Source organism: Achromobacter sp. 46006 (genome assembly GCF_059761975.1).
Map to the genome: position 1 here is coordinate 1 of NZ_JCBANN010000002.1, position 56,304 is coordinate 56,304.

Annotated in this window: 49 protein-coding genes (1 of these 49 only partly in view); 19 read left to right on the forward strand and 30 right to left on the reverse strand. The window is 68.3% G+C overall.

Annotation, left to right across the window (positions count from 1 at the left end; translation table 11 throughout):
• Positions 1-295 precede the first annotated feature (295 nt).
• A complete protein-coding gene (locus tag AC6LKG_RS01365; protein WP_498162145.1) occupies positions 296-3,862 on the forward strand; it encodes an autotransporter outer membrane beta-barrel domain-containing protein in 3,567 nt (1,188 codons plus the stop codon).
• A gap of 73 nt (positions 3,863-3,935) precedes the next feature.
• Here the strand turns inward: AC6LKG_RS01365 and AC6LKG_RS01370 are convergent, their stop codons facing one another.
• The 5 genes from AC6LKG_RS01370 to AC6LKG_RS01390 are packed head-to-tail and all read right to left on the reverse strand — an operon-like array spanning position 3,936 to position 9,045.
• Entirely contained in the window at positions 3,936-4,886 is a 951-nt protein-coding gene (locus AC6LKG_RS01370; protein ID WP_498162147.1) for an NAD(P)H-dependent flavin oxidoreductase, read from the reverse strand.
• A gap of 19 nt (positions 4,887-4,905) precedes the next feature.
• A complete protein-coding gene (locus AC6LKG_RS01375; protein WP_498162149.1) occupies positions 4,906-5,883 on the reverse strand; it encodes a Bug family tripartite tricarboxylate transporter substrate binding protein in 978 nt (325 codons plus the stop codon).
• Between the two features lie 56 nt (positions 5,884-5,939).
• Entirely contained in the window at positions 5,940-7,460 is a 1,521-nt protein-coding gene (locus tag AC6LKG_RS01380) for a class I adenylate-forming enzyme family protein (protein WP_498162151.1), read from the reverse strand.
• 17 nt (positions 7,461-7,477) lie between these two features.
• Positions 7,478-8,650, reverse strand: coding sequence for a thiolase family protein (locus AC6LKG_RS01385; protein ID WP_498162152.1), 1,173 nt, complete (start codon positions 8,648-8,650; stop codon positions 7,478-7,480).
• Positions 8,647-9,045, reverse strand: coding sequence for a Zn-ribbon domain-containing OB-fold protein (locus tag AC6LKG_RS01390; protein ID WP_498162154.1), 399 nt, complete (start codon positions 9,043-9,045; stop codon positions 8,647-8,649). Before AC6LKG_RS01390 ends, AC6LKG_RS01385 begins: the two co-directional genes overlap by 4 nt.
• Before the next feature lie 195 nt (positions 9,046-9,240).
• Here AC6LKG_RS01390 and AC6LKG_RS01395 point away from each other — a divergent pair, with 195 nt between their 5' ends.
• From AC6LKG_RS01395 to paaG, 3 genes are read left to right on the forward strand one after another with little or no spacing between them, the layout of a single operon-like run.
• Positions 9,241-10,431: an acyl-CoA dehydrogenase family protein gene (locus AC6LKG_RS01395; protein WP_498162155.1), complete on the forward strand. Its 1,191-nt coding sequence runs from the start codon at positions 9,241-9,243 to the stop codon at positions 10,429-10,431.
• 31 nt (positions 10,432-10,462) lie between these two features.
• A complete protein-coding gene (locus AC6LKG_RS01400; RefSeq protein WP_498162156.1) occupies positions 10,463-11,575 on the forward strand; it encodes an acyl-CoA dehydrogenase family protein in 1,113 nt (370 codons plus the stop codon).
• Positions 11,572-12,372, forward strand: coding sequence for a 2-(1,2-epoxy-1,2-dihydrophenyl)acetyl-CoA isomerase PaaG (gene paaG / locus AC6LKG_RS01405; RefSeq protein ID WP_498162158.1), 801 nt, complete (start codon positions 11,572-11,574; stop codon positions 12,370-12,372). Before AC6LKG_RS01400 ends, paaG begins: the two co-directional genes overlap by 4 nt.
• 95 nt (positions 12,373-12,467) lie before the next feature.
• Here the strand turns inward: paaG and AC6LKG_RS01410 are convergent, their stop codons facing one another.
• Positions 12,468-13,361 (reverse strand): LysR family transcriptional regulator, encoded by an 894-nt coding sequence (locus AC6LKG_RS01410; RefSeq protein WP_498162159.1) that lies wholly within the window; start codon positions 13,359-13,361, stop codon positions 12,468-12,470.
• A 136-nt stretch (positions 13,362-13,497) separates the two neighbouring features.
• Here AC6LKG_RS01410 and AC6LKG_RS01415 point away from each other — a divergent pair, with 136 nt between their 5' ends.
• Genes AC6LKG_RS01415 through AC6LKG_RS01430 form a run of 4 tightly spaced genes read left to right on the forward strand, consistent with a single transcriptional unit; the run spans position 13,498 to position 17,300 of the window.
• On the forward strand, positions 13,498-14,328 hold the full coding sequence (locus AC6LKG_RS01415; protein WP_498162161.1) for an HTD2 family dehydratase: 831 nt from the start codon (positions 13,498-13,500) through the stop codon (positions 14,326-14,328).
• Entirely contained in the window at positions 14,325-15,518 is a 1,194-nt protein-coding gene (locus AC6LKG_RS01420) for a CaiB/BaiF CoA transferase family protein (RefSeq protein ID WP_498162163.1), read from the forward strand. The genes AC6LKG_RS01415 and AC6LKG_RS01420 overlap by 4 nt, the downstream gene beginning before the upstream one ends.
• Positions 15,515-16,348: an HpcH/HpaI aldolase/citrate lyase family protein gene (locus AC6LKG_RS01425; protein ID WP_498162164.1), complete on the forward strand. Its 834-nt coding sequence runs from the start codon at positions 15,515-15,517 to the stop codon at positions 16,346-16,348. Before AC6LKG_RS01420 ends, AC6LKG_RS01425 begins: the two co-directional genes overlap by 4 nt.
• A 55-nt stretch (positions 16,349-16,403) precedes the next feature.
• A complete protein-coding gene (locus tag AC6LKG_RS01430; protein WP_498162166.1) occupies positions 16,404-17,300 on the forward strand; it encodes a sugar kinase in 897 nt (298 codons plus the stop codon).
• Positions 17,301-17,362: 62 nt separating this feature from the next.
• Here AC6LKG_RS01430 and AC6LKG_RS01435 read toward each other — a convergent pair whose 3' ends face one another.
• Genes AC6LKG_RS01435 through hda form a run of 4 tightly spaced genes read right to left on the reverse strand, consistent with a single transcriptional unit; the run spans position 17,363 to position 20,629 of the window.
• Positions 17,363-17,845 (reverse strand): 2-amino-4-hydroxy-6-hydroxymethyldihydropteridine diphosphokinase, encoded by a 483-nt coding sequence (locus tag AC6LKG_RS01435; RefSeq protein ID WP_498162167.1) that lies wholly within the window; start codon positions 17,843-17,845, stop codon positions 17,363-17,365.
• 4 nt (positions 17,846-17,849) lie between these two features.
• Positions 17,850-19,232 (reverse strand): polynucleotide adenylyltransferase PcnB, encoded by a 1,383-nt coding sequence (gene pcnB / locus AC6LKG_RS01440; RefSeq protein WP_498162168.1) that lies wholly within the window; start codon positions 19,230-19,232, stop codon positions 17,850-17,852.
• Positions 19,233-19,931: an HAD family hydrolase gene (locus tag AC6LKG_RS01445; RefSeq protein WP_498162169.1), complete on the reverse strand. Its 699-nt coding sequence runs from the start codon at positions 19,929-19,931 to the stop codon at positions 19,233-19,235.
• Positions 19,928-20,629 carry a DnaA regulatory inactivator Hda gene (hda, locus tag AC6LKG_RS01450; RefSeq protein WP_498162170.1) on the reverse strand — a complete coding sequence of 234 codons (702 nt, stop codon included), beginning with the start codon at positions 20,627-20,629 and terminating at the stop codon, positions 19,928-19,930. Before hda ends, AC6LKG_RS01445 begins: the two co-directional genes overlap by 4 nt.
• Before the next feature lie 316 nt (positions 20,630-20,945).
• Here hda and purM point away from each other — a divergent pair, with 316 nt between their 5' ends.
• Complete coding sequence (gene purM, locus AC6LKG_RS01455; protein WP_498162172.1) at positions 20,946-21,995, forward strand: phosphoribosylformylglycinamidine cyclo-ligase; 1,050 nt, start codon at positions 20,946-20,948, stop codon at positions 21,993-21,995.
• A gap of 61 nt (positions 21,996-22,056) precedes the next feature.
• Here the strand turns inward: purM and AC6LKG_RS01460 are convergent, their stop codons facing one another.
• From AC6LKG_RS01460 to mutL, 3 genes are all read right to left on the reverse strand, one after another.
• A complete protein-coding gene (locus AC6LKG_RS01460) occupies positions 22,057-22,551 on the reverse strand; it encodes a hypothetical protein (RefSeq protein ID WP_498162173.1) in 495 nt (164 codons plus the stop codon).
• An 84-nt stretch (positions 22,552-22,635) separates the two neighbouring features.
• Entirely contained in the window at positions 22,636-23,592 is a 957-nt protein-coding gene (gene miaA, locus AC6LKG_RS01465; RefSeq protein WP_498162175.1) for a tRNA (adenosine(37)-N6)-dimethylallyltransferase MiaA, read from the reverse strand.
• A gap of 3 nt (positions 23,593-23,595) precedes the next feature.
• On the reverse strand, positions 23,596-25,542 hold the full coding sequence (gene mutL, locus AC6LKG_RS01470) for a DNA mismatch repair endonuclease MutL (RefSeq protein WP_498162176.1): 1,947 nt from the start codon (positions 25,540-25,542) through the stop codon (positions 23,596-23,598).
• Between the two features lie 97 nt (positions 25,543-25,639).
• On the opposite strand from mutL, the gene AC6LKG_RS01475 reads away from it, so the two are divergent.
• Positions 25,640-26,278: a VTT domain-containing protein gene (locus AC6LKG_RS01475; protein WP_498162178.1), complete on the forward strand. Its 639-nt coding sequence runs from the start codon at positions 25,640-25,642 to the stop codon at positions 26,276-26,278.
• Between the two features lie 39 nt (positions 26,279-26,317).
• On the opposite strand, the gene AC6LKG_RS01480 is transcribed toward AC6LKG_RS01475, so the two are convergent.
• The 3 genes from AC6LKG_RS01480 to tsaE form a co-directional block, all read right to left on the reverse strand.
• Positions 26,318-28,756: a TonB-dependent receptor domain-containing protein gene (locus AC6LKG_RS01480; protein ID WP_498162180.1), complete on the reverse strand. Its 2,439-nt coding sequence runs from the start codon at positions 28,754-28,756 to the stop codon at positions 26,318-26,320.
• A 265-nt stretch (positions 28,757-29,021) separates the two neighbouring features.
• Entirely contained in the window at positions 29,022-30,398 is a 1,377-nt protein-coding gene (locus tag AC6LKG_RS01485) for an N-acetylmuramoyl-L-alanine amidase (RefSeq protein WP_498162182.1), read from the reverse strand.
• Positions 30,326-30,865: a tRNA (adenosine(37)-N6)-threonylcarbamoyltransferase complex ATPase subunit type 1 TsaE gene (gene tsaE, locus AC6LKG_RS01490; RefSeq protein ID WP_498162184.1), complete on the reverse strand. Its 540-nt coding sequence runs from the start codon at positions 30,863-30,865 to the stop codon at positions 30,326-30,328. The genes AC6LKG_RS01485 and tsaE overlap by 73 nt, the downstream gene beginning before the upstream one ends.
• A 171-nt stretch (positions 30,866-31,036) precedes the next feature.
• Between tsaE and fumC the strand changes: the two genes are divergently transcribed.
• Complete coding sequence (fumC, locus tag AC6LKG_RS01495) at positions 31,037-32,428, forward strand: class II fumarate hydratase (protein ID WP_498162186.1); 1,392 nt, start codon at positions 31,037-31,039, stop codon at positions 32,426-32,428.
• 87 nt (positions 32,429-32,515) lie between these two features.
• On the opposite strand, the gene AC6LKG_RS01500 is transcribed toward fumC, so the two are convergent.
• Positions 32,516-33,415, reverse strand: a complete 900-nt coding sequence (locus AC6LKG_RS01500) for an AEC family transporter (protein ID WP_498162188.1) — start codon at positions 33,413-33,415, stop codon at positions 32,516-32,518.
• 245 nt (positions 33,416-33,660) lie between these two features.
• On the opposite strand from AC6LKG_RS01500, the gene AC6LKG_RS01505 reads away from it, so the two are divergent.
• Positions 33,661-34,638 (forward strand): tripartite tricarboxylate transporter substrate binding protein BugE, encoded by a 978-nt coding sequence (locus AC6LKG_RS01505; protein WP_498162190.1) that lies wholly within the window; start codon positions 33,661-33,663, stop codon positions 34,636-34,638.
• Positions 34,639-34,743: 105 nt separating this feature from the next.
• Here AC6LKG_RS01505 and AC6LKG_RS01510 read toward each other — a convergent pair whose 3' ends face one another.
• Complete coding sequence (locus AC6LKG_RS01510; RefSeq protein WP_498162191.1) at positions 34,744-35,649, reverse strand: LysR family transcriptional regulator; 906 nt, start codon at positions 35,647-35,649, stop codon at positions 34,744-34,746.
• Positions 35,650-35,772: 123 nt separating this feature from the next.
• Here AC6LKG_RS01510 and ggt point away from each other — a divergent pair, with 123 nt between their 5' ends.
• Entirely contained in the window at positions 35,773-37,530 is a 1,758-nt protein-coding gene (gene ggt, locus AC6LKG_RS01515) for a gamma-glutamyltransferase (protein WP_498162193.1), read from the forward strand.
• Here the strand turns inward: ggt and AC6LKG_RS01520 are convergent.
• Genes AC6LKG_RS01520 through AC6LKG_RS01530 form a run of 3 tightly spaced genes read right to left on the reverse strand, consistent with a single transcriptional unit; the run spans position 37,527 to position 41,397 of the window.
• On the reverse strand, positions 37,527-38,648 hold the full coding sequence (locus AC6LKG_RS01520) for a CaiB/BaiF CoA transferase family protein (protein ID WP_498162195.1): 1,122 nt from the start codon (positions 38,646-38,648) through the stop codon (positions 37,527-37,529). The two genes, ggt and AC6LKG_RS01520, sit on opposite strands and share 4 nt — an antisense overlap.
• 13 nt (positions 38,649-38,661) lie before the next feature.
• A complete protein-coding gene (locus AC6LKG_RS01525) occupies positions 38,662-39,639 on the reverse strand; it encodes a Bug family tripartite tricarboxylate transporter substrate binding protein (protein WP_498162197.1) in 978 nt (325 codons plus the stop codon).
• A gap of 57 nt (positions 39,640-39,696) precedes the next feature.
• The gene (locus AC6LKG_RS01530; protein ID WP_498162199.1) at positions 39,697-41,397 is read right to left on the reverse strand and encodes an acyl-CoA dehydrogenase family protein; all 1,701 of its coding nucleotides are present in this window, start codon (positions 41,395-41,397) and stop codon (positions 39,697-39,699) included.
• 142 nt (positions 41,398-41,539) lie between these two features.
• Between AC6LKG_RS01530 and AC6LKG_RS01535 the strand changes: the two genes are divergently transcribed.
• Positions 41,540-42,427, forward strand: a complete 888-nt coding sequence (locus tag AC6LKG_RS01535) for a LysR substrate-binding domain-containing protein (RefSeq protein ID WP_498162200.1) — start codon at positions 41,540-41,542, stop codon at positions 42,425-42,427.
• Between the two features lie 85 nt (positions 42,428-42,512).
• Here the strand turns inward: AC6LKG_RS01535 and purU are convergent, their stop codons facing one another.
• From purU to AC6LKG_RS01565, 6 genes are all read right to left on the reverse strand, one after another.
• Positions 42,513-43,367 (reverse strand): formyltetrahydrofolate deformylase, encoded by an 855-nt coding sequence (gene purU, locus AC6LKG_RS01540; protein ID WP_498162202.1) that lies wholly within the window; start codon positions 43,365-43,367, stop codon positions 42,513-42,515.
• 3 nt (positions 43,368-43,370) lie between these two features.
• Entirely contained in the window at positions 43,371-44,504 is a 1,134-nt protein-coding gene (locus AC6LKG_RS01545; RefSeq protein WP_498162203.1) for an NAD(P)/FAD-dependent oxidoreductase, read from the reverse strand.
• On the reverse strand, positions 44,501-45,025 hold the full coding sequence (locus AC6LKG_RS01550) for a flavin reductase family protein (RefSeq protein ID WP_498162204.1): 525 nt from the start codon (positions 45,023-45,025) through the stop codon (positions 44,501-44,503). Before AC6LKG_RS01550 ends, AC6LKG_RS01545 begins: the two co-directional genes overlap by 4 nt.
• Positions 45,026-45,076: 51 nt before the next feature.
• The gene (gene pdxH / locus AC6LKG_RS01555) at positions 45,077-45,706 is read right to left on the reverse strand and encodes a pyridoxamine 5'-phosphate oxidase (protein ID WP_498162205.1); all 630 of its coding nucleotides are present in this window, start codon (positions 45,704-45,706) and stop codon (positions 45,077-45,079) included.
• A 117-nt stretch (positions 45,707-45,823) separates the two neighbouring features.
• Positions 45,824-46,471, reverse strand: coding sequence for a gamma-glutamylcyclotransferase (locus tag AC6LKG_RS01560; RefSeq protein WP_498162206.1), 648 nt, complete (start codon positions 46,469-46,471; stop codon positions 45,824-45,826).
• Between the two features lie 8 nt (positions 46,472-46,479).
• Complete coding sequence (locus AC6LKG_RS01565; protein WP_498162425.1) at positions 46,480-47,607, reverse strand: MFS transporter; 1,128 nt, start codon at positions 47,605-47,607, stop codon at positions 46,480-46,482.
• Between the two features lie 495 nt (positions 47,608-48,102).
• Here AC6LKG_RS01565 and AC6LKG_RS01570 point away from each other — a divergent pair, with 495 nt between their 5' ends.
• The 4 genes from AC6LKG_RS01570 (at position 48,103) to AC6LKG_RS01585 (ending at position 53,895) form a co-directional block, all read left to right on the forward strand.
• The gene (locus tag AC6LKG_RS01570; RefSeq protein ID WP_498162207.1) at positions 48,103-49,287 is read left to right on the forward strand and encodes an efflux RND transporter periplasmic adaptor subunit; all 1,185 of its coding nucleotides are present in this window, start codon (positions 48,103-48,105) and stop codon (positions 49,285-49,287) included.
• A 1-nt stretch (position 49,288) separates the two neighbouring features.
• Positions 49,289-51,247 (forward strand): MacB family efflux pump subunit, encoded by a 1,959-nt coding sequence (locus AC6LKG_RS01575; protein WP_498162208.1) that lies wholly within the window; start codon positions 49,289-49,291, stop codon positions 51,245-51,247.
• Between the two features lie 5 nt (positions 51,248-51,252).
• Entirely contained in the window at positions 51,253-52,677 is a 1,425-nt protein-coding gene (locus tag AC6LKG_RS01580; protein WP_498162210.1) for an efflux transporter outer membrane subunit, read from the forward strand.
• A 381-nt stretch (positions 52,678-53,058) separates the two neighbouring features.
• Positions 53,059-53,895, forward strand: a complete 837-nt coding sequence (locus AC6LKG_RS01585; RefSeq protein ID WP_498162212.1) for a tRNA threonylcarbamoyladenosine dehydratase — start codon at positions 53,059-53,061, stop codon at positions 53,893-53,895.
• Positions 53,896-53,937: 42 nt separating this feature from the next.
• On the opposite strand, the gene AC6LKG_RS01590 is transcribed toward AC6LKG_RS01585, so the two are convergent.
• From AC6LKG_RS01590 to AC6LKG_RS01600, 3 genes are read right to left on the reverse strand one after another with little or no spacing between them, the layout of a single operon-like run.
• Positions 53,938-54,249 carry a non-heme iron oxygenase ferredoxin subunit gene (locus AC6LKG_RS01590; RefSeq protein WP_498162213.1) on the reverse strand — a complete coding sequence of 104 codons (312 nt, stop codon included), beginning with the start codon at positions 54,247-54,249 and terminating at the stop codon, positions 53,938-53,940.
• Between the two features lie 15 nt (positions 54,250-54,264).
• Positions 54,265-54,738 carry an aromatic-ring-hydroxylating dioxygenase subunit beta gene (locus AC6LKG_RS01595; RefSeq protein ID WP_498162214.1) on the reverse strand — a complete coding sequence of 158 codons (474 nt, stop codon included), beginning with the start codon at positions 54,736-54,738 and terminating at the stop codon, positions 54,265-54,267.
• Positions 54,739-54,740: 2 nt separating this feature from the next.
• Positions 54,741-56,075 (reverse strand): aromatic ring-hydroxylating dioxygenase subunit alpha, encoded by a 1,335-nt coding sequence (locus AC6LKG_RS01600; protein WP_498162216.1) that lies wholly within the window; start codon positions 56,073-56,075, stop codon positions 54,741-54,743.
• Positions 56,076-56,268: 193 nt separating this feature from the next.
• Between AC6LKG_RS01600 and AC6LKG_RS01605 the strand changes: the two genes are divergently transcribed.
• Positions 56,269-56,304, forward strand: partial view of a LysR family transcriptional regulator gene (locus AC6LKG_RS01605; RefSeq protein ID WP_498162217.1) — the 5' end (the start) only. 867 nt of this gene lie beyond the right edge of the window; 36 of the gene's 903 nt are visible here — the first part of the coding sequence; the start codon lies at positions 56,269-56,271; its stop codon lies beyond the right edge, outside the window.

Genomic DNA, 56,304 nt, shown 5'->3' on the forward strand with positions numbered 1-56,304 from the left:
GCCGCGCCCTGGCCCAGGCCGGACGCGGCGGCCTGCGGGATGGCTGGAGACAGTCATTTTGTATTACATTCGGTGTCGATGTGCCCCCGGCGGGCGCAATATGTCGGCGCTCAACAATCGAAACGATGGCCTATCCGAGCGCTGGCGTCCCTATGATCGTCGCATAGCAAGGGAATGGCCGCGTCCTCTCGACCGCCGTTTGTCCTGCGCGGCGGGAAGCGAGAGGATATTCGTGGTTCAACGTAAACCCGGGCGTTCAGCCCCTGGCGCGCCTGTCGCCTTCCCGAAATTCCCGATGCCGGCCAGCCGCGATGCCGCGCCCGTCCGGTTGACTGTTGGCGCACGGTCCGTGCTGGCCGCCAGCAGCGCGGCGCTCGCGCTAGCCGTTTCGGGTTTGGCCGCCCCTGTCTGGGCCGCCTGTACAACGAGCGATACGAGCGGCTGTGGCGCAGCGGGCGGCGCCGGTTTCCCGGGGCGCAGCGGCGCCGGCGGCGCCGGCAACGGGCAGGGGGGCGGCTCCAGTCACCTCGACCCGAGTTCCGTGACGGTCCAGGACCCGGGAGGCTGGGGCGCCGCAGGCACGGGCGGCGCGGGGGCGGCCGGTGATGCAGGGGCGGCGCCAGCCAATGGCGCGGCGCTATCGCTTTTCGGTGCCGCCACCGTCGTCGGGGCTGTCACCGCCGACACCGGCAGTACCGGACCGGACGGAACCAACTTTGGCAGTGGTGGCAATGGCGGCAACGCCGGTCTCTATTACCAGGGCAGCGATATTAGCGTTTCCGCGACGGGGACGTTGACCGGAGGCCGCGGAGGCAACGGCGGCAATGCCGTCAACGGGGTCTCGGGCAACGGCGGTGGCGGGGGAGGCGGCGGCAGCGGCATGATGACGGTCGGAGCCACGACCTCGATCAGCAATAGCGGAACGATCGTCGGCGGCGCGGGGGGCAACGGGGGGGGCGGCGGCTTCAGCGGCGGCGGCGGGGCTGGCGGCGATGGCGTGCTGGTCCTGGGCGGCAACGGCACCATCACGAACGTTGGCATGATCTCGGGTGGCGCGGGCGGGGCCGCGGGCTCGGGGGCGTCCGGCAGCGCCGCAAACGGCGCAGGCGGCACCGGTGTCAACCTCGCCGGATCGAACAATATCCTTTTGAATGCCGGCACGATCACGGGCGGCGCCGGTACCGGCGGCGGGATCGGGGTGGTGACGCGCGGCGGGAATACGATCACGAATGCCGGCCTTATCATCGGCGCGCAGACAGGCGCGGGCGGAGTGCGCGCCGCGGCAATCGAATTCGGCGGTACGGGTAACCTGCTGAACCTGCTGACCGGCTCGGCGATTCTCGGCAATCTGTCGTTCGGCGCGGGGGCGACCGCCACCATCGCCGCGCAGCATACGGGCCTGGCGTTGAACAACGATGTCATCCTGGGCGATGCCGCCGCGGCCGTCACCTTCGATACCAGCACGACCGGCATGACGATGGCGGGCGTCATTGCGGGCGCGGGATCGCTGAATGTGATCGGCGCCAACACATTGACGATGTCGGGAGCCAATACCTTCACGGGCGCGACGACGATCAGCAACGGCACGCTCGCGCTGGTCGGCGGCGGCAGCCTTGCCAGCTCCTCGGGCGTCGCGCTGAACTCGGTGCTCGATATCTCCGGCGTGACGGCCGGCGCGTCGATCCAGGCGCTTTCCGGCACGGGGACGCTGCGGCTCGGCGCGCAATCCTTGACGCTCACCAACGCCACGGGCACGTTTGGCGGCGATATCGTCGGCACGGGCGGGGTGCGTCTGGCCGCCGGCACGCAGACGTTGGCCGGCGTGAACACCTATGCCGGCGCAACCACGATCGATAGCGGCGCAACCCTCAGGCTCAGCGGCGGCGGCAGTGTGGCGGCGTCCAGCGGCGTAACCAACAACGGCACGCTCGACCTGTCGGCCACGGCGGGCGGCGCGTCCCTGGCAAGCCTGTCGGGCAACGGCGTGGTCGCGCTTGGCGCCCGCACGCTGACGCTCACGAATGCGTCGGGCGTCTTCTCCGGTGTCATCGACGGCACGGGCGGATTGACGCTCAACGGCGGTACGCAGACGCTCTCAGGAGCGAACACCTACACTGGCGCGACGACCATCAACGGCGGCACGCTGGCCCTGGCCGGAGCAGGCCGGCTGGCCTCGGCTTCGACCATCTCGCTCGTGGGCAGCGGCGCGACGTTGGATCTGTCGGCAGTGGCCGGGCAAACGCTTTCCGGGCTGTCCGGCCAGGCCGGCACGCGGATGCTTGTTGGCGCGAACACGCTGACGGTCGATTCGGCGAGCGATGGCAGCTATGCCGGCCAGCTTGAAGGCAGCGGCGCATTTGTCAAACAAGGTGCTGGCATGTTGGTGCTCAACGGCGCCAGCACGGCGTTCACGGGAACGACGACCGTGGGCGGGGGACGGCTCGAAGTGGGCGATGCCAGCCACGACGGCGCAGTGCTCGGCGGTAACGTGTCGGTGGGCGCGCAGGGGGTGCTGGGTGGGCACGGCACGATTCTCGGCGATGTCGCCAATGGCGGTACCGTGTCGCCGGGTGGTTCGATTGGCACACTGAGCGTCAGCGGCAACTATACCCAGGCATCCACCGCGACACTTGCGATTGAAGTGAGTCCAACGGCCGCATCGTTGCTGAAGGTATCGGGCAGCGCGAATCTGGATGGCACGCTGGCGATCACGTATGCGCCCGGTACGTATTCGGCCGCGCGTTACAGCGTGTTGAGCGCCGCGAACGGCGTGAGCGGGCGGTTTGCGTCGGTTACGACCACGCAGGCGGCGGGGGCGAACCTTGGCGGCCTGCCATCCACCCTGGCCTACGGCGCCAACGATGTCACGCTGTTGCTGGGTGACGCCCCGCTGGTCGTCGCGCCGATCCATACGAGCATCTACACGGCGCTCGGCACCGCAGCCTTGATGAGCGCCCAGTCTGCCACCGACGCGGTGCTGGATCGCGCCACGCGACGCACTGTCGAAACGGGTCTTGGTTCGGGCGATGCGATCGGGAGGCCGGTTCTTGCGTCGGTCTGGGCCAACGCAACGGGGGTGCATGGCCGCCTATCCGGCGTGAACGGGCAACCCGGCTTCCAGGAGAACCAATATGGCTTCCTGGCCGGCGCGGAAAGCCGGCTGGAGCGCAACACCTTTGGCCTGGCGGCCGGCTATACCCACGCCGATCTTTCGGAAGCGCGCACCGAAAGCTCGGGCACGCGCGACACGCTGCGCCTGGCCGCTTATGCGGGGCGCGAGATGGGGCCGGTCGATTTGGCGGCCACGGTCGGCTATGGCCTGCATTTCCTTTCGCAGAAGCGCCCGTTCGCGAACGCGGGCACAGCCAGGGGCGATCATATCGGGCAGGAATTCACGGCGGCGGCGCAGGCAAGCGCGCCGATGGCGCTGGGCGGCCTGGTGATGACGCCACGGGTGGGGCTGCGCTACGCCTACTACCACGCGAACGGTTTCGACGAGAGCGGCGCGGGCGAGCAGAGCCTGCGCGTTGGCGCGGACACGGCCCGCAGCCTGCAGCCGTTTGTCGGCGTGAGCTTCGACAAGGCGTTCGGCGATACGCGGCGGCCCGTGAATCTTCAGTTCCGGGTTGCCTATGCACACGAACTGCTCGACACCGACCGCGCGGTCACGGTGGCGTCACAGGATGGCACGCAGTTCACCGCGCCGGGGACCAACCTGCCGCGCAACTTCGTGACCCTCGGGGCCAGTGTCGGGGTGGCCCTGGCCAAGCGCTTCGACGTTTCTCTGGCCTACGATGCGCTCGTCAATACCGGGGGGGCGTCGTCGCAGGCGGGAAGTGTCAAGGTGAGCTATCGGTTCTGACGGGCCCGCGTCGCGGCCATCGTCCGGAACGTTCCCCGGGGGCATGGGCGCGGCGTCGTGGCCGCCCGCCGCTTCAGCGCAGCAGCGCCGCCCTGGCTTCGCGGTATTCCGCTTGCAACAGGTTGACCAGTTCCTGCACGGATAGCAATTCCTGCGTGGCGCCGACCCCTTGACCCGCGCTCCAGATGTCTTTCCAGGCCTTGGGTCGGGTGGTCTTGTCGAGGTTGGGCGGCGGGGCGTCCGCGGGTAGCCGGGCGGGATCGAGGCCGGCGGCGCGGATGCTTTCGCTCAGGTAGTTGGCGGGCACCCCGGAGAAGTACGGGGTGTAGGTGACGTCGGCGGCCTGGGCGCGCAGGATCATTTCACGGTAGGCGTCGTTGGCCAGGGATTCGCGGGTGGCGATGAAGCGCGTGCCCATGTAGGCAAAGTCGCAGCCCAGGGCCTGGGCGGCGAGGATGTCCTTGCCATGGCTGATGCAGCCGGACAAGGCCAGGGGGCCGTCGTAGAAGGCGCGGACTTCGTTGACCAGGGCGAAGGGGTTGAGCTGGCCGGCGTGGCCGCCCGCGCCGGCCGCGACCAGGATCAGGCCGTCTACCCCGGCGTCCAGGGCGCGGCGCGCGTGGCGCACACTGGTGACGTCGTGGTAGACCTGGCCGCCGTAGGCGTGGACGGCGCGCACCACGGCCTCGGGCGGATGCAGCGAGGTAATGAGCAGCGGCACGCGGCGCTCGGCGCAGATGGCCAGGTCGCCCTGCCAGCGGGCATTGCTGGGGTGGACGATGAGGTTGACGCCGTAGGGAGACACGACCGCGCCGGGGGCCGCCCTGCGCGCGCTGGCCAGCCGGTCCTCGATGCGGCTGATCCACTCGTGCAGTTGCTGCTGCGGCCGCGCATTCAGCGAGGGAAAGGTGCCGATGATGCCGGCGCCGCATTGCGCCGCCACCAGGTCCGGGCCGGAGACCAGGAACATGGGGGCGCCGATCAGGGGCAGTCGGGTCTGCGTGCGCAATGCGGGTGGCGTCATGGGCGGTTTCCGGTCGGCGTCAGTTGGCCTGGATGTTGGCGCTTTTGATCACATCGGCCCACAAGGCATATTCGCGGTCGATGCGTTGCTGCAGGGCGGCGGCGTCGCCGGTGTTGATGGTGTAGCCGCCGTCGGTCATGGCGCGGCGGAAGGCGGGGTCCCGCGACACCTCCGACAGGGCGCGCGTCAGGCGCGTCCGCACGCCGTCGGGCAGTTTGCGCGGGCCGACCAGCGCGTACCAGCCGACCACCTCGTAGTCCTTCAGGCCGGCCTCGATCATGGTCGGCACGTCCGGCAGTTCGGGGTTGCGGGTGCGCGAGGTCACCGCCAGCGCGCGCGCCTTGCCGCTCTTGATGAACGGGATGGCCGTGCTGGTGATGTCGAACATGAAAGTGATCTTGCCGCTGACCACATCCATCATGGCGGGCGAGTTGCCGCGATAGGGCACGTGCAGCATGGGCACGCCGGCCTGCTTCTTCAGCAGTTCGGCCGACAGGTGGTTGGAGGCGCCAATGCCGGCCGAGCCGAACGACACGGCATCCGGGTGGGAACGGGCATAGTCGACCAGGCCGGCGACGTCGCGGGCCGGGATCTGCGGGCCCACCAGCAGGACATTGGCATAGTCCACCACCAGGCCGATCAGCGAGAAATCCTTGCGCGGATCGAAGAGGGTGCTGCGTTGCACCAGCGGCGACATGGTCAGTGTCGGGCTGGCGGCGAAGCCCAGCAGGTAGCCGTCGGGGGGCGCCTTGGCAGTGGCGTCCGAGGCGATCATGCCGCTGGCGCCGGCGCGGTTCTCGACCACCACGGCCTGGCCCAGCTTGTCGCCGAGGTATTTGGCGAAGACGCGCGCGGTGGTGTCCACCGGGCCGCCGGGGGCGTAACCCACCAGCAGACGGATGGGACGGTCGGGGTAGGCGCTGTCGGCGGTGGCGCGGGCGCCGGTCGCCATGGCCGCCACGGCGGCGGCCGCGGCAAGCAGGGTCTTGATGTTCACGCTCATGTCTCCTTGTGTAAGCGGGCCGGTCGCGGAGCGGAACAGCAGGTCCGCGCCTACGCCAGCCTTTCTTTCAGCGGTTGCTTGAGGATCTTGCCGCTGACGGTGGTGGGAATCGTGTCGATACAGTGGATCTGCGCGGGCCGCTTGTACGGCGCCAACTGGGCGCGCAGGTGCAGCATCAGCAGATGGGTGTCCAGGCGCGCGCCGGCCAGGGGCTCGACGAAGGCGATGACCTCTTCGTTGTGGTCCGCCGTGGGGCGGCCGACGACTGCGGACAGGCGCACGCCGGGAAAGGCGTTGATGACCGCTTCCACTTCGATCGGGTAGACGTTGAAGCCGGAGCGGATGATCAGGTCCTTGGAGCGGCCCGCGATGTATAGCGCGCCCTGCTCGTCCAGGTAGCCGATGTCGCCCGTGGCAAGCCAGCCGCCGGGCAGCAGCGCCTGCGCCGTCTGCGCCGGGTCGCGGTAGTAGCCCAGCATTACGCCGGGGCCGCGGATCAGGATGTCGCCGCGTTCGCCGGGCCGAGGCGGGTCGGCGTCGGGACGGCCGATGCGCAGCTCGACGCCGTCCACCGCGTAGCCGGCGCTGCAGTCCGCGGGCGGGGCGTCGATGTCGGTGATGAACATGGAGCCGGCGTATTCGGTGATGCCGTAGCCGTGGTGCATCGGCACGCCGAAGTAGCGTTCGGCGTCGCGCTTGAGCGTGGGGTCGAGCGCCGCGCCGCCGGTGTAGACGTAGCGCAGCGCCGGTGCGCGCAGTTCGCCGCGCGGCGGCGCGGCCGCCAGCAGGCGGTTGAACATGGTCGGCACGCCCTGCAGGATACTGATGCCGGGATGGGCCAGCGCCTTGAAGGCATCCTCGGGATCGAAGCGGCTGCGCAGCACCAGGCTGGCGCCGGCGTGCAACGTGGCCATCAGCACGGTGGCGATGCCGAAGATGTGCGACAGCGGCAGGGCGGCGTAGCCGATGTCGCGCGGCGTCAGGCGGCGCGATGCGGCCGAGACGCCGGCGAAGTGCAGCAGGCCGCGATGCGGCACCATGACGCCCTTGGGGGCGCCGGTGGTGCCGGAGGTGTAGATCACGGTGGCGACCTCGGCCGCGATGCCGCCGCGCTCGGGTTGGGTTGGCGTGTCCGCACGCAGCGCCCGCACGCCCGGGCCCCAGGCGGCGGCATCGGCGGCTTGCGCGCTGGCCGCTTCGGCGTGGGCGGCAGCGGCCGATGAGGCGCCGCTGGTGTAGAGCGTGATCTCGGGCTTGGCATGGCTGCTGATGGCGGCGATTTCGCGCGCCGACAGGCGCGCGTTCACGCCTACGGGCCAGGCCCCGATGAGGCCGCAGCCGAACAACGCGGCGATCATGGCGGCGCAGTTCTCGCCGACCATCAGCACGCGATGGCCCGGCCGCACGCCCGCCGCCGCCAGCCAGTCGGCCGCGTCCTGCGTCCGTTGCCAGAGCTGCGCATAGGTCAGGATGCCGCCGCCTTCCTCGTACAGGCAGATGGCGTCGGGCTGGCTGCCGGCCTGGCGGGCCAGCAACTGGTGGATGCGGGTGAGCGGTTCGGCGTGCGACATGGTTGCTGCGGTCGGGGTCAGAGGGTGGCGGCGGTGCCGAGGATGGCGGTGGCCTGGCTGGACAGCGTGCCGCCGTTGCCGTGCACCAGCGCCAGCTCGGCGCCGGCCACCTGGCGCGCGCCGGCTTCGCCGCGCAGTTGCCGCACGGCCTCGATCATGATGAAGACGCCGTACATGCCCGGATGCACGCAGCACAGGCCGCCGCCGTTGGTGTTGACCGGCAGCCGCCCGCCCGGGGCGATGGCGCCGTCGGCGATGAAGTCCTTGCTCTCGCCCTTGGCGCAGAAGCCCAGGTCCTCCAGGAACAGCAGGGTGTTGATGGTGAAGGCGTCGTACAGCTCGACCACGTCGATGTCGCGGGGCGCCACGCCGGCCATGGCGTAGGCGCGGCGGCCTGATTCGCTGGCGGCGGTGACCGTCAGGTTCTCCATCGACGAGATCTGCCGGTTCCAGACGGCGGTGGCGTTGCCCAGCACATAGACCGGCGGGCGCGGCAGGTCGCGGGCGCGGTCGGCGTGCACCAGCACATAGGCGCCGGCGCCATCGGTGACCAGGCAGCAATCGCGTACGGTCAAGGGATCGGACACCATGCGCGCGCCCAGGATCTGTTCCAGCGTGGCCGGTTCGCGCAGTTGCGCCTCGGGATTGAGCTGCGCCCACTGGTTGGCGGCCAGCGCGACCTGCGCCAGGTGTTCGCGGCGGGTGCCGTACTGGTGCATGTGGCGCGCCGCGGCCAGCGCATATGACGACAGTGGGCTCAACGGGTCATACGGCGTCTCGTAGGGCTGCGGATCGAACTGCTTGCGCACACGGCCGATCTCGGCGCGGCTCAGCGTCGAGGTGCGCTGGGTGCTGCCATAGCAGACCAGCACCGCGCTGCACTGGCCCGAGGCCAGCGCGTGCAGCGCCGGCAGCAGGTGCGCCACGAAGCTGGAGCCGCCCAGCATGGTGCTGTCGATGAAGCTGGGGCGGATGCCCAGGTGCTCGATGACGGGCATCGCCCACATCGGCGCGGCCACGCTGGCGGTGCAGATGCCGTCGATGTCGCGCATCGTCAGGCCGGCGTCGGCCACCGCGCGCTGCGCCGCCTGCACCAGGATTTCCATTTCGGTGTAGCCGTGAGCCTGGCCCAGGCCGGCATGGCCGACACCCGCCACCGCGACGGCGCCGCGCAGATCGTTCAGCGTCATGGCGCCTCCTTGTTGGGAATGAATACCAGCAGGCCACGGCCTTCCTTCACGGCCACCTGGGCCCGCACCGCCATGCCGATGCGCACCGCGTCAGGCGCCACGCCCTCGACCCGGCTCATCAGGCGCACGCCTTCGGCAAGATCGATCAGCGCCACGTTGTAGTCGCCGCCCGCCTCGGGCTTGCGCCGCACCACGGTGGTGGAATAGACGGTGCCGCGGCCATCGGGCGTTTTCCAGGACAAGGCCTCTGCGCCGCAATGCGGGCAGATCATGCGGGGATAGAACACGGCGCGGTCGCAGGCCTCGCAATGCTGGATCTGGAAGCGTCCGTGGTCGAGCGCCTGGCGGTACTGCGCCTCGACGCCTTCGGTGGCGCGTGGGTCGGTTGCGGTCATTGCATACGGTTCCGGATGGACGAGCCGCCAGTGTCGGGGCTGGCGCGGGCCGGTGCCATTCTTCATTGCTGAAGCAGGCCTTTTGCCGGCCCGTAGTGCCCGTGCCCTACACCGAGGCAAAAGCCGGTCTTCCGCAACCGCAGATTGTCCGGCGCCGGGTCGCCATGGCTAGATAGCCGCCAAAGGAGGTAGGCCATGAATCTGACCTGGACGCCGGAGGAGATCCGGTTCCGCGAAATGGTGCGCGCGTTCGCCGCCGAGCGGCTGCCGCGGGACATCCGCGACAAGGTGCGCCGGCACCAGCGGCTGGAACGCGACGACTACGTGCGCTGGCACAACATCCTGGCCGACCAGGGCTGGGGCGCGCCGAACTGGCCCGTCGAGCACGGCGGCACCGGCTGGAACGCGCTGGAACGGCTGATCTTCGAAGTGGAATGCTTCAAGGCCGGCGCGCCGCGCCTGTTGCCGTTCGGCCTGTCCATGATCGGGCCGGTGCTGATGAAGTACGGCAGCGCCGAACAGCAGGCGCGTTTCCTGCCGCGCATGCCGCGGGTGCAGGATTGGTGGTGCCAGGGCTATTCCGAGCCCGGCTCCGGGTCGGACCTGGCCTCGCTCAAGACCCGCGCAGTGCGCGACGGCGACGAATATGTGGTCAACGGCCAGAAGACCTGGACCACGCTGGCGCAATACGCCGACTGGATGTTCTGCCTGGCGCGCACCGACCCCGAGGCGCGCGCCCAGCGCGGCATTTCGATGCTGCTGCTGGACATGCGCGCGCCGGGCGTGACGGTGCGCCCGATCCGCACGCTGGACGGCGGCCACGACGTCAACGAAGTATGGCTGGAGAACGTGCGGGTGCCGGCCGCCAACCTCGTCGGCGAAGAGAATCAGGGCTGGACCTACGCCAAGTATCTGCTGGGCCACGAACGCACCGGCATCGCCGGCCTGGGCCATTGTCACCGCGAACTCGGCATCCTCAAGGACATGGCCGCCCAGGCCACCGCGCGCGGCCGGCCGTTGCTGGCCGACAGCCGCATGCGCGACCGCATCTCGCGCATCGAGGTCGACATCATGGCGCTGGAGATGCTGTTGCTGCGCGTGGCGGCAAGCAACGGTGGCACGCCCGGTCCGGAAGCCTCGGTGCTCAAGATCCGAGGTTCCGAGATCCAGCAGGACCTGGCCATGCTGCAGATGGAAGTGGCCGGCCCCGATGCCTGGCCCTACGACCCCGAATGGATGCTGGCCGAGGCCGCCTATCACGGTCCGGGCCCGGAGATGGCGGCGGCCTCGGGCGCCGGCTATGCCGACATGCGCAAGACTTCCATCTACGGCGGCACCACCGAAGTGCAGAAGGGCATCATCGCCCGCCTGGTGCTGGGCCTGTAGGCCCGGTCCGCATCCGCAAGGAAAACGACGCATGGATTTCCTCTATACCGAAGAACAGCGCATGCTGGCCGACAGCCTGCGCCGCCTGGTGGACCAGGCATGGACCCGGCCGCAGCGGCGCGCCCGCGAGGCCGCGGGCCGGCTCGATGCGGCCGCCTGGGCCGCGCTGGCCGAGCTGGGCGTGCTGGGGCTGAACATTGCGCAGGAGGCGGGCGGCTTCGGCGAAGTGCCGGCCAGCCTGCTGCCGGTGCACCTGGAACTGGGGCGCGGGCTGGTGGCCGAGCCTGTGATCCCGAGCGCCGTGATGGGCGCGGCCCTGATCGGCGCCTGCGACGCCGCCGCGCGTGAGCGTTGGTTGCCCGCCATCGCCTCGGGTGAGCAGGTGGTCAGCGTGGCGTACCAGGAACCCGGACGCCGCTACCAGGCCGATCCGAATGACTGCCGCGCAACGCGCGACGGCAACGGCTGGCGTTTGGACGGCGCCAAGCACCTGGTGTGGCATGGCGCCGCGGCCCATGCCTGGTTGGTGAGCGCGCGGGCCGACGACGGCGCCACGCTGCTGCTGGCGGTGCCGGCGGATGTCACTGGGGTACGCGTCACCGACACGCCGACGCTGGACGGCGCGCGCTGCGCCCGCCTGGATTTCGACGCGGCATCGCTTGGCGCGGACGCACTGCTGGCGCGGGGCGAGGCGGCCGACGCGGCACTGGCGCAGGCACTGCAGTGGGGCACGGCCGCGCTATGCGCCCACGCGGCGGGCGCGATGGAGCGGTTGCTCGAAATCACCGTCGACTATCTCAAGACGCGCAAGCAGTTCGGCCAGCCGCTGGCCGCGTTCCAGGCCTTGCAGCACCGCCTGGCGGAAATGCTGGTGGCCAAGGAACTGGCGCTATCGATGGCCTACGTGGCGGTGGCCGCGTTGACCGAACCCGACCCGGCGCAACGCCGCCGCATGCTGGCCTCGGCCAAGCTCGAAACCGCGCGCGCGGGCCGGCTGGTGGCGCAGATGGCGGTGCAATTGCACGGCGGCATGGGCATGACGGACGAGCTGGAGGTGGGCGACTACTTCAAGCGCCTGACGGTGGCGGACCTGCTGCTGGGCGACAGCGCCGAGCAACTGGCGGTGCTGGAGGAACTGGCATGAGCCATGACCGCTACACCGAGATCACGCTCACGCTGGAGCAGGGCGTCGGCGTCATCACCCTGAACCGCCCCGAGCGCCTGAACAGCTTTACTGCCGTCATGCACGCCGAGCTGGCGCGGGCGCTGGATACGCTGGAGGCGCACGCCGGCTTGCGCGGCGTGATCCTCACCGGCGCCGGCCGCGGCTTCTGCGCGGGCCAGGACCTGGGCGAGCGCAAGCCGGCCGAGGACGGTTCGCGCCGCGACCTGAGCGAGAACCTGGAAAAACTGTACAAGCCGCTCATCCTGCGGCTGCGCGCGCTGCCGGCGCCGGTGGTGTGCGTCATGAACGGCGTGGCGGCCGGCGCCGGCGCCAGCCTGGTGCTGGCGTGCGACGTGGTGTTCGCGGTGGAGTCGGCGCGTTTCATCCAGGCCTTCAGCAAGATCGGCCTGTTGCCGGACGCGGGCGGCACCTGGTTCCTGCCGCGCCTTGTGGGCTCGGCGCGGGCCATGGGCGCCGCCTTGTTCGGCGAGGCCGTCAGCGCGCGCCAGGCCGAGGCCTGGGGGCTGATCTGGCGCGTGGTGCCGGACGCGGACCTGGAGGCCACCCTGGCTGACTTGCGCGCCACGCTGGCGGCCGGACCGACCCGCGCCTATGCCGCCACCAAGGCCGCCCTGCATGCGTCCAGCGGCAACACGCTGGCGCAGCAGTTCGACCTGGAATGCGCCTTGCAGCGCGAGCTGGGCTACACCGACGACTACCTGGAGGGCATGCGCGCCTTCGCGCAGAAGCGCGCGCCGGCGTTCACGGGGCGCTAGGGCCTGCGGCGCGAGGCAGCGTGTCGTGTGAACAGCCTGCTGGACGTGGCATCGCGGCCCGCGGGACGGTCGAGGCGCCTCCCGCCGCCAGCGCGTCAGGCGGCCGCCGGCTGCCGGATCTGCTCGATCAGCTCACGCGCGCAGCCGGGCAGGGCGTCGACGTCGCGCACCAGCAGCTTGCGTTCGCGCACCACCCAGGGCTCGTCCAGCTCCACCACCCGCAGCTTCATTTCCGCGCCGTAGCGGCGCGCGGCGGAATCCGGGATCACGCCGACGCCGACGCCCGCCTGCACCATGCGGCAGATCGAATCGAAGCTGTAAAGCTGGATGCGCTGCGGCAGGCGCTGGCCGATGCGCTCGAACTGGTCGCGCAGGAACGCCACCAGGGTCGAGCCCTCGTGCATGGTGATGAACGGGTAGCGCACGGCGTCGGCCAGCTTGACCTTGTCCTGGTCCTGCAATGCATGGCCGTTGGGCACCACCAGCACCAGGCGGTCGGTGCTGAAGTGGATGGCCTGCAGTTCGGGCGCGTCGACCGGCCCGGCGACGATGCCCAGGTCGGTGGTGCCGTCCAGCACGCCGCGCACGATGTCGCGCGTCAGGCGTTCCTGCAGGTCGACCGTGACGCCGGGGTGGCCCGCCAGGAACCGCGCCAGGATGTCCGGCATGAATTCGGTGACCGCCGTGGTGTTGGCGAAGATGCGGATGTGGCCGGCGTCGCCGTCGGCCTGTTCCTGGAAGTCGTGCTTCAGGTGATCCACCTGGCGCATGATGACCCGCGCATGCTGCAACAGCCGCTGGCCGGCCGGGGTGATTTCCACGCCGCGGCTGTCGCGGTACAACAGACGGGTATTGAGCTGGTTCTCCAGCGCCTTGATGCGCACGCTGACCGCGGCCAGCGACAGGTGGGCGCGCTTGGCGGCCTGCGTCAGGCTGGGGGATTCGGCGATGTGGATGAACAGGCGGAGGTCGGCGAGATCGAAGTGCATGGCGCCTATATTACGGCGGTCGGCGCCGGGCGCACGATTCAGGCGCCCCAAAGCCGGCCTTGAGGAAAAATGAATTCACAGTGTCCCCGCCATGCGGGATGCTAGCCCCCAGATCAATCATCAGAGGAACATCGGCATGACATCGACAGACCCGGCCGGCTGGATCGGCAGCGGCGAGCGCCAGGCGGACGCGCTGGATCCCGGCCATGCGGCGCGCGTCGCCGCCACGCTGGGCGGCCCGGCGCCGGCCGTGGGGGACCCCTTGCCCCCCTTGTGGCAATGGGCGTTCTTCATCAGCACGGTGGCGGCCGATGGCTTGGGGACGGATGGGCACCCGGCCCGCGGCGGCTTCCTGCCGCCGGCGCAGGACCGCAACCGCATGTGGGCCGGCGGCCGCGTCGAATTCCGCCAGCCGCTTAGGGTGGGCGTGCCGGCCGAACGGGTTTCGGTGGTGGCCGACGTCAAGGAAAAGGCCGGCCGCACCGGCGCGCTGCTGTTCGTGACGGTGCGCCACGAGTACCGCCAGGACGGCGAGGTGGCCATCCTGGAAGAGCAGGACATCGTCTACCGCCAGCCCACGCCGCCCAAGCTCGCCGGCACCGAGCCGGCGCCGCAGGCGCAGTGGCGCGACACCATCGAGCCGACCTCGGTGCTGTTGTTCCGCTATTCGGCCGTGACCTTCAACGGTCACCGCATCCATTACGACCATCCCTACGTCACCGGCACCGAGGGCTATCCGGGCCTGGTGGTGCACGGCCCGCTGATCGCCACCGAGATGGTCGCCGCCTTCATGCGCGCCCATCCCGGCGCGCGCCCCACGCACCTGTCGTACCGCGGCCTGCGGCCGCTGATTTCGCCCGCGCCCTTCCAGGTGGCCGGCCGCATCGACGAGCCCGGCCTGGCCCGCCTCTGGGCCGAGCAGGACGGCACGCTGGCCCACCAGGCCGAACTGAGGTTTACCGCATGAGCACGCCAGCCCCCCGCCCGCTGGACGGCATCACCGTCGTCAGCCTCGAACACGCCATCGCCGCCCCGTTCTGCACCCGCCAGTTGGCGGACATGGGCGCGCGCGTCATCAAGATCGAACGTCCCGGCGCGGGCGACTTCGCCCGCGGCTACGACGAGCGCGTGCGCGGCCTGTCGTCGCACTTCGTCTGGACCAACCGTTCCAAGGAAAGCCTGACGCTGGACCTCAAGCGCGAGGAAGCCGGCGACATCATGGAACGCCTGCTGCAACAGGCCGACGTGCTGGTGCAGAACCTGGCGCCCGGCGCCGCCGCGCGCCTGGGGCTGTCGTTCGAGGCGCTGCATGCCAGGTACCCGCGCCTGATCGTCTGCGACATCTCCGGCTACGGCGAAGGCGGCCCCTACCAGGACAAGAAGGCCTACGACCTGCTGATCCAGAGCGAAAGCGGCTTCCTGTCGGTCACCGGCACCGCCGACGACCCGGTCAAGGCGGGTTGCTCCATCGCCGACATCTCGGCCGGCATGTACGCCTATTCCGCCATTCTCAACGCGCTGCTGCTGCGCCAGAAGACCGGCCTGGGCAGCCGCCTGGACGTCTCCATGCTCGAAAGCATGGTCGAGTGGATGGGCTTTCCGATGTACTACGCGTTCGAGGGCGCGGCGCCGCCGGTGCGCGCCGGCGCGGCCCACGCCTCGATCTATCCCTACGGTCCGTTCCCCACCGGCGACGGCAATACCATCATGCTGGGCCTGCAGAACGAACGCGAATGGCGCGTGTTCTGCGCCCAGGTGCTGCGCCAGGCCGAGCTGGCCGAGGACCCGCGCTTCGCCACCAACTCGCTGCGCACCGCCAACCGCGAGGCCCTGCGTGCGCTGATCGTGGCGGCCTTCGCCGACCTCAGCGTGCAGCAGGTCACCGACCGGCTGGAAGACGCGCAGATCGCCAACGCCCGGGTCAACGACATGGCCGGAGTCTGGGCCCACCCGCAATTGCGGGCGCGCGACCGCTGGAGCCAGGTCGACAGCCCGGCCGGCGCGCTGCCGGCGCTGCTGCCGCCGGCCAGCAGCAATGCCTTTGAGCCGCGCATGGCGGCGGTGCCCGCCGTGGGCCAGAACACGGATGCGGTGCTAGCATCACTGGGATACGCGCCCGAACAGGTGGCGCGCTTCCATGCTTCGGAGGTGGTGTGATGCATTCCGTCGTTCGTACCGCGCTGTTCGTGCCGGCGTCCCGTGCCGAACGCATTCCCAAGGCGCTGGCCAGCGGCGCCGACGCCGTCATCGTCGACCTGGAAGACGCGGTCGAGCACCTGGCCAAGGCCTCGGCCCGCGAGGCGCTCTGTGATTTCCTCGGCACGCAGCCGCGCGCGCGGGTCTGGGTGCGCATCAATGACGCCTCCACCTCGTGGCACGACGACGACCTCAAGGCCTGCCGCGGCAAGCCCGCGGTGGCCGGCATCCTGCTACCCAAGGCCGAAAGCCTGGCGCAGGTGCGCCACGTGGCGCAGACTGGGCTGCCGGTCATTCCCATTCTGGAAACCGCGCGCGGCATCCTCAACGCCGCCGAGGTCGCCGGCACACCCGGCGTGGCGCGGCTGGCGTTCGGCAGCCTCGACTACGGCCTGGACCTGGGCCTGGCGCCGGACACCGCCGGCGCCGAGGCCGTGCTGGACCAGGCCCGCGTGCAGGTGCTGCTGCAAACCCGCGCGGCCGGGCTGGCGCCGGCCCTGGATGGCGTGTTCCCGGGCGTCCAGGACCAAGCCGGGCTGTCCGCCGCCGCGGCGCGCGCCCAGCAGATGGGGTTCGGCGGCATGCTGTGCATTCATCCCGCGCAGGTGCCGGTGATCCACGCCGCCTTCGCGCCTGATCCGGCCGAGCTGGCCTGGGCCCGCCGCGTGGTCGACGCGCACCGCGACAAGGCCGCCGGCACCTTCATGCTGGATGGCAAGATGGTGGACGCGCCCGTCATCACCCGCGCCCGCCGCGTGCTGGCGCAGGCCGGCGAAGCCAGCGCCGGTTGATCCCGTCCGGCGTTGTCCGGCCTACAATCCGGCAACCCTTTCCGCGGACGGTCTCATGAGTGCAGCGCTTTTCATCGGGCATACCTATATCGACGTCACCGTGCTGGCCGACGAATGGCCCACCGGCGACGAGAAAAGCGTGGCGCGCGACTACGCCGTGTCGTTCGGCGGCAATGCCGTCACCGCGGCGTTCGCCTGCGGCAAGCTGGGCACCAGGCCCGACCTGATCTGCTCGTTGGCGCCGGACTGGCTCGGCCACATGTACACCGACATGGCGGCCGCGCACGGCGTTACGCTGCACGGGCGCCAGGTGCGGCGCTCGTCACTGTCGTTCATCATGCCCAACCATGGCAAGCGCGCCATCGTGCGGGCCCGCGATGCCGATTACCTGAACGATTTCCCGCGCCTGGACGTCGATGGCTATCGCGCGCTGCACCTGGACGGCCACCAGCCCGACGCCGCGCTGCACTATGCGCGCGCCTGCCGCCAGGCAGGCATCCTGACCTCGCTGGACGGCGGCGGCGTGCGCGAGAACACCGACGAACTGCTGCGTTACATCGACGTGGCCGTGTGCGCCGAACGCATGTGCGAACAGCTCGACCTGTCGCCGCACGGCTTGCTGGACCTGCTCAAGCAGCGCGGTTGCCGCATCGGCGCGGTGACGCTGGGCGAGCGCGGCATGCTCTGGTATGACGAAAGCGGCAAGGTCGACACGCTGCCGTCGCTGGACGTGCCGGCCGACCGCATCATCGATACCTCCGGCGCGGGCGACGTGTTCCACGGCGCCTATGTCTGGTCGTACGTGAACCGCCCCGAGCTGGCCTGGAAGGAACACTTCACCTTCGCCCGCGCCGCCTCGGCGCACAAGATCCAGCACCTGGGCAACGAGGCCGGCCTGCCTGCCATGGACGACGTCGAACGCGCCATGCTGGCGTTCGCGCCCAAGGCCTGAAGGGGCCGGGGCCGATCCGTAGGGAAATCAGGAAGAGAGCAAACCGCGCCGCCGGGCGCGGTTCAATCCAGCCGTTCGATCGGTTGGTCGGCGATGTCGCCGAGCCAGGCGTCGAGGCCGCGGCCGGCCAGCGTCAGCGCCGGCGCCAGGTCGCGCAGCGGGCGCAGCACGAACGCGCGCTGTTGCATACGCGGATGCGGCAGGATCAGGCGTTCGTGCGCCATGGCGGCGTCGCCATGCAGCAGCAGGTCCAGGTCGAGCGTGCGCGGCGCGTTGCGGTAGGGCCGTTCGCGGCCGTGGCGCAATTCCAGGGCCTGCAGCAGGTCCAGCAGGTCCAGCGGCGCCAGGGTGGTGTCCAGGGCCGCGACCGCATTGACGAAATCCGGGCCGGTGGCATCCACCGGCGCCGTGCGGTAGAACGGCGAGGCCGTCACCGCCAGAATGCCGTCGGTGGCGGCCAGTTCGGCCAACACTTCGCGCAGCGTGGCCGCGCTGTCGCCCAGGTTGGCGCCCAGCCCGACATAGGCGCGCACGGGGGCGGCCATGGGCTTATTCGGCGTTGCCGGGGTTGCCGCCACCGCCTGCGCCGCGCGAGGGCGAGCGGCGGCGCGGGCGGCGCTTGCGCGCGGCCGGCGCCGGGCCGTCGCCGCCATCGCGCGGCAGGCGCGAGACTTCCTCGATCATGTCGGCGCGGGTGGCATCGTCGGCATTGGCCAGGTCCATCCACCACTGCGCCAGCACGCTGTCGAACTCGCCGGCGGCCGCGCGCAGTTGCAGGAAGTCGCAGGCGGCGCGAAAGCGCGGCTGCTCGATCATGCGGAAGATGGTCTTGCCCATGCGGCGCTCGAAGCGCGGCTGCATGAACCAGATCTCGCGCATGTCCGACGAGAAGCGGCGCTGGATTGCGAGCTTCTCGGTCTGCTCGTCGAGCACCGAGTCGGCGGCCTGCGACAGTGCCGGGATGGTGTGCTCGCCCTGGGCGCGCAACTGCTTCCAGCGCACCTCCACCTGCTGCCACAGCAGCGCGGCGAACAGGAAGCTGGGGCTGATGGTCTTGCCGGCGCGCACGCGGGCGTCGGTGCGTTCCAGCGCCAGTTCCACGAAGTGCTCGCCGCCCGGCTGTTCCAGCACCACGTCCAGCAGCGGCAGCAGGCCGTTGTGCAGGCCGTCGGCGCGCAACTGGCGCAGGCAGTCCATGGCGTGGCCGCAGGTCAGCAGCTTGAGCATCTCGTCGAACAGGCGCGAGGCCGGCACGTTCTCGATCAGGTCGGCCATGGTGCGGATCGGCTGGCGCGTGGCCGGGTCGAGCGTGCCGTTGAGCTTGGCGGCGAAGCGCACCGCGCGCAGCATGCGCACGGGATCTTCGCGGTAGCGCTTGGCCGGATCGCCGATCATGCGGATCTGGCGCTTCTTCAGGTCGGCCACGCCGTTGTGGAAGTCGATCACTTCCTCGTTGTGCGGGTCGTAGTACAGCGCGTTCATGGTGAAGTCGCGGCGTGCCGCGTCTTCCTCGTGCGTGCCGAACACGTTGTCGCGCAGGATGCGGCCGTGAGCGTCGGTTTCCTGGTCTTCCGAGGCGGGGGCGCGGAAGGTGGAGGTCTCGATGATCTCCTGGCCGAACACCACGTGCACCAGTTGGAAGCGGCGGCCGATGATGCGGGCGCGGCGGAACAGCGGGCGGATCTGTTCGGGCGTGGCGTTGGTGGCGACGTCGAAGTCCTTGGGTTCCAGGCCGACGATCAGGTCTCGCACCGCGCCGCCGACGATATAGGCTTCATAGCCATGCTGGCGCAGCACCTCGCACACCTTGATGGCGTGGCGCGAGACATTGCGGCGGTCGATGCCGTGCTTGTCGCGTCCGATGCGCAAAGGCCCCCGGGCTGCCGGCGCGAACAGTCGGCCGACGAATTTTTTTATGGTTTCGGTGATCATTTAGGACTTGGCATCTATGACGTGGTCGAACAGATCGATCACTTGCCAGCCGCGTTCCTGGGCGATGGCGCGCAGGGTGGGGCTGGGGTTGGCGGCGATCGGGCGGGTCACCTTTTCGAGCAGCGGGACATCATTGACCGAATCGCTATAGAAAAACGATTCTGGGAAATCCGCAAGCCCCAGGCCCATGGCGCCCAGCCAGTCGTTCACGCGCACCACCTTGCCTTCCTTGAAGCTGGGGGTGCCGAGGATGCGGCCGGTGTAGCGGCCGCGTTGGACTTCGGCGTCGGTGGCCACCAGATGGGGGATGCCGAAGGCGCGGGCGATGGGGGCGGTGACGAAGCTGTTGGTGGCGGTGACCACGGCGCACAGGTCGCCGGCTTCCAGGTGCGATTCGACCAGTTCGCGCGCGGCGGGGGTGATCGACGGGCGGATGACCTCGGCCATGAAGTCCTCGTGCCAGGCGGCCAGCTCGAACGGCGCGTGCGCCGCCAGCAGGCCCAGCATGAACTCGGCGGCCTGTTCGGCGGTGAGCTCGCCGCGGTTGTAGCGGTCCATCAGGTCGTCGTTGCGGCGGCGGGCCTCGTCGGGATCGCCGGCGCGGCCGGTGCGCGCCAGGTAGTCGGCCCATTGGTAGTCGCTGTCGAGCGGCAGCAGGGTGTGATCCAGGTCGAACAGGGCGAGACGTCGGGAGGTCATGTGCGTTGCGAATCAGGGTCTGCGAGCATGGCGCGCAGCAGGGGCAGGGTGATGGGACGGCCGGTGGCCAGGGAATAGCGGTCCAGCGCGTCCAGCAACGCCGCCAGCTTGCGGATGTCGCGCTCGTGGTGCGTCAACATCCAGTTGATGATTTCGGGCGCCAGGTGCAGGCCGCGTTCGGCCGCCTGGGCCGCCAGCGCCGCCAGCTTGTCGGCGTCGGACAGCGGGTCGAGGCGGAACACCAGGTCCCAGCCCAGCCGGGTGCGCAGGTCTTCGCGCAGCGGCATCGACAGCGTCGAGCGGTCGCCGGCCACGGCCAGCGCGAAGGCGCGGCCGGTGGCGGCCGACTCGCGCCAGCGGTTGTACAGGGCAAAGAGGCCGGCCTGGCGGTGTTCGTCCATGAGGTGCACGTCGTCCACCGCCACGAATTTGGGCATGGGCGACTTGGAGTCGGCCTCGGCCAGCACGCGCAGGATGTTGGCGCTGTTGGCCGCCTCGATGTAGACGGCGTCGGGGCGCGCGGTCAGCGCGCGCAGCAAGTGGCTGCGACCGCAGCCGGCCGAGCCCCAGAGGTACAGCGCGCGGCCGGGAGCGAGCGTGCGCACGGCCGCCAGCGCCTCTCCGTTGGGACCGGCGATGAAATTGTTCAGCGAGGGCGCTGGCGCGGGAAGAACGTCGAGCAGAAGCTGGCGGTTCATGAGAGGTTATCGATCAGGCGGGTAGAGCCAGGCTTCGGGGTGAGCCCATGGCCGGCGGCGACGTTGCCCGCCAGAAACTGGCAAAATCGCTATCGGCCAACCCTACACTTTAAACCACCCGGGGCGCCGGTGTCGCGTCCAAGTCCATTGACTGGCGTGGGTTTGCGCCAAAATGGCGCCGTGCCGGGCCGGGGCCGTCCCGCCCGCCGCCGACGGCTTTCGCCGGACGCCGGCCTGGACCGGGCCGCAACATCGTAAAATGCAGGGCGTTCCACCCCAATTCCCAGCAATTGTTACATATCCCACGGCATTTCTCATGACGAATCAACCCAAAGCTCCCCTGACCTACCGTGACGCCGGTGTCGACATCGACGCGGGCGACGCCCTGGTCGACCGTATCAAACCGCTTGCGGCGCGCACCATGCGCCCCGGGGTGCTGGCCGGTATCGGCGGCTTTGGCGGCCTGTTCGAAGTGCCCAAACACTACAAGGAGCCGGTGCTGGTCTCGGGCACCGATGGCGTGGGCACCAAGCTGCGCCTGGCGTTCGACTGGAACCGCCACGACACCGTCGGCATCGACCTGGTGGCCATGAGCGTCAACGACATCCTGGTGCAGGGCGCCGAGCCGCTGTTCTTCCTGGATTACTTCGGTTGCGGCAAGCTTTCGGTGGACACGGCGGCGGCGGTGGTGGGTGGCATCGCCAAGGGCTGCGAACTGTCGGGCTGCGCCCTGATCGGCGGCGAAACCGCCGAAATGCCGGGCATGTACCCCGATGGCGAATACGACCTGGCCGGGTTCGCGGTGGGCGCGGTCGAGAAGTCGGCCATCATCGACGGCAAGTCGATCAAGGTCGGCGACGTGGTGCTGGGCCTGGCGTCCAGCGGCGCGCACTCGAACGGCTATTCGCTGCTGCGCAAGATCCTGGAACGCGCCGGCGCCAAGCCCGACGACGACTTCCACGGCCAGCCGCTGGTCGACGTGGTCATGGCCCCGACCCGCATCTACGTCAAGCAGGTGCTGGCCGCGCTGGCCAAGCACGGCACCGCCATCAAGGGCCTGGCCCACATCACCGGCGGCGGCCTGCTGGACAACGTGCCGCGCATCCTGCAGGACGGCCTGTCGGCCCGCCTGCGGCGCGACAGCTGGGAAATGCCCAAGCTGTTCCAGTGGCTGCAGCAGCAGGGCGGCGTCGAGGACACCGAGATGTATCGCGTCTTCAACTGCGGCATCGGCATGGTGCTGGTGGTCGATCCGGCCCAGGCCGACGCCATCGCCGCCACCCTGCGCGAGCAGGGCGAAACCGTCAGCAAGCTGGGCGAGATCGTCGCGCAGACCGAAGGCATGCCGCAGACCGTGGTGGTCTGAGCCGGCTGGCTTCGCAATCAACAACCCGCCCTGGTGGCGGGTTTTTTCTTTCGCAGTCCGGCTAGAAGAACTTGACCCGGCCCGCATCCTCGCGGAATTCTTCTCCCGTATCCAGTTCCGTGCGCCAGATGGTGTCGTGAACGGACAGAAAGCCACGCACCTCCCGGTTGGCGTCCCGCGCGTCGCGCCAGGCCGACTGGAACCAGGCGAGGTAGGTCTCCGTCATTATTTCGCGCAGTTCATCGCCGAAGTCGTCGTCCTCGTTGTCCATGGCTTCGGTCAACGCGGCGTCGACATCGGGCGGAATCAACGGGTACTGCAATGCCAGCCGCAGGCCCCGTCCACAGTAGCCGGAGCGCGTGTTCAAGGGAATCGCGACGGGAGTGAACGACTCCCAGTCGTACTCGAAGTGGATGGCGTCCACGGTTTCCCTGGAAACGCCCTGGTCCAGCGTGAACGGGCGTTCGCGGAGCAACCGTTGGATTTCGCCGGTCAAGGCCTCGTTCTGCTTGCGCAGCATGGCGGCAAAAGAGGTGCTTGCTTCGTTGATGTCCATCGTCTCGATATCCAGTGATTGGTCGCCGCCGCGGGCGGCCGGTTGCGGCGAAAGGCCTGGCCCGAAGGCCCGCATCCACTTGCGTCAGGGCGCGTCGGCCAATGCCGTGGCAACCGCGTCGATGGTCTGCGCCACCGCGTCGGCCGCCAGGCAGTCGACGATCACGCGCTCGGGCTGGGCGCGCAGCCAGGTGATCTGGCGCTTGGCCAGCTGGCGGGTGGCGGCGATGCCCTGTTCGCGGGCTTCCTCCAGGCTGATCTCGCCATCGAGGTGGGCCCACATCTGGCGATAGCCGACGCAGCGCACCGACGGCAGGCCCGGGTGCAGGTCGGCGCGCGCGTGCAGGCCGCGCACCTCGTCCAGCAGGCCGTTGGCCAGCATGGCGTCGAAGCGCTGTTCGATGCGCGCGTGCAGCGCGGCGCGCGCCGAGGGTTCCAGGCTGATGGTCAGGTAGCGATTGTCGTCGTCGCCGGCGGCGGCGCGCTGGCGGCCGAGCAGCGTCGACATCGGCTGGCCCGACAACTGGCAGATCTCCAGCGCGCGCTGGATCCGCTGGCTGTCGTTGGGCGCCAGGCGCGCGGCGGTGACGGGGTCGAGCCGCGCCAGGTCGGCGTGCAGCGCCGGCCAGCCGTCACGGGCGGCGCGCGCTTCCAGCTCGGCGCGCAAGGCCGGGTCGGCCTGCGGCAAGTCGTCCAGGCCGTCGCGCAGCGCCTTGTAGTACATCATGGTGCCGCCGGCCAGAAGCGGAATGCGGCCGCGCGCGCGGATCGCGTCGATCAGACGCAGCGCGTCGGCGCGGAATTCGGCCGCCGAATACGACTGTGCCGGGTCCCGGATATCCAGCAGGTGCTGGGGCACCTGCGCTTGTTCGGCCGACGACGGCTTGGCGGTGCCGATGTCCATGCCGCGGTAGATGGTGGCGGAATCGACGTTGATGATTTCCAGCGGCCAGCGTTCGGCCAGCGCCAGGGTGGAGGCGCTCTTGCCGGCCGCGGTGGGGCCGGCCAGGCAGATGACGAGGGGAGGGGCGGACACGGACAAGATCTATTGCCCGCGCAGGAACAGCTTGTCCAGGTCGGACACCGACCACTGCACCCAGGTCGGCCGGCCGTGATTGCACTGGTCGGCGCGCTCGGTGGCTTCCATCTGCCGCAGCAGGCCGTTCATCTCTTCGATCGTGAGCTTGCGGTTGGCGCGCACCGAACCGTGGCAGGCCATGGTCGAGAGCAGTTCGTTGCGCTGTTCGGTCAACAGGCGCGACACGCCCACGCCGGCCAGGTCGCGCAGCACGGCGCGCGCCAGCGTCTCGATGTCGCCGCGCGCCAGGATGGCGGGCACCGAGCGCACCGCGATCGACGTGGGGCCCGAGGGGCGCATCTGGAAGCCGAGGTCTTCCAGCTGTCCCTCGAATTCCTCGACCACCGCCACATCCTTTTCCTGGGCGTGGAACACCACCGGCACCAGCAGGTCCTGGCGCGGCAGGCTGCGCGCGTCCAGCGCCTGCTTGAGTTGTTCGTAGACCACGCGCTCATGGGCCGCGTGCATGTCCACCAGCACCATGCCGCGGCGGTTCTGCGCCAGGATGTAGATGCCGTGCAACTGGCCCAGCGCCATGCCGAGCGGATGTTCCTCGTCGGCCGGCAGCGTCGGCGCGGGCGCTGCCTGCGGCGCCAGCGCCGCCACGTCGCGCAGCGGCTCGACGCGCGCGGCGGTGTCTTCGGTCAGCGGGCGATATAGCGACTGCCAGTCGGCGGCGGGAATCCCGGCCGGCTCGGCGTGCAGGCGGAACGGCACTTGGGTATGCGGGCGCTGCGGCGCCGGCGAGGGCCGCAGGCCGTAGGCGGGCGCGGCGCCCGGGCTGGCGCCGGCATAGCCGGGGCGGGGCGTGTCGGCCGGCGTGGAGGCGGGCAAGCCGCCGGTTGTCGCGGGCGCTGACGGCGCCACGGTCTCGAATCCTCCGTCGTCATCGCGCGTCGCCGCGGCCGGCGCCACCGCCGACGAGCCGCCGGTCTGCGCCAGCGTCTGGCTGACCGCGTGGTTGACGAAGCGGTGCACGGCGCCACTGTCGCGGAAACGCACCTCGTGCTTGGCCGGATGCACGTTGACGTCGACCGCGGCCGGGTCGATGTCCAGGAACAGCACGTAGGCCGGCTGGCGGTCGCCATGCAGCACGTCGGCATAGGCGGCGCGCAGCGCGTGGCTGACGGTGCGGTCACGCACGTAGCGGCCGTTGACGTACAGGTACTGCCGGTCGGCGCGGGCGCGGGCCGCCGTGGGGCGGGTGATCATGCCGGCCAGGCTGACCGTGCCGACGCTGTGCGACAGCAGCAGGCCGTGTTCGGCGAATTCCGCGCCCAGCACGTCGCGGATGCGCTGCGGCGGTTCGGCCGGCAGCCATTGGCGCTGCGCGCGGTCGTGGTGGAACAGGCGGAAGGCGATCTGCGGGTGGGCCAGGGCGATGCGCTCCATGGCGTCGACGCAGTGGCCGAATTCGGTGGCTTCCGAGCGCAGGAACTTGCGCCGTGCCGGCACCGCGTCGAATAGTTGGCGCACGTCCACGGTGGTGCCCGGCGGGCCCGAGGCGGGGGTGACCTGCATGCTGCCGGCCTGGATCTGCCAGGCGTGCTCGCCGTCGCGGGTGCGCGAGATGATCGACACCTGCGCCACCGAGGCGATCGAGGCCAGCGCCTCGCCGCGGAACCCCATGGACGCGACCGATTCCAGCTCGTGCAGGTCGCGGATCTTGCTGGTGGCGTGGCGCGCCAGCGCCAGCGGCAATTCTTCCGGCGGAATGCCGCCGCCGTCGTCGGTCACGGCGATGCGGCGGATGCCGCCGCCCTCCAGGCGCACCTCGATCGCGCGGGCGCCGGCGTCGATGGCGTTCTCGAGGATTTCCTTGAGCACCGAGGCGGGTCTCTCGATCACCTCGCCCGCGGCGATCTGGCTGATCAGCAGATCGGGCAGCGCAAGAATGGAGCGGCGTTCTGTCATGGGGTATTCCGGTGTAGCTACAAGGATGATTTTAGCCTCTTGACCTGGTGGGCTATAGTCGTTGCCTTATTCCCCTTCCGCCTCCAGGGACGTATTGATGCTTGAATTTTTCCAAATGGTGCTCCACATCGACCAGACCCTCGGGGCCTGGGTCCAGCAGTATGGGGTGTGGGTCTATCTGGTGTTGTTCCTGATCGTTTTCGCGGAAACCGGGCTGGTGGTGCTGCCGTTCCTGCCGGGCGATTCGCTGCTGTTCATCGCCGGCGCCCTGGGCGCCACCGGCAGTCTCGATCCCGTCCTGCTGGGCGCGTTGCTGATCGTTGCCGCGATCACCGGCAATAGCGTCAACTACGCCGTCGGCCGCTACATCGGACCGCGCGTGTTTTCGATGAACCTGCGGTTTCTCGACCGGGGCGCGCTGATGCGCACGCATGCTTTCTACGAAAAGCATGGCGGCAAGACCATCGTCATGTCGCGCTTCATCCCGGTGGTGCGCACGTTCGCGCCGTTCGTGGCCGGGGTGGCCGACATGCCGCTTTCGCGCTTCCAACTGTTCAATATCCTGGGGGCGCTGCTGTGGGTGGTGGGCCTGGTGGCGGCGGGCTATTTCTTCGGCAACATTCCGCTGGTCAAGGAGCACCTGAACACCATCGTCCTGGTTGGCCTGGCCGCGGCCATCGTGCCGGTGGCCGGCGCGGCGCTGTTCAAGCTGCTGCGCGCGCGCCGCGGCGGCTAGCGGGCCCCCGCCGCCGCCGGAAATGGAAAAGTGGCGGGATCAGAAGATGGCGGTGAGGCCCAACTGGTAGGTCCTGCCAGGCGCGGCGCCAAGAGCGATATCACGCAGGTCCTGGTCCGAGCCCATCGTCATTTTCCTGTTGCTGGCGTACTCCCAATACTTGCGGTTGGTGAGGTTGTATACGCCCATCGCCAATGTCAGGTGCTTCTTCACGTTGTAATACGCCGTCAGATCGAAAATGCTGTATCCCGGAATGCGCATGTAGTTCTTTTCGTATTTGCCGGAATACTCCTCGAATGTCAGGCTGCCATTGTTCGGGAAGTTCTGCCGGACAGGATCGACGGCTTGCTTGCCCTTGACGAAGGTGGCGGTAATGCTCGCGCCATAGCGGTTCTGAGGGTCGTCCCAGGCCAACGATGCAATGGCCTTGACGGGCAGCACGCTGTCCAGCTCCACCCAGCCATCGCCCGAGTACGATGATTTCGATTTGCCCTGGTTGTATCCCACGGCGAAGGTGCTGCTCAGCCCATGGGCGGCGCCGAACAGCGCGCCATAATCGACCTTGGCGACCAGCTCGGCGCCATAAATGTATGCCTTGTCGCGGTTCTCGGCGATGGTGAGGCTGGAAATCGAGGCCGGCAGCCTGGCAAGCAGGCTTTCCACGCCAGGTTTCGGCGCGCCTGTCTGGTAATCCCTCAAGGCGTACTTGCGGTTATAGATGAAATTGTCATAGCTGTTGTAGAAGACATTGCCGCGCACCGTCAGGCCGCGGGCTGCCTTGCCCGCCACCCCGAGTTCAAACTGGTTGCTGGTTTCGGACTTCAGATCGGAATTGCCGACCATGGCCGGTGACGCGCGCCCGATCTTGGGATGCAGCCAGATTCCCGCAATTTGACTGCTGGTGGGATAGGAAACGCCGCGTTTGTATTGCAGATAGGTATGGAACTCCGGGTTGAAGGCATACATGACGGTCAGCGAAGGCAATAGCTTGCCGTCCGTAAACGTCTTGCCATGTATTTCGTTGATTTCCGCCAGCGTCAAAGCGCCCAGCGCGTTGTCGTCGGATGGCGCCTCGAAGCCCTGCGGATTGATCTTGTGCCACGAATATTTCAGTCCCGGCATCACCGAAAACGCGCCGATGGTGATGGTGTCGCTCAGCCACACATTCGTGTCATAGGTTCTGTTGTTGCCCTGTGGCTGCAAGGTGGGATAGTCCGCGCCGACTTGGTCAAACGGCCGGGAAAAATCCGTTATCGAGAAATTCACGCCGTAATTCAATGCCTGCGCGCCATAATCCTTGGTGATTTCGCTTTGCAGGCCATAAGTCCTGGTGTTCATGTTGGAGAAGGTCGAAACATTCTCCAACGGGTTCTCCGTCTCCATTCCGGTCGACCACGACCTGGATGAAGTGACGATATCCTGCGCTGAAACGGTGTCATCGCCAACGCGCGTTTGCTGATAGAAGACCTTGCTCTCCAGCGTATCCACCAGCGCGTTGTTTCCTGGCGTGAATACGTGCGCCAGGCTTATCGAATCGCGTTGCGTGGAATTCTTCTGTCTGCTTGCGCCGACAACACTTTCGTGGGCGGCGCGGCTGTTCAGCCTTTTATACATGGGCGCGCTTTCCCGGCTGGACTTGCGATAGAAATCCAGGGTGCCTATGAGGCGGCCGCCGCTGCCGGTGTCGATCACGCCATTGATCAGCGCGGCATCGGAATGCCAGCGCATCGGGTACGCATCCAGGTCACCGCTGTTGTTTTGCGTCTGCCTGCCGTCTCGCCGGCTGTAGGCGAACAACACCCTGGCGCTGTCATTGCCGAACGCGGTGGTCGCGCCGTTGTGCCAGGCATGATCGGCAGTGTCGAACTCGCCGGTGTATTCCAGATAGCTGCTTTTATTGCCAGTGAGATAGGCGTCAGGTGATTTGCTGATGAATGACACCGAGCCGCCGACCACGTTCTTGACCGTGTTCTGGCGCGCCGAGCCGGAAGCGATGTTCACCTGGCCGTATAGATAGGGATCGATGTAATCGCGGCCAATACCAAAGGTGTCTTCACCGCTGGAAACCGCATAGCTGCGCCCGGTGGCATCCGGCAGGGGAATGCCATTGACATCCAGCGCCACGCGGTTGCCATCGAGGCCGCGAATGTTATAGCTGCTGTAGCCGCCACGATCGAAACCCGACTTGCCGTTACGGGAACCACTGTTGACGCCGGAGGCGCTGATCAGGGGTTGATAGCGCATGATGGTGCCGAAATTGTTTCCGCCTGTCTTTTTCAATTCATCGGCGGAAAGGGACTGGATGGCGACGTCTTCCGGCTTGACGGTGGCGGTGACGGTAATGGGCGAAAAAACCTTCAGCCCGGTTCGGGCGTCATTCCCGGCCTCGCCAGGCGCAGTCTCACCGGGCGTGGTCTGGCCATAGGCGGCCGAGGATAACAATAGGGCTGTCGCCAGCGATATCTTGGTGCATTTCATGTTCCGCAATCCTTGCCTGATACATACAGGATTGCGCTGGAACGTCGAGCAGAGCGGGGGCCATGGATTCTTCCAAAAAGACGGCTGCTAATCTACCGAAGCCGCCTGCGGAGATCTGCGGGGACTCGTCTGAAAATCCAGATACAAGTCTTGTGCTCGCCGGTATATCGGATTGTGTAACCCTGGGCTCGTGCCCCGCCGTTGGACCGCCGCAAAAGAAAAGGGCCATGCGCATGCATGGCCCTGTGTGTTTCCGGTGACGCCTCTAGCTGACGTTGCCCAGCCGCGCCAGCGGCGGGTTGGCGGTGAAGTAGCGCTGGATGCCGGTCATCATGGCCTGCGCCAGCTTCTCCTGGTGCGCCGACGTCTTGAGCAGCGCCTCTTCCTGCGGGTTGCTGATGAAAGCCGTTTCCACCAGGACCGACGGAATGTCCGGCGCCTTCAGCACGGCGAAGCCGGCCTGCTCGACGCTGTTCTTGTGCAGCCGGTTGATCTTCTTGATTTCGTCCAGGAAGGCGTTGCCGACCTTGAGCGAGTCATTGATCTGGGCGGTGGTGGACAGGTCCAGCAGCACCTTGGCGACCTGGCGGTCATGGCTGCCCAGGTTGACGCCGCCGATCAGGTCGGCCGCGTTTTCCTTGTCGGCCATCCAGCGCGCCTGGGCGCTGGTGGCGCCGCGCTGCGACAACGCGAATACCGAGGAACCGTTGGCCGAGGGCTTGATCCAGGCGTCGGCATGGATCGACACGAACAGGTCGGCATGCACCCGGCGCGCCTTCTGCACGCGCACATGCAGCGGCACGAAGAAGTCGTCGTCGCGCGTCAGGTAGGCGCGCATGTAGGGCTGGGCGTCGATCAGCGCCTTCAGGCGCCGCGCGATGCGCAGCACCACGTCTTTCTCGCGCAGGCCGCTGCCGCCGATGGCGCCCGGGTCCTCGCCGCCGTGGCCGGGGTCGAGCGCGATGGTCAGCATGCGCTGCTTGCGGCCGGCGGTGGCCGGGGGCGACTTGGGCACCGGCAGCGGCGCGGCCGGCTGCTGGCCGCGCACCCGCGGCGGCTCCGGCGGATCGGCGCGCGTGGCGGGATTGCGCTGGATGTCTTCGAGGATGCGCGCGAGCGGGTCGTCGGCGTCGGGGCCGGTCTTGTTGAGGATGGCTATGAGCGGGTCCTGGGCGATCTTGGGATACAGATCCAGCACCAGGCGGTATTGGTAGTCGGCCACCGGCTTGAGGGTGAACACCTGCGGCGCCACCGCCTGTTTCAGGTCGAACACCAGCCGCACCACATTGGGACGGTTCTGCGCCACGCGCAGGCTCTGGATGTAGGGATCGTCCGGCCGGACCTTGGAGACCAGGTCGTTCAGCGCGGCGCTCAGGGTCAGTCCCTCGATGTCGACCACCAGGCGATGCGGATTTTCCAGGGTGAAGTGTTCGGCCTTGAGCTCGCTGTCCAGTTCCAGCGTGACGCGGGTGTATTCGTCGGCGGGCCAGGTGCGCACCGCGAGGATGGTGGCGGCCTGTGCCAGCCGTGGCACCACCGGCAGGACGAGCAGGGTGGCGGCGACGCTGATCAGGCGGCGCCGGGTGGCGCCTGCCGCGGGGAGGGCGCCGTTACGGGCGGGGGGACAATCGCGTTCAACCATGTTTGTCCTCGAGCGGTGTACGCGGTCAGGGTGGCGTCGCGTCCCTGGCCGGCGTACGCCAGGGAAATCTGCAGGTCGGGAGGGGGCAAAAGGCCCTCGGCCCGCTCCGGCCATTCGATCAAAACGACCGCATCTTCACGCAGTAAATCCCGGAATCCTGCGTCCAACCATTCGCGCGAATCACTAAATCTATAAAAATCAAGGTGATAGAAGTATAAGTTAGAAACTTTATAGGATTCAAGCAGCGCGTAGCTCGGACTCTTGATTCGGCCTGTGATGCCGCATTCCCGCAACAATGCCCTGGAGAAGGCCGTTTTTCCTGCACCCAGGTCGCCCTGAAGGTGGATACATGCGCCTGCCAGCCCGGTTTCCCGGCCAGAGACAAGCGGGGCAAGCTGCCGGGCCAGTGACTCGGTGGCGGCTTCGTCGGGCAGGTGCAGGGTCAGGCTGCTGAGCGGGGTGGACATGGCGCGGGTCCAGGGGCGAGTGTTAAAAGATCGGGATGGGAACCCGGATTTGACCGCGATTATAGGAATACGGGTTTCTGCTAATCTTATGAGTGATTGCTATTCTCAATAAAGTCCGGCCAGGCGGGTTCCGTCGGCCGCGACCGACGCCGCCACGGAGCAGTAAGCGCCATGAAGACCCGCATCGAAAAAGACACCTTTGGTCCCATCGAAGTCCCCGAGGATCACCTCTGGGGGGCGCAGACGCAGCGCTCGCTGCATTTTTTCGCGATCTCCACCGAAAAGATGCCCGAGCCGCTGGTCATCGCGATGGCGCGCCTGAAGCGCGCGGCCGCCAAGGTCAATGCCGAACTGGGCGAGCTGGACGCCAAGATCGCCGACGGCATCGTGCGCGCCGCCGATGAGGTCATCGCCGGCAAGTGGCCCAACGAATTCCCGCTGTCCGTGTGGCAGACCGGCTCCGGCACCCAGAGCAACATGAACATGAACGAGGTGTTGGCCAACCGCGCCTCGGAACTGCTGGGCGGGGTGCGCGGCGAGGAACGCAAGGTCCACCCGAACGACCACGTCAACCGTGGGCAGTCGTCCAACGACACCTTCCCCACGGCCATGCACGTGGCGGCCGCGGTCGAGGTCGAGCACCGCCTGCTGCCGGCCCTGAAGGCCCTGCGCGCCACCTTCGCCGCCAAAAGCGCCGAGTTCTACGACATCGTCAAGATCGGCCGCACCCACCTGCAGGACGCCACCCCGCTGACGCTGGGCCAGGAACTGTCCGGCTACGTCGCCCAGCTCGACCTGGCCGAACAGCAGATCCGCGCCACGCTGCCGGGCCTGCATCAGTTGGCCATCGGCGGCACCGCGGTCGGCACCGGCCTGAACGCCCATCCGCAGTTTTCCGCCAAGGTCTCGGCCGAACTGGCCCACGCCACCGAAACCGCGTTCGTTTCCGCGCCCAACAAGTTCCAGGCGCTGGCCTCGCACGAGGGCCTGTTGTTCGCGCACGGCGGGCTCAAGTCGCTCGCCGCCGGCCTCATGAAGATCGCCAACGACGTGCGCTGGCTGTCCAGCGGTCCGCGTTCCGGCCTGGGCGAAATCAGCATTCCCGAAAACGAACCCGGCAGCTCCATCATGCCGGGCAAGGTCAACCCGACCCAGTGCGAAGCCATCACCATGCTGGCCGCCCAGGTCATGGGCAACGACGTCGCCATCAACATCGGCGGCGCCAGTGGCAACTTCGAGCTGAACGTCTACAAGCCCCTGGTGATCCACAACTTCCTGCAGTCGGTGCGCCTGCTGACCGACGGCATGGCGAGCTTCAACCAGCACTGCGCCGCGGGCATCCAGCCCAACCGCGAACGCATTGCCGAACTGGTCGACCGCTCGCTGATGCTGGTGACCGCGCTGAACCCGCACATTGGCTACGACAAGGCCGCCCAGATCGCCAAGAAGGCGCACAAGGAAGGCCTGTCGCTGAAGGAATCGGCGCTGGCGCTGGGCTATGTCACCGAGGCCCAGTTCGCCGAGTGGGTCGTGCCGTCGAGCATGACGAACGCCGGCAAGTAATCCCTGGCGACGCCGGCAGAGCCGCCCCGCGAGGGGCGGTTTTTCCTGGCGATGCGCGTCGCGCCGTGTCGTCGGTGATCGCGCCGCTCAGGCATTGCCCGTCAGCAGCAGCCATCCCGGAATCGTCAGCGCCGAAAACAGCGTCCCCAGGGAAATGAGCACCGCCACCATCCGCCCGTCTCCGCCCATGCGCATCGCCAGCACATAGGCCGCCGACGCCGTGGGCAAGGCCGCGAACAGCAACAGCATCCGCGCCTCCAGCGGCGCCAGCCCCAGCACCCTGGCCACGGCCAGCGCCACCAGCGGCAGCGCCACCAGCTTCACCGCCAGCATCCATGCGATCAAGCGGCCGTAGCCCTTGCCGCCTTCCCAGGCCAGGCTGGCCCCCACGCACAGGATCCCCAGCGCGATCGCCGCCGCGCCTAGCCGCGCCAGCACCGTGTCCACCGGCACTGGCAGGTGCAGCCCGGCCAGATTGCACGCCAGGCCCGCCAGCGTCGATACCACCAGAGGATTGCGCGCCAGCTCGCGCAGCAGATTGCCGCCATTGTGGCGCGCCAACCCGTACACCGCGGCGACGTTGGCCATCGGCACCGCGAAGCCGATGATCAGCGCCATTACCGTCTGCCCTTGCGTGCCGCCCAGGCTGGCGGATAGGGCCAGTCCGATATAGGTGTTGAACCGGAAACCGCATTGCGCCGACGAGGCCAGGCCCAGTGACGAGGGCTTCAGCAGCGGGCCCGCCAGCCACGACAGGGCCACGCCGGAGACGATTACCGCCGCGGTGGCCTGCAACAGTACCGCGGCGTTGCCGGCGCTGATCGGCGTGCGCAGAATGGCCTGGAACAGCAGGGCGGGGAACAGCACGAAGTACACCAGGCGCTCGGTGCCGGCAAAGAATTCGCGCGAGAAATTCAATTTGTGGCGTAGCGCCCAACCTAGCGCGACCAGCATGAAATCAGGGAAAACCAGCAGTGCGACCGACATGGAGTGTGCGTTTTTTCTGAGCGCCCGCCGGGGATCGGCACGCTATGCGACTGTAAGCATTTGCTGCTATTCTCCGTCATTCTGGCGGGCGCGTGTGCCACAAGCAACTCAATAATCAGCACGGCTTTCTGCCCTGCATTCCAAGCGATGCCCCGCCGACGCTACCTGCCGATCCGTCTACAGACGGGGGCGCCACAAGACGGTCCGTTCACACGCGGACGCGTATATTTGGAGGAAACATACCAATGATCAAAGTTCGCTCCCTGGCTGTCGCCATCGCGCTGGCCGCCGGCACGGTCGGCGCCGCTCACGCCGCCGACGCCTATCCCAACAAGCCGATCCGCGTCATCGTTCCGTTCGCGCCGGGCGGTTCGACCGACATCATCGCGCGCCTGGTGACGCAGCGCATGAGCCAGGAGCTGGGCCAGCCCATGGTCGTCGAGAACAAGGGCGGCGCCGGTGGCGCCATCGGCGCGGCCGAAGCCGCGCGCGCCGAGCCGGACGGCTACACGCTGTCGATCGCCACGGTCTCGACCATGGCCGTCAACCCGGCTTGCCGTCCCAACGACCTGCCCTACGACCCGATCAAGGACTTCCAGCCGGTCACCAACTTCGCCAACACCGCCAACGTGGTCGCGGTGAATCCGAAGTTCCCGGCCAAGGACTTCAAGGGCTTCGTCGAAGAACTGAAGAAGAACCCAGGCAAGTACTCGTACGGCAGTTCGGGCACTTGCGGCGTGCTGCACCTGATGGGCGAATCGTTCAAGATGGCCACCGGCACCGACATCGTGCACGTGCCGTACAAGGGTTCGGGCCCGGCCGTGGCCGACGCCGTCGGCGGTCAGATCGAAATCCTGTTCGACAACCTGCCCTCGTCGATGCCGCAGATCAAGGCGGGCAAGCTGAACGCCATGGCGATCGCATGGCCGCAGGAAATTCCCACCCTCAAGGGCGTGCCGACCTTCAAGGAAGCCGGCTTCCCGGTCCTGAACCAGCCGGTCTGGTATGGCCTGCTGGCGCCCAAGGGCACCCCGATGGAAGTGGTCAACAAGCTGCGCGACGCGGCGGTCGTGGCCCTGAAGGACCCGAAGGTCGTGAAGGCGCTGGATGACCAGGGCTCGGCTCCGTCGGGCAACACGCCGGAAGAATTCGCCAAGGAGATCAAGGAGCAATTCGACTGGGCGAAGGACGTCGTGAAAAAGCAGAACATCAAGCTGGACTGATCGCAGGGCGGGCGGCACGGGCGCGAGTCCGTCCGCCGCCAGGCATGGCGCGCCTTGCGCTCAGGCCCCCGCAAGCTGGACGTGGTTCCAGCGCGCGGGGGCTTTTTACATGGCGCGCCGGGGTTCCAGCGCGGCCTGGCTGGCCGCGCAGGCCGCGCGCAAGCGCTCGATCAGGTCGCGTTGCAGGGCCGTCAGGGGATCCTGGCTGCGTGCCAGCACGCTGATCGGCACTTGCAGCAGCGGCGTCAGGCGCCGCAACCGCATGTCCGGGCGCAACATGGCCTGGGCCGTGATGGCGTCGACGATGGCATCGCCCGCGCCCGCCTGCGCCAGGGCGCAGGCGACGTAGTGGGTCTGCACCCGCACCGCCGCGCGCGGATCCAGGCCCTGGGCATCCAGCGCCATCTGCAGCAGCGCGCCCGCCGCATCGCTGGCGTCCAGCAGGATCAGGGCGTCGCCGGCGATGTCGGCCAGCGCCAGCGGGCCGCCGCCGCCCTCGCCGCGGCCCAGGTGCACCAGTTCGGTGTGGCCCAGTTCGATCCGCGTCAGGCCGGGCGTGTCGTGGGTATCGAAGGTCACGGCCAGGTCCAGTTCGCGCGTCAGCATGCCGCGCACCAGTTCGGCGCTGTGGTAGGTGTGGATGTCGAAAGTGATGCCAGGCTGGGCGGCGCGGCTGTCGCGTACCACGCCGGGCAGCAGGCCGAGGCCGAGGGCCGGCGCGCAACCCAGTCGCAGGTGGGCATGGGGGCGGTCGCGCAGGCTGGCGGCCAGGCGGCGCACGCTGTCCAGGTCCTGGTTCAGGCGCGTGACCTCGGGCGTGAGGATGTCGGCCTCGCGCGTGGCCACCAGCCGGCCTTTGATGCGTTCGAACAGCTTGAAGCCTAGCTGGGCCTCGGCGCTGGCCAGCAGCTTGCTGGCCGCCGGCTGGGTGATGTGCAGCGCCGCCGCGGCCTGGGTCAGGGAACCAGTACGGCGGATGGCTTCGAAGATCTCGATATGGCGCAGGCGCATGGGCGGGCGGGAGTTCGGCGCAAAACGGCATTCTACGGCGCGCCGCGGCGCGCGCGACAGCGGCGGCGGCCTTGTCTATCATGGCATCCATGCCGGTCCGCCGGCGTCACCATGGAGTCCGTCATGCGTGTGTGCCGTGCCGCCGCCGCCCTCTTGTCCGCCGCCACGCTGGCCGTGGCCGTGCCCGCCTGGGCCCGGTCGCCGGCCGCCACCGAGGACCTGAATCCCGAAGCCGCCACCGGCAGCCAGGCGCGGGCGCTGGTGCACGCTCCGCATTTCATGATGGTCGCGGCCAATCCCCTGGCGAGCGCGGCGGGCGCCGAGATGCTGCGCCGGGGCGGCAGCGTGGTGGATGCGGCCATCGCCACGCAACTGGTGTTGAATCTGGTCGAGCCGCAATCCTCAGGCATCGGCGGCGGCGCCTTCATGGTGGTGTACTCGGCCAAGGATCGCCGCATCGTGACCTACGACAGCCGCGAGACGGCGCCCGCCGCGGCGCGGCCAGACCGGTTCCTGGACGCCGACGGCAAGCCGCTGCCGTTCGCGCAGGCGGTCAACAATGGCATGGCGGTTGGCGTACCCGGTTTGTTGCGCGGCCTGGAGCTGGCGCACAAGCGCCAGGGCAAGCTGCCTTGGGCCGACCTGTTCCAGCCGGCTATCCGCCTGGCCGAGCAGGGCTTTGCCGTGTCGCCGCGCCTGCACAAGCTGCTGGCGGGCAACCGGGCCCTGCCGCGCCAACCGGCGGCCGCGGCGTATTTCTATGCGCCCGACGGCAGCGCCTGGCCGGTCGGCCACGTGCTCAAGAACCCGGCCTTCGCGGCCACGCTGCGGGCGGTGGCGCAGGGCGGCGCGGACGCCTTCTACCAGGGCGATATCGCGCGTGACATCGTGGCGGCGGTGCACGCCCACCCCATGCCGGGCGACCTGACGCTGGCCGACCTGGCCGGCTACCGGCCGCGCCAGCGCGATCCGGTCTGCGGCGCCTATCGCGGTTATGAATTGTGCGGCATGGGCCCGCCCAGCAGCGGCCCGATCGCGGTGTTGCAGATCCTGGGCGAGCTGGAGCAATACCCCATGGGCCGCTACGCGCCGGGCAGTGTGGAGGCGGTGCATTACTTCGCCGAGGCGGGCCGGCTGGCTTTCGCCGACCGGGATTTCTATGTGGCCGATCCGGATTTCGCGCACGTGCCGGTGCCTGCCATGCTGGATCCCGACTATCTGCGCGCGCGCGGCGCGCTGATCCGTCCCGATCGCAGCATGAAGGTCGCGCTGCCCGGCGATCCCGAGGGCGGGCTGCTGGCGCCGGGGCGCGGCAATGCCTTGGAGCGGCCATCCACCAGCCACCTGGTGGCGGTGGACCGCGACGGCAATGCGCTGTCGATGACCACCACCATCGAGAACGAATTCGGCAGCAAGATCTTCGTGCGCGGCTTCCTGCTGAACAATGAAATGACGGACTTTTCATCGTCGTTCCAGGATCCCGAAGGCCGGCCAGTGGCCAACCGCGTCGAGCCGGGCAAACGCCCGCGCAGCGCCATGGCGCCGATGATCGTGCTGCGCGATGGCAAGCCCTATCTGCTGGTGGGGTCGCCGGGCGGCAGCGCCATCATCAACTACGTGGCCAAGACCATCGTGGCGGTGCTTGATTGGAAACTCGACATCCAGGCCGCGGCCGCCCTGCCCAACATGGGCAGCCGCAACAAGGAGACCGAGCTGGAGAAGGGCACCGCGCTGGAGGCGCTGGCGCCGGCGCTCGAGCGCATGGGGCATCGCGTGAAGATCACCGACTTCCCCAGCGGCATCCATGGCATCGTGATCGACCGCGATGGCCTGCAGGGCGGGGCCGACCCACGCCGCGAGGGGCTGGCAGTGGGCGGCTAGGGTTTGGACGGCGCCAGGTCCGGCGGCAGGCTGCGCAGTGTGGCAGGGGTCCGCGACAGCTTGATCGGAGAGCCGACGCCGCGATAATCGCCCTGTTCCAGCACCATGCCGCGATGCCGGGTATGCGGGTGCGCCAGCGCCTGGTCCACCGTTTGCACCGCCGCCGCCGGCACGCCGGCGCGCAGCAGGCGGTCGGCCAGCGCCGCCGCGTCGTGCGGCGCCAGCAGCGCCGTCAGGTCGTCGCGCAGTGCCTGCCGGTGCGCCAGCCGGTCGGCATTGGCGGCATAGCGCGGGTCCGCGGCCAGGGCCGGCGCGTCCAGCACCTGCGCCAGCAGCGCGAACTGGCGGTTGTTGCCGACCGCCAGGAATATCGGCCCGCTGGCGGTCGGCAGCGTTTCGTAAGGGGCGATGTTGGGGTGCGCATTGCCGCTGCGGCGCGGCGTCCTGCCACTGTAGAAGTAGTTGGGCGCGTGCGGGTGCAGCAGCGACAGCGCGCAATCGTACAGCGTGATGTCGAGGAACTGGCCCAACCCGCTGCGCACGCGCTCGTTCAGGGCCAGCAGGATGGCCACCGCGGCGTTCAGGCCGGTCACCATGTCCACCACCGGCAGGCCGACGCGCATGGCCTCGCCGTCGGCCTCGCCGTTCACGCTCATCAGTCCGCACATGGCCTGGGCGCAGGCGTCGTAGCCGGGCAGTCCTCCCAGCGGTCCGTCGGCGCCGAAGCCGCTGACGCGGCAGTGGATCAGCGCCGGAAAGCGCTGGCTCAGCGTGTCGTAGCCCAGCCCCCATTTCTCCAGCGTGCCGGGCTTGAAGTTCTCGACCAGTACGTCGGCGTCGGCCAGCAGGTGGCGCAGCAGGTCCTGGCCCGCCGCTTGCGACAGGTCCAGGGTCATGCCGCGCTTGTTGCGGTTGACGCCGACGAAGTACGAAGCCGTGTCGCCCAGGAAAGGCGGGCCCCAGCCGCGCGTTTCGTCGCCGCCGGGCGGTTCGATCTTGAGCACGTCGGCGCCATGGTCGGCCAGTATCTGGGTGCAGTAAGGCCCCCCCAGCACGCGCGACAGGTCGATCACTTTGCAGCCGGCGAGAGCGCCGGCGTCGGGTAGCTTGGGAGCCATGGCGCCTCTGCGGTCAGTCGATGGAAACGTTGGCGCTCTTGATGAGCGTGCGCCACTTGGGCACTTCGGTGGCGATGAACGCGGACAGGCCTTGCGGGGTCTGGTCCTGCGCGCGCACGATGCCCTGGCTGTGCAGGGTCTGTTCGATCGCCGGGTCCGAGAGGGCCGCCCTGAATGCCTGGTTCAGCTTGGCCACGGTGTCCGCCGGCGTATCCTTGGGCGCGACAATGCCGAAGAACACACTGACGTCGTAGCCGTCCAGCCCTTGCTCGGACAGCGTCGGCAGGTCGGGCAGCGCGTCCGAGCGCTGGGCGCTGGCCAGGCCGATGGCACGCAGCTTGCCGGCCTTGATGTGCGGCAGCGCGGTCAGGATGTCAGTGAATGACATCGACACCTGCCCGCCCAGCAGATCGTTGAGCGCCGGGCCGGTGCCCTTGTAGGGGATGTGCATGATGCGGGTGCCGGCCATCTGGTTGAACAGGATGCCGGCCAGGTGCGAGGACGCGCCGTTGCCGGACGACGCGTAGCTCAGCTTGTCCGGATTCTTCTTGGCGTAGGCGATCAGTTCCTGCGCGTTTTTGGCCGGCACCGACGGGTTCACCACCAGGATATTGGGCAGGTGGCCGATGCGGATGATGGGGGCGAAGCTGGTCTGGGGGTTGTAGCCCTGGTTCTTGTACAGGCTGATGTTGATGGCCAGCGGCCCCGAGGTGCCGAACAGCAGGGTGTAGCCGTCCGGCTTGGCGTTGGCGACGTATTCCGAGCCGATGTTGCCGCCGGCGCCGCTGCGGTTCTCGACGATCACGGTCTGGCCCAGCGGCTGCTTGAGCTTTTCGGCCAGGCGGCGCGCCAGGGCGTCGGTGGGGCCGCCGGGGGGAAAGGGCACGACCAGCGTGACCGGGCGCGACGGATACGCATCGGCAGCCAGCGCCGGCGGCGCGGCGGTAATGGCGGCGGCCGCCAGCAGCAAGGGGGTGAACAGGCGTTTCATGGGAGTCTCCAGTGGTGTGGGCGCGCCGGCTGTGCCGCCGGCGTCGGGGGCGCCGTATTACAGCGCGTCTTGCAGAATGCCGCGGCAGGCGGCGCTTTCGTCGGCCGGGATGGCGTAGGGGTCGCGCGGCGCCAGGCGATGCAGCAATACCTGGTCGGCCAGCAGCGCGCGGCTGGCCAGGCCCGCGCCCGCCGCTTCCCAGCGCAGTGCCGCCATCGACACAGCGTGATACAGCAGCGAGGCCGCCTGGCGCGCCAGTTCGTCACGGCCTTCCCGCGCGGCGCGTTCGGCCAGGGCATAGGTCTGCCGCAGCGCGTCGGCCTGCAGCGTGGCCAGCGGCGGCGGGCAGGGCACGCCCTCGGCCAGCAACTGGTCGACATGGCGTTGCAGCGCCGGCAGCGAGCCTTCCTTCCTGATGGCGCGCAGCACGTCCAGCGCGACGATATTGCTGGTGCCTTCCCAGATCGAGCCCAGGTGCGCATCGCGCACCAGGCGCGGCTCGGTCCATTCCTCGATGTAGCCGCAACCGCCCCGCACTTCCATGGCGTCGCCGGTGACCTTGCGGGCATCGCGGCAGGCGCGGAACTTGATCAGCGGCGTCAGGATGCGCGCCAGGGCCGGATCGCCCCGGCCCTGGTCGGCGTCGGCCAGCGCGCGGGCGGTCTGGAACATGACACTGCGCGCCTGCTCCGCCCACACCGTCATCTTGACCAATTGGCGCTGCATCAGCGGCATGTCGATCAGGCGCTTGCCGAAGGCGCGGCGGTGCCGCGACACGTAGACCGCCTCGGTGACGGCGCGGCGCATCAGGCCGGCGGCGCGCATGCCATTGGACAGGCGCGAGTTGTTGATCATGTCGGCCATGTGCTTGAAGCCCTTGCCGCGCTCGCCCACCAGCCAGGCCACCGCGCCTTCCAGCCGGATCTCGCCGCTGGCCATGGAGCGGGTGCCGAGCTTGTCCTTCAGGCGCAGGATGCGGTAGTGGTTATGCGAGCCGTCGGCCAGATCGCGCGGCAACAGGAACAGCGACACGCCTTTCAGGCCGGGCACGCTTTCGCTGCGCGCCAGCACCATGGCGAAGCCGGCGTCGGGGTTGGAGCAGAACCATTTGTCGCCGTGGATGCGCCAACTGCCGTCCTCCTGGCTGGTGGCCGTCACTTCGGTGGCGCTGACATCCGAGCCGGCGCCCTGCTCGGTCATGAACATGGCGCCCTGGCGCAATGTGTCGAAGTCCTGGCTGGTGACCTGCGGCAGCACCCGTTCGACCAATGCCGGATCGCCGAATTTGCGCAGGGTGCGGGCCAGCGAGTCGGTCATGCTGACCGGGCAGCACAGGCCGAACTCGGCCTGCACGAAAAGATGGCTCAGGGCGTACTTGGCGGCAGCCGGCATGGGTTCGGGCCAGCCCAGCACGCCGCCACGGTGCGACAGCGCCGCCAGGCCGAATTCACTGTAGGCCAGGCGCTCCAGTTCGACATAGGCGGGGTGCTTGTCGATGCGTGACTCGTCGGCGCCGGCGCGGCTGCGCACCGACAGGGTCGGGGGATGCTTGTCGGCGGTGGCCGCCAGTTCGTCCATCAGGCCGCCGGCCAGGGCGCCCAGGCGATCCAGGTGCGGCAGCAGATGCGCGTGCAGTGCGGGCGGCAGGTAGCGCTGGGCCAGCGGCGCGGCGTAGGGATCGGCGCGGAACAGGTTCAGGCCGCGCGCGTCCGGGATGGGCGTGGCGGTGGCGGCGACGGGCTGGGCGGGGGTATCCATGGCGGCATCCTGCGCAAAAAGGGAATCGCTGGCATGGTGCGATGATGGATTAATCTATACAAATACCGTTTTAATGTAGACCTATCCAAAAAAAATATTGATCTCGGGCGCCGCCAGCCGGTCCGCCCTGGGAGGAGAGCCATTGGACCTGGATCCACGCCTGCTGCGCTATTTCATTGCCGTGGCCGAAGAGCGCCATTTCAGCCGCGCCGCCGCGCGCCTGCATATCTCCCAGCCGCCCTTGAGCTACGCCATCCGCCAGCTCGAGGACAACGTCGGCGCGCGCCTGCTGGCGCGCACCAGCCGGCAGGTGGAGCTGACTGCCGCCGGCCAGGTGCTGTACCGCGAAGCGCAGACCCTGCTGCGCCAGGCCGAGGACGTGCGCACGCTGGTGCAGCGGGTCGACGCCGGTCTGCGTGGCCGGCTGCGCATCGGCTTCGTGGGGTCGATGCTGTATCGCGGACTGCCGGCGTTGCTCGGGTCGATGCGGGCCGAGCTGCCGGACGTGGAGCACGTGCTGACCGAGCTGAACTCGCACGACCAGATCGAGGCGGTGCGGCGTGGCGAGCAGGACCTGGGCTTCATCCATGCCAATCCAGTGCCGGCCGGCGTGGCGGCGCGCGACCTGATGGCCGAGCCCTTCGTGGTGTGCCTGCCGCAAAGCCACCCGTTGGCAGGGCGGCGCTTATTGGCGTTGGCGGACCTGGCTGCCGATGACTTCGTGTTCTTCGCCCGCGCCGCCTCGCCCAGCTACTACGAGACCGTGCTGTCGCTGTGCGTCGGAGCGGGCTTCATGCCGGTGGTGCGCCATGAGGTGCGTCACTGGCTGAGCGTGGCCTCGCTGGTGTCGCAGGGGTTGGGGGTGTCGATCGTGCCGTCGTGCCTGTCGCGCAGCGGCCTGGCGGGCACGCGCTTCATTGCCTTCGAGCACCAGGCGCGCTCGGTCAGCCAGGTGATCTGGCCGCGGGCCGAGCGCACGCCGCTGCAGGACAAGGCGCTGGCTCTGGTCGAACGGCAGTTTCCGGCGTAGCGCGCGGGAAGGAAAATCGCCGGCCAGGTGGCCGGCCTTCACAAGGCTGGGCGCCCCGCCATCGCGGGCGGGGCCAGACACGCGCCTAGCGGAACACCACGGTCTTGTTGCGGTTGAGCAGGATGCGGTGCTCGACGTGGCTGCGCACGGCGCGCGACAGCACCAGTGATTCGATGTCGCTGCCGACCTGGGTCAGGTCCTGCGCCGTCATGGTGTGATCGACGCGCTCGATGTCCTGGTCGATGATCGGCCCTTCGTCCAGGTCCGAGGTCACGAAGTGGGCGGTGGCGCCGATGATCTTGACGCCGCGCGCATGCGCCTGGTGGTACGGCCGCGCGCCCTTGAAGCTGGGCAGGAAGCTGTGGTGGATATTGATGGCACGGCCGTTCAGGGCCTGGCACATTTCGGCCGACAGGATCTGCATGTAGCGTGCCAGCACCACCAGGTCGATGTCGTAGCGGTCCACCAGCGCCAGCACCTGGCGTTCCTGCTCGGCCTTGGTGTCGGGCGTGACCGGCAGATGGTGGAACGGAATGCCGTAGGATGCCGCCAGGCCGGCGTAGTCGTTGTGGTTGGAGACGATGGCAGCCACGTCGGCATGCAACTGGCCGCTGTGGACGCGGAACAGCAGGTCGTTCAGGCAGTGGCCCTGCTTGCTGACCATGATCAGCAGGCGTTCCTTGCGGCGCGCGTCGTGCAACTGCAATTCCATGCCGTACTCGGCCGCCATCTCGTCCAGGCGGGCGCGCAGGGCGTCCGGGGCTTCGCCGGCCGGCAGGTCGAAGTGCACCCGCAGGAAGAAGCGGCCGGTTTCCTCGTCGCCGAACTGCTGCGAATCGAGGATGTTGCAACCCGATTCGAACAACAGGCCGCTGACGCGGAAGACGATGCCGGTGCGGTCGGGGCAGGACAGGGTCAGGATGTAGTCGTTGTGCTGCATTGTTCAGGGAAAAGAAGGGGAGGAAGCGGCATCCGCCAGGCGCGCCAGGGTTTCTTCCGCCAGCGCCAGGCTGGAGGTCAATCCGGGCGATTCTATGCCAAACAGGTTCACCAGGCCGGGCACGCCGTGCGTGGCCGGTCCGGCGATGACGAAGTCGGCGGCCGGTTCGTGCGGACCGGAAATCTTGGGGCGGATGCCGGTGTAGCCGGGCGTCAGGGCGTCGTCCGGCAGCGCCGGCCAATAGCTGCGCACGGCGGCGTAGAAAACCTCGGCGCGCGCCGGGTCGATGGTGTAGTCCTCGGTGCCGACCCATTCGGTGTCGGGGCCGAACTTGGCCTGGCCGCCCATGTCGAGCGTCAGGTGCACGCCCAGGCCGGCGTGTTGCGGCACGGGGTAGATCAGGCGCGAGAACGGCGCCCGGCCGGACAGCGTGAAATAGCTGCCCTTGCACAGGTAGTCGGTGGGGATGCTGGCGGCCGGCACGCCCTCGATGCGGCGCGCCAGGGCCGGGGCCTGCAGGCCGGCGGAATTGATCAGCACGTTGCAGCGCAGGTTCATGGCCTCGTCGCCGCCGAATTGCAGCTCGAATCCGCCTTCGGGGCAGGCCCGGCCGGAGACCAGCGGCGTGTGGAACACGCATTGCGCGCCGGCATTCTCGGCATCGCCCTGGTAGGCCAGCATCAAGGCATGGCTGTCGACGATGCCGGTGGACGGCGACACCAGTGCGGCGGTACAGCGCAGGGCGGGCTCAAGCCGCATGGCGTCCTCGCCGGCAATGAACTGCAGGTCGTCCACGCCATTGGCGCGGGCGCGCTTCGCGATGCTTGCCAACTGGGCGGCCTGCTCGTGGTCGGTGGCCACGATCAGCTTGCCCAGCCGCTTGTGCGGGATGCCGCGCTCGGCGCAATAGGCGTACAGCAGGTGCTTGCCGCGCACGCACAGGCGGGCCTTGAGGCTGCCTGCCGGGTAATAGATGCCGGCGTGGATCACTTCGGAGTTGCGCGAGCTGGTGCCGGTGCCGATGGCCTCGGTGGCCTCGGCCACCAGCACTTCGCGCCCCGACTGGGCCAGGGCGCGGGCAATGGCCAGCCCGACCACGCCGGCGCCGATCACGACGCAATCGATATCGACGCTCACGAAACCTTCCCCTCGCTGCGCGCGCCTGCCGGCGTCAGGTCGAATCCGCCGGCATGAAAGACCAGCGGCGGTTCGCCGCTATGTCCGCAACGTTCGACTTCTCCCACCATGATGACGTGATCTCCTTCGATGTAACGGCTGCGGTTGTGGCATTCGAACCAGGCGGCGCAATGGCCGTCCAGCATCGGGGTGCCGCCCGGCGCGTGGTGCACGGTCAGGCCGGCATAGCGATCGGGCGTCTTGCCGGTGGCAAAGCGCCGCGCCAGAGCGATCTGTCCGGCGCCCAGCACGTTGACGACATAGCGCTGGCACTGCTCGAAAGCGGCCAGCGACGAGGAATTGCGCGACAGGCTCCAAAGCACCAGCGGCGGGTTCAGCGAGACCGAATTGAAGGAACTGACCGTGAGCCCGATGGGCGCGCCATCGAGGTCGGCGGTGGTCACGACCGTCACACCGGTGGCGTAGCGGCCCAGCGCGGTACGGAAAAAGGCGGCGTCGAAATCAGGGGAGGAGGCTGGCATGCAAGTGAGAGATGGGGCGGACGCCGCGGCGACGCGCGGCGCCCGGCGGCGTCAAGGCGACAGGCGTTCGATCTTCCAGCCCTGGCCGTCGGCGGCATAGCGCAGGCGGTCGTGCAGGCGCGAAGGCCGGCCTTGCCAGAATTCCATGGCAGTGGGCTTGAGGCGGTAGCCCCCCCAGTGCGGCGGGCGCGGCGGCTGGTCGCCGTAGCGGGCGCGGAATTCCTGCTCGCGGGCTTCCAGCTCGGCGCGGGTGATGGGCTGGCTCTGGCGCGAGGCCCAGGCGCCGATGCGCGAACCGGCCGGGCGGCTGTGATAGTAGGCGTCCGACTCCTCGGCCGGCACTTTTTCCACCACGCCCTCGATGCGCACCTGGCGCTCGAGGGGCTGCCAGAAAAACAGCAGGCAGGCGCGCGGCTCGGCCAGCAGGTCGGCGCCCTTGCGCGACTCGTAATTGGTGAAGAACGTGAAACCGTGCTCGTCGAAGCCCTTGACCAGGACGATGCGGGCGCTGGGCTGGCCGTCGGCGTCGACGGTGGCCAGGGTCATGGCATTGGGCTCGGGCACCTTGGCGGCCAGGGCCTCGTCGAACCAGCGGGTGAACTGCTCGAACGGGGACGCGGCCGCCTCGCTTTCCAGCAGCACGTTCTTTTCGTAGCTTTGACGCAGATCGGAGACAGACATGGGGCGTTTGTTTCAGCGTTGATGACAAGCAGTTTATACCGCCGCGGACACGCTCCCCTCATTGACCCCGCGCAGGGACCGGCGAAATTCTGGCGGCGCGAGGGCGCCGCAGCCGCTTCAGGCGCCCTCGGGCAGGCTGTGGCCGTCCTGTTCCAGGCGCCGGGCGATGGCGTCCAGGCGGGCATCGTGGATGCCCGCGGCGCGCAGCGCCTGGGCGGTCTGCACCACATAATCGGTGCAGGGGCCGTAGCGGCCGGCGGCGCGGCGCACGATGGCCAGCAGCTCGGCCTCGGGCAGGGCGCGGATATAGGCGGGATTGTCGCGGTTCATGATGAAGACCAGGGCGCGCACCGGCCCGGCCTCGGTACTGCAGTTGATCCAGCGCGGCAGATAGGCCCCGGTCGACATCTCGCGGTCCCACAGCGCCGGGAAGTAGGTCGGCACCTGGCGGCCCGCCAGGCGGTAGACCACGCCACGGCAGGAGCCGCCGCGATCCAGGCCGAACACCAGCCCGGGACATTCCGGCGTGCCGCGGTTGACCCGCGACCACAGGCACAGCGCGCGGTGATGGCCGCGCAGGGTGGCCAGGCGGCGTTCCTCGAAATCGAAGTCGGGGCGCCAGATCAGCGATCCGTACCCATATACCCAGACGTCCTCGCCGTCCTGCCAGTGCCGCAAGGCGTCCTGCAGGGAGGCCTGCCGCTCTTCGGGGGTCCACAGGCGGAAAGGCAGGCTGGCGCCGGCCACGGGAGAAGAAGACTGCATGTTCACGACTACGATTTCCGGTCAGACTCGAGCGGGGGGTTGCGATTGGCCCAGCCACCGGCCATCAGGGCGACGGAATAGGCCCAGAACAGCGGCGCGACGCCGATGACCGCGCCCAGCGCGCCGAAGGTCAGCGGCAGCGACACCTGGGACCCGTTGATCAGCGCCATCCGCAAGCCCACGGCTTCGGCGGCGCGGCCCGGCGGGGAATGCTGGTGCAACAATGAAAGCATACTCGGTTGGCAGCATCCCAGCGCAAGCCCGAGAATGAACGACAGCACGATCAGGACGCCAACGTCGGTGAAAAGCGGGTAAAGCATGAAGTCGATTGCGGCGGTGGCCATGGCTGCCCGGACCAGGGTCCAGGAGCGCACCCGGCGCTGGATAAGCGGCAATACCAGGCGGATGACGAATGTTGCCGCCGCGAAGGACGCAAGAATGACGCCGATGGTGGTGGCGGACAGGCCGATGGCGACGCCGAAGATGGGCACCACGAACAGGTGTGTGTCCCAGGCCCCGGACAGGATCGTATTGACCATCAGGATGCGGCGCAGCGCCGGGACCGCCAGCAGCTCGGTCACGCGGCGGCGCTGGGCCTGCCTGGCACCGGCCAGTTGCGAATCCACCGCCCTTAATTGGTGACGCAGCACGTAGAGGCCGCTGGCGGAGAGCAGCGGGCCCAGTGTCAGCAGGCCGAAGGCCAGCCGGGTGCCGAGGTTGTCGATCGCCAGGCCGGCGATCAGCGGCCCCGAGAAACCCGAGCCGGCCAGGGCCAGCGACATCAGCGAGAAATTGCGCAGGCGCCGGGTCGGTTCGGCATGTCCGAGCAGGTCTTGCGTGGCCACCTGGTGCAACATGAAGCCGATACCGATGCAACACGAGGCCACCAGCAGGGCGAACTGGGTTTGCGACAGGAATGGCAGCGCCGTGCCGGTCGCCACCAGCGAGGTGCCGATGACCAGCGGGCGCACGATGCCGACCCGGTCTACCCAGCGCCCGGCCCGCACCGAGAACAGCATCGGCAGCACCGCGAACACCGCCACCAGCGTGCCGACCTTGAAGGTCGACAAGCCCATCTGCAGCGCCGTCAGGGATACCGTAATCCGTCCCCCGGTGAGCGCCACGTGGTTCAACATGGCCAGCACGCACAATAACGCCGCCCCGGAAAACTCCGGGGCGGCGTTGTGAGCAGAGGGGGAAGGAGGGGGATTGGACACGGATACGGCTTAACTGCATTCATTCTGTCCCTATCGTCCCCCTATGTCGAGGCGTGGATATTTTGCGCTGCCGCAATCCAGAAGCCGCTGGGGTGGCGGGATAGGCGCTAACTATGGCGCATCTGGAGCGAGGATGCGGCAAGATGACATCACGTTGCCGGCAGGAATCGCAGTGATGCAAGCGCGAATGCGCCGCAACGGATGTATCGTTGATGCAACGGAGCAATGCTCCTGGCTGTTGCGCTATGTGGCCCGCTTTACCGTTTTTCACCCTTTCGCCACAGATTGGCCATGGTTTGCCCCGCCATCGCCGTTTAGGATGGGCTGGTTGTCGGGCAAGTATCGCCGGCCCGACCCGTATTGAGTTATTCGAGTGACGGACCATGTCTCCGCCACCTCCTTCGAACTGGTTCAATGAAAAAACCTCGCAGCAAAGTCCAGCGTTATGCCCTGATCGCCGTCGTACTCGTAGTCATCGTCTTCGGTGTCCGCGCCGCGTTCTTCTCGTCGCCACCACCCCCCACTTTTGCCGTTGCCGAAGTCGTGCGCGGCAATCTCGAGGACAGCGTGCTGGCCAGCGGCACGATGGACGCGATCGAGCGCGTCAGCGTCGGCGCGCAGGCCACCGGCCAGTTGAAGTCGCTGAAAGTGGCGCTGGGCGACCGCGTGACGCGCGGCCAACTGGTTGCGGAGATCGATGACCTGACCCAGCAGAACGACCTGCGCACCGCCCAGGCCGCCTTGCAGACCCGCCGGGCCGAGCGCGCCGCCAAGGTGGCGACTCTGAAGCAGGCCGAGCTGGCCTTCCGGCGCCAGCGCCAGATGCTCGCGGCCGATGCCAGCTCGCGCGAGAACTACGAAGCTGCCGAGGCTACGCTGGGCGTGACGCGCGCCGACATCGCCGCGCTCGACGCCCAGATCGTGCAGGCCGAGATCGAAGTCGACAAGGCCAAGGTCAACCTGGGCTACACCCGCATCGTCTCGCCGATCGATGGCGTAGTGGTGGCGGTGGTGACCAAGGAAGGCCAGACCGTCAACGCGATCCAGAGCGCGCCCACCATCATCAAGGTGGCCCAGGTGGCCACCATGACCGTCAAGGCGCAGATCTCCGAGGCCGACGTGACCCGCGTCAAGCCTGGCCTGCCGGTGTACTTCACCATCCTGGGCGAACCCGACCAGCGCTACCACGCCACGCTGCGCGCGGTGGAGCCGGCGCCGGACTCGATCCAGAAGGACGACGCGACCGCGTCGCTGACCTCGTCCAGCGCCAATTCGACCAGCGCGGCGGTCTACTACAACGGCCTGTTCGACGTGCCCAACCCGGACGAGAAGCTGCGAATTTCCATGACCGCGCAGGTTTCCATCGTGCTGGGCGAGGCGCGCGACGCCGTGGTGGTGCCGGCCTCGGCCCTGGGCAAGCGCGGCGAGGACGGCCGCTATGCGGTCCGCGTGGTCGGCAAGAACAACCAGACCGAGACCCGGCAGGTCAAAATCGGCATGAACAACAACGTGCAGGCGCAAGTGCTGGAGGGCCTGGAGGTGGGCGAGCGCGTGGTGTCGGCCGACGCCGCGCCGGTGGCCGCCGCGGCGGGACGCTGACATGGCCGAACCGTTGATTTCGCTGTCCGGGGTCCGGCGCGAGTTTCCCGCGGGCGAGCAGACCATCGCCGTCCTCAAGAACATCGACCTGACCATCGAGGCCGGGGAGATGGTCGCCATCGTCGGCGCGTCGGGCTCGGGCAAGTCGACTCTGATGAACATCCTGGGCTGCCTGGACCGCGCCACCAGCGGCGACTACCGTATCGGCGGCCGCAGCACCGGCGAACTGGACCCGGACGAACTGGCCGAGTTGCGCCGCGAGCATTTCGGGTTCATCTTCCAGCGCTACCACCTGCTGTCCGACCTGACGGCGCAGGGCAACGTCGAAGTGCCGGCCGTCTACGCCGGCAAGCGCCGCGAGGCGCGCCTGGAACGCGCCGCGGAATTGTTGCGGCGCCTTGGCCTGGGCGACCGCAGCGGCCATCGGCCCGGCCAGTTGTCCGGCGGCCAGCAGCAGCGCGTGAGCATCGCCCGCGCGCTGATGAACGGCGGCGATATCATCCTGGCCGACGAGCCCACCGGCGCGCTGGACACGCACACCGGCCAGGAAGTGCTGCGCATCCTGGAGGAACTGAACGCCGCCGGCCACACCATCATCCTGGTCACCCACGACATGAACGTGGCGCGGCACGCGCAGCGCATCATCGAGATCAGCGACGGCGAGATCGTCTCGGACCGGCGCAACCCCGATGCCCCGCGCATCGAGGTCAAGCGCGAGGAAGCGGCGCCGCTGCCGCCGCGGCCGGCCTGGCAGGCCTACCTGGACCGCTGCGGCGAAGCGCTGCGCATGGCGCTGCTGGCCATGAACGCGCACCGCCTGCGCACCTCGCTGACCATGCTGGGCATCATCATCGGCATCGCCGCGGTGGTATCGGTAGTGGCGCTGGGCGAAGGTTCGCGCCAGAAGATCCTGGAGGACATCAGCGAGATCGGCACCAATACCGTCGAAGTGTTTCCGGGCAAGGACTTCGGCGACGAAAAGGCCCTGACCATCCGCACCCTGGTGCCGGCCGATGCCGAGGCGCTGTCGCGTGAATCGTATGTGGACAGCGTCACGCCCGAGGTTTCCACCAGCAACACGCTGCGCTATCGCAACGTGGCGGTGAATGGCTCGATCCAGGGCGTGGGCGAGCAGTATTTCCGGGTGCGCGCCGTCAAGCTGGCGCAGGGCAAGTTCTTCGATGCCACCAGCGTGACGCGGCGCGCCCAGGAAGTGGTGATCGACGAGAGCACCCGCAAGACCCTGTTCGGCTCGCACACCGACCCGATCGGGCAGGTGGTGTTCCTGGGGTCGATGCCGGCTCGAGTGATCGGCGTCACCAAGAAGAACGACACCGTGTTCGGCAACAACGAGACCCTGAACGTGTGGATCCCCTACACCACGGCGCTGTCGCGCGTGCTGGGGCAGCAGCACCTCAAGAGCATCACGGTGCGCGTCAATGATGCCGCGCCGCCAGCGGCGGCCGAGCAGGCCATCACCAAGGTGCTGCTGCGCCGCCACGTGGTGAAGGATTTCTTCGTCTTCAACACCGATGCGATCCGCAAGACCATCGAGCGCACCACGGCCACCATGACGCTGCTGGTATCGCTGATCGCGCTGATCTCGCTGATGGTGGGCGGCATCGGCGTCATGAACATCATGCTGGTGTCGGTGACCGAGCGTACCCGCGAGATCGGCGTGCGCATGGCGGTCGGCGCGCGTCGCAGCGACATCATGCAGCAGTTCCTGATCGAAGCCGTGCTGGTCTGCCTGATTGGCGGCGCCGTGGGCATCGCACTGTCGCTGGGCCTGGGCGTGCTGGTCTCGAAAGCGACCGGCGGTTCCTTCCGCATGATCTATTCCACCGCGTCGATGGTGGCGGCATTCACCTGCTCGACCCTGATCGGTGTGCTGTTTGGTTATCTCCCGGCGCGCAACGCGGCGCGTCTGGATCCCGTCGAGGCCCTGGCCCGGGAATGAAAACGATGAAAGCTGTTTCCCTGATCCTCAAACCCGGCGCCCTGGCCCTGGTGCTGGCCCTGGCCGGCTGTGGCGGCTTGCTCAAGAGCGATTACCAGACTCCCGCGACGCAGGCCCCGGCCGCCTGGAGCCACGGCGCCGACGCGCCCGCCAACGCGCTGGCCGCCGGCGGCGCCTGGTGGCGCAACTTCAACGACCCCGTGCTCGACAGCCTGGTCGACGGCGCCTTGGCGCGCAACAACGACCTGGCCGCCGCCGCCATCCGCGTGCGCCGCGCGCAATTGCAGGCCGGGCTGGCGCAGGACCAACTGATCCCGCAACTGTCCGGCACCGGCAACGTGACGCGCGCGCGCAACCTGCGCGGCGAACGCGAAATCACGCGCAGCAACAGCGCCGAATTGTCGATCGGCTACGAGGTCGACCTGTGGGGCAAGCTGTCGCGCCAGCTCGACGCCGCCGAATGGGAGGCGCTGGCCAGCGAGCAGGACCGCCAGAGTTCGGCGCTGTCGCTGGTGGGCACCACCGCCACGCTGTACTGGCAGACCGCCTTCATCAACCAGCGCATCGCCAACAGCCTGGAAAGCATCGCCTACGCCCGCAAGACGCAGGAACTGGTGCGCGCGCAATATGCCGCCGGCGGCGCCTCGGCGTTGGAAGTGGCCGAGGCCGAACAGACCGTGGCCAGCCAGCAGGCGGCGCACGCGCTGCTGGTGCAGCAGCGCGTGGAATACGTGAACGCGCTGGCGATTCTGTTCGACGGCCCGCCCGACCGCACCATGGCCGACCCGCAACGCCTGCCGCAGTACCCGCTGCCGCAGGCGCGCGAAGGGGTGCCGGCCGAACTGCTGGGCCGCCGCCCCGACCTGCGCGCCGCCGAACTGCGCCTGCGGGAGTCGTTGTCCAACATCGACGCGGCCCGCGCCAGTTTCTATCCAACGCTGAACCTGACCGGCGCGCTGGGCAGCACCAGCCCGACTCTGTCGAATGTGCTGCAGAACCCGGTGGGCACGCTGACGGGGGCGCTGACGCTGCCGTTCCTGCAATTCAACCGCCTGAACCTGAATCTGAAGGTGTCGCGCACGGATTTCGACGAACGGGTGGTGAGCTTCCGGCAGGCCTTGTACCAGGCGATGGCGGATGTGGAGAACGCGCTGTCGAACCGCACCCAGTTGCGCCTGCAGGCGGAGCAGTTGGAAGCGTCCCTGACGGCGGCGCGCGAGGCGGAGCGACTGTACGAGGTACGCTACCGAGCAGGATCGGTGTCGCTGAGGTTCTGGCTGGACGCCCAGGAGAAACGGCGGACGGCGGAGATTGCGCGGGATGAGAACGCGTTGAACCGCCTGATCAACCAGGTAAAGGTCTACCAGGCGCTAGGCGGCGACGATGCTGCCCTGGCAATGAACGGCTCCGTCGATACCAATGGGCGCTGATTTTCTTTGAACGTCAGCGCCATTGAATGCGCCTGACGCAAGACACCACGTAAGCCTCAAAAGGCCGCCCGCGCGGCCGGCTTGAGGCGGGCCCCGCAAGATCCTCCATTTCCCCCCGATGTGCGCAACCACGCTAAGCACTCCGCCCTCCACGGCAACCGCGGTTAAACCTCATCATGAGCGTGCTGCGGGGCAGGCGGGGGATGGCGGGGCGTGTAGATGCGCCCGCCGGAAACCGAAGGGAGCCGAAGGCGTACGAGGTTGAGGCCGGGGCAGTCCGGAGCGAACGCTCCGGACCGCAATCGTAGCCCCGCCATCCCCCGCCTGCCCCGCAGCGCGCGGCTCAAGAACCCAACCCCGCGCCCATATAAAATACCCCCCATGACCGCTCCAGAAGAAAAAGCCGACATCGCCCGCCGCTTCGGCAGCCTGTCCCGCCTCTACGGCCCCGACGCTCCCGCCCGCCTCCAGAACGCCCACATCGCCGTCGCCGGCCTGGGCGGCGTAGGCTCGTGGACGGTGGAAGCGCTGGCCCGCTGCGGCGTCGGCGCCCTGACGCTGATCGACCTGGACCACATCGCCGAATCCAACGTCAACCGGCAGATCCATGCGCTCACGGAAACCCTGGGACAATCCAAGGTGGATGCCATGGCCGAACGCATCCTGGCCATCAATCCCGAATGCCGCCTGACTCGTGTGGACGATTTCGTTTCTCCGGAAAACGTCGCGCAAGTGCTGCCCGGCCCCTACAGCGCCATCATCGACTGCACCGACCAGGCCACGGCCAAGATCGCCATGATCCTGCATGCACGGGCGCTGGGGATTCCCATGCTGTTGTGCGGCGGCGCGGGTGGCAAGACCGATCCGCTGGCGTTGCGCGCCGGCGACCTGTCGGCCGCCGTCAACGATGCCCTGCTGGCCAAGCTGCGCAACAAGCTGCGGCGCGAGCACGGCTTCCCGCGCGCATCGGACAAGAACGGCAAGGCGCTGAAACGCATTCCCAGGATGGGCATCCACGCGCTGTGGTTCGACCAGCCCGCCATCCTGCCCGATGAATGGACGCGGCAGGCAGAGGCCGAGGACGATATGGGCGCCTCGATGCAACCGCTGGCGCCGCAGGGCCTGTCCTGCGCCGGCTATGGCTCGGTGGTCACCGTGACCGCCGTCATGGGCATGGCGGCCGCCAACGAGGCCTTGCGGCTGGCGCTGCAAGGCTAGCCGGGCGGCGCCGGTCCGTCACGGAACGCCGCCGCGCCCGCGTCACAGCGCCACGAACACCACGCCGTCCTCGATCCTGACCGGATAGGTCGCCAGGTTGTCGCGCAGCGGCGAGCAGAGCGCGCGGCCATCGCGCACGTCGAAGCGGCCCTGGTGCAGCGGGCACTCGATCTCGTGGCCCGTCAGGAAGCCGTCGCAAAGGCGCGCATTGCCATGCGTACAGAGATTGTCGGTGGCGTAGACGCTGCCTTCCACGCCGTACAGCGCGATCTCGCGGTCGCCCGCCTGCACGGCGATCACGTCTTCGTCCGGCACGTCGGCCAGCGCGATGGCCTTGATCCAGTTCGTACTCATGTCTTGGTGTCCTGGTCAGATGGGATAGATCAGCGAATTCGGAATCAGCTCGCTGTCGAAGATGCACAGCCGCGACTCGAACTTCAGCCCGTCGGGCGTCTGCCGGATCACGTCCAGATAGCGGCCGACGTTGTAGACCGTGGTCAACTGGTTCGGCTTGGTGCGGAACACCGCGTAGTTGGCTTCCGATTCGATGCGGTCGCCCCGCAGTGACAGCACGCGCGGCGCGCCGACCACGTGGCGCTGGTAATAGGGGTCGTGGAAGATGGTGTCGGTGGCGCCGTAAATGCGGTCCTTGAGCATGCCGCGGCTTTCGAACGACATGGTCGCCAGCGGATAGCCGCGCTCGTGGTTTTCGCGCGGCATCACTTTGTAGACGCAGTCCTCCAGGAAGAAGTCGGGCCATTGGTCCCACTGTTCGGCGTCGAGCGCGGCGGCGTAGTCGGTGTACAGCCGGGTCAGTTGGTAGTAGAGGGGAAAGTCCAGCATCGTCAGGCCTCCGCTTCCATCACGCGGCGCCAGTAGGCGTACATGCCGCGGATCAGGGTCTCGGTCACCATGTGGTCGGTGTTTTCGGCGGTCTTGCCGCCCAGTTCGGCCACGCTGCGGTGCCAGGGCTTCTGCGCGAAGCCCGATTGCGAGAATTCGATCACTTCGCCGTCGTCCGCCGAGACGAAGCCGGCCGGGCCGAACAGGTTGGCCTGGCGCAGGCGGCGTTGCGTCATCTCGGGCGTGTCGTCGGCGAAGCCGAAGTGGGTCCAGACGAAGTCGAAGGCGTCGTGGCCCACGGGCTGGATGTGGCGCGTGGACAGCGAGTTGACCTGCTGCTGGATGATGACGCTGGGGAACAGCGTCATCAGCACGGCGGTGGGGCCGTTCCACCAGGGTTCCGGCACGATGTCCAGAAAGCGATCGTCGTTCAGCGTCATTTGCTCCTTGAAGCTGGACACGCCGCTGGTGACGCTGCCCTTGCCGCCCTGGCCGCGGGTCGAGATCATGGCCGCATGGCGAAAGTGGCGGTCCATCTTCAGTTCCGAGCGGTTGTCGGCGCGCCACAGGCCGAAGGTGACGAACCAGGTGTGCAGCAGTCCGGGGTGGTACGGGTCCTTGATGTTCTCCTGCATCAGCTTCCAGTTGCCGGGGATGCGCTGGCGGTTGTAGCCGTGGATAACCAGTTGGCGGCCGTCGAAGACGCGGTCGAAGTAGTGCAGGATGTCCGGGCCCAGGTAGTCCTCCAGCGGCTCGACGTCGTGATCGAACGAGGCGAACACCACGCCGTTGCGGCGGGCCACGGCCAGCTTGGTCAGGCCGTGATGTTCCGGCTTGAAATCGGGTGGCATGCCGCCATTGACGCGGCCGTCCTGCTTGACGCCGCGGCGGAACGGCACGCCGATCAGGTTGCCCTGCAGGTCGTAGTTCCACTGGTGGTAGGGGCAGACGAACTCGCTGCGGTTGCCGGAACGTTCGCGGCAGAACTGCACGCCGCGATGGGCGCAGACGTTCTCCACCACGCGCACCTGGCCGTCGTTGTCGCGCAGCAGGATGACGGAGCGCTCGCCCACGGCGGTGCGCTTGAAGTCGCCGGGATTGGGGATTTCCGCTTCCAGGCCGACGTAGCTCCAGTGGCCGCGGTAGAAAAAGCGCCCCAGCTCGCGCTGGTGCAGGGCGGCGTCGGTGTAGACGCCGAAGGGGATGCGATGGCTGCCGTCGCCCTGCCAGGGCGGCACGAACGACAGCGGCTGTTCGGGGGCGGCGCTGGCGGCGCGGGCAGAGTTGGCGGCGGCGCCGGCGACCGCGTCCGGCGCGGTATCCAGGGGAGTGTTCATCGGCGGCCTCCGGCGAGGCGGCCGCGCCTACAGGGCGTGACGGGGGGATGGCGCATGGTTGTCTCCTTCATCCATCGGAGCCCGAGCGACATCGGCGCGGGCGTTTGTTGCATCATCGGCCAGGGTGTGAAATAAATAAATAGAATCTGGATGATGACAACAATCACCAAAGTAAATATTGGTGGAGACAAGCATGAACCTGCAAGACATGGACTTGAACCTGCTGGTC

Coding starts and splice junctions, on each gene's coding strand:
- AC6LKG_RS01365 (WP_498162145.1), top strand. CDS start 296: ATGCCGGCCAGCCGCGATGCCGCGCCCGTCCGGTTGACTGTTGGCGCA.
- AC6LKG_RS01370 (WP_498162147.1), bottom strand. CDS start 4,886: ATGACGCCACCCGCATTGCGCACGCAGACCCGACTGCCCCTGATCGGC.
- AC6LKG_RS01380 (WP_498162151.1), bottom strand. CDS start 7,460: ATGTCGCACGCCGAACCGCTCACCCGCATCCACCAGTTGCTGGCCCGC.
- AC6LKG_RS01385 (WP_498162152.1), bottom strand. CDS start 8,650: ATGACGCTGAACGATCTGCGCGGCGCCGTCGCGGTGGCGGGTGTCGGC.
- AC6LKG_RS01390 (WP_498162154.1), bottom strand. CDS start 9,045: ATGACCGCAACCGACCCACGCGCCACCGAAGGCGTCGAGGCGCAGTAC.
- AC6LKG_RS01395 (WP_498162155.1), top strand. CDS start 9,241: ATGAATCTGACCTGGACGCCGGAGGAGATCCGGTTCCGCGAAATGGTG.
- AC6LKG_RS01400 (WP_498162156.1), top strand. CDS start 10,463: ATGGATTTCCTCTATACCGAAGAACAGCGCATGCTGGCCGACAGCCTG.
- paaG (WP_498162158.1), top strand. CDS start 11,572: ATGAGCCATGACCGCTACACCGAGATCACGCTCACGCTGGAGCAGGGC.
- AC6LKG_RS01410 (WP_498162159.1), bottom strand. CDS start 13,361: ATGCACTTCGATCTCGCCGACCTCCGCCTGTTCATCCACATCGCCGAA.
- AC6LKG_RS01415 (WP_498162161.1), top strand. CDS start 13,498: ATGACATCGACAGACCCGGCCGGCTGGATCGGCAGCGGCGAGCGCCAG.
- AC6LKG_RS01420 (WP_498162163.1), top strand. CDS start 14,325: ATGAGCACGCCAGCCCCCCGCCCGCTGGACGGCATCACCGTCGTCAGC.
- AC6LKG_RS01430 (WP_498162166.1), top strand. CDS start 16,404: ATGAGTGCAGCGCTTTTCATCGGGCATACCTATATCGACGTCACCGTG.
- AC6LKG_RS01435 (WP_498162167.1), bottom strand. CDS start 17,845: ATGGCCGCCCCCGTGCGCGCCTATGTCGGGCTGGGCGCCAACCTGGGC.
- pcnB (WP_498162168.1), bottom strand. CDS start 19,232: ATGATCACCGAAACCATAAAAAAATTCGTCGGCCGACTGTTCGCGCCG.
- AC6LKG_RS01445 (WP_498162169.1), bottom strand. CDS start 19,931: ATGACCTCCCGACGTCTCGCCCTGTTCGACCTGGATCACACCCTGCTG.
- hda (WP_498162170.1), bottom strand. CDS start 20,629: ATGAACCGCCAGCTTCTGCTCGACGTTCTTCCCGCGCCAGCGCCCTCG.
- purM (WP_498162172.1), top strand. CDS start 20,946: ATGACGAATCAACCCAAAGCTCCCCTGACCTACCGTGACGCCGGTGTC.
- AC6LKG_RS01460 (WP_498162173.1), bottom strand. CDS start 22,551: ATGGACATCAACGAAGCAAGCACCTCTTTTGCCGCCATGCTGCGCAAG.
- mutL (WP_498162176.1), bottom strand. CDS start 25,542: ATGACAGAACGCCGCTCCATTCTTGCGCTGCCCGATCTGCTGATCAGC.
- AC6LKG_RS01475 (WP_498162178.1), top strand. CDS start 25,640: ATGCTTGAATTTTTCCAAATGGTGCTCCACATCGACCAGACCCTCGGG.
- AC6LKG_RS01480 (WP_498162180.1), bottom strand. CDS start 28,756: ATGAAATGCACCAAGATATCGCTGGCGACAGCCCTATTGTTATCCTCG.
- AC6LKG_RS01485 (WP_498162182.1), bottom strand. CDS start 30,398: ATGGTTGAACGCGATTGTCCCCCCGCCCGTAACGGCGCCCTCCCCGCG.
- tsaE (WP_498162184.1), bottom strand. CDS start 30,865: ATGTCCACCCCGCTCAGCAGCCTGACCCTGCACCTGCCCGACGAAGCC.
- fumC (WP_498162186.1), top strand. CDS start 31,037: ATGAAGACCCGCATCGAAAAAGACACCTTTGGTCCCATCGAAGTCCCC.
- AC6LKG_RS01500 (WP_498162188.1), bottom strand. CDS start 33,415: ATGTCGGTCGCACTGCTGGTTTTCCCTGATTTCATGCTGGTCGCGCTA.
- AC6LKG_RS01505 (WP_498162190.1), top strand. CDS start 33,661: ATGATCAAAGTTCGCTCCCTGGCTGTCGCCATCGCGCTGGCCGCCGGC.
- AC6LKG_RS01510 (WP_498162191.1), bottom strand. CDS start 35,649: ATGCGCCTGCGCCATATCGAGATCTTCGAAGCCATCCGCCGTACTGGT.
- ggt (WP_498162193.1), top strand. CDS start 35,773: ATGCGTGTGTGCCGTGCCGCCGCCGCCCTCTTGTCCGCCGCCACGCTG.
- AC6LKG_RS01520 (WP_498162195.1), bottom strand. CDS start 38,648: ATGGCTCCCAAGCTACCCGACGCCGGCGCTCTCGCCGGCTGCAAAGTG.
- AC6LKG_RS01525 (WP_498162197.1), bottom strand. CDS start 39,639: ATGAAACGCCTGTTCACCCCCTTGCTGCTGGCGGCCGCCGCCATTACC.
- AC6LKG_RS01530 (WP_498162199.1), bottom strand. CDS start 41,397: ATGGATACCCCCGCCCAGCCCGTCGCCGCCACCGCCACGCCCATCCCG.
- purU (WP_498162202.1), bottom strand. CDS start 43,367: ATGCAGCACAACGACTACATCCTGACCCTGTCCTGCCCCGACCGCACC.
- AC6LKG_RS01550 (WP_498162204.1), bottom strand. CDS start 45,025: ATGCCAGCCTCCTCCCCTGATTTCGACGCCGCCTTTTTCCGTACCGCG.
- pdxH (WP_498162205.1), bottom strand. CDS start 45,706: ATGTCTGTCTCCGATCTGCGTCAAAGCTACGAAAAGAACGTGCTGCTG.
- AC6LKG_RS01560 (WP_498162206.1), bottom strand. CDS start 46,471: ATGCAGTCTTCTTCTCCCGTGGCCGGCGCCAGCCTGCCTTTCCGCCTG.
- AC6LKG_RS01565 (WP_498162425.1), bottom strand. CDS start 47,607: ATGTTGAACCACGTGGCGCTCACCGGGGGACGGATTACGGTATCCCTG.
- AC6LKG_RS01570 (WP_498162207.1), top strand. CDS start 48,103: ATGAAAAAACCTCGCAGCAAAGTCCAGCGTTATGCCCTGATCGCCGTC.
- AC6LKG_RS01575 (WP_498162208.1), top strand. CDS start 49,289: ATGGCCGAACCGTTGATTTCGCTGTCCGGGGTCCGGCGCGAGTTTCCC.
- AC6LKG_RS01580 (WP_498162210.1), top strand. CDS start 51,253: ATGAAAGCTGTTTCCCTGATCCTCAAACCCGGCGCCCTGGCCCTGGTG.
- AC6LKG_RS01585 (WP_498162212.1), top strand. CDS start 53,059: ATGACCGCTCCAGAAGAAAAAGCCGACATCGCCCGCCGCTTCGGCAGC.
- AC6LKG_RS01590 (WP_498162213.1), bottom strand. CDS start 54,249: ATGAGTACGAACTGGATCAAGGCCATCGCGCTGGCCGACGTGCCGGAC.
- AC6LKG_RS01595 (WP_498162214.1), bottom strand. CDS start 54,738: ATGCTGGACTTTCCCCTCTACTACCAACTGACCCGGCTGTACACCGAC.
- AC6LKG_RS01600 (WP_498162216.1), bottom strand. CDS start 56,075: ATGAACACTCCCCTGGATACCGCGCCGGACGCGGTCGCCGGCGCCGCC.